We start from the raw sequence: 57,526 nt of genomic DNA on the forward strand, positions 1-57,526 counted from the left end.
TCACCCACCCAATCGTTTGGAACGAGTGGCTCAGTTTTCAACCGTCACAATGGCTCACTTTTCGACCGGCACCGACACTTTCCGAGGAAATCTACATTCTGCCGCTCAAGGAAGTACTTCTGATCAGGACCTCTGATTCAAGAGATAACCGGTGGGCATGATGCCAAGAGCAATTGACCCCTGCCAGACCCGTGAGTTCCCGAAATGGTCGCCAAAGTTGTCCGGCTCAAGGGCGACGGCGGCAGCCACCGCCGGCCCCTGCAGCGACTACACGTTGTTCGACCTTGACTACGGACCGGTCAGTGCGCCGGGCGGAGAATCGCTTGGGCTTGTGCAATAGGCCTGCTTTTGGTGGGAGGGCCAATCTCCTCCCTTGACTCCGATCCTGGTGCATGCGATGTCGGGCTGCCTGGAGTTGTGTGGCCGCTGAACAGTTCCACGTCCACTATGCGCAAGGAGCGGCCGGGATGTCGGATTCTTGCCCGAGAAGTAATCGGACCCGTGGCCGGGCGGAGGAACACCAACCGCAAGGACTGGAGATCGAAAGAATCAGAATCGGGCATGGCCGCCTTGGCGGCGAGTCCCGCCATCATGGTAATCACCCCTCCATGAACGGTCCCGTTGCGATTCAAGAACTCTTCGATCAAGGGGAGCTCCGGCCCTTTGACGAATCCGTCGCTGTCTGCTGGGCCCCCGTTCGCAGCCTTCGACGCCAAACTACGAAGCCCTAGCAACTTGTCCAGGGTGACGTCGGATGTGGCTCCTAGAGGCAACGCGCCCATGCGATGGAAATAGTCGAGTGCTCCCGTCGGGGCGGAGTGAACCGCTTGGAACCATCCAACGGCATGTACGTACTCCCTCGCGTCCGGCCCACGAAGGGTGCCAAAGGCCACGCCTCCCCTGGAATCAACGAAGCCGCTTCTGGTCCACGCCTCGAGCACGGTGCCGTCCGAAGGTGGCGGCACCAGGAAGTTCAGTTGGAGTTCTGTCGTGACCATCGTAGAAAGCTCCGGGGCCGCAGCGCGGATAGAGGTTGCCAGAGTTTGGTCGAGTAGGGCAGCGGCCGACAATCCCGTTGCGCGCCCGTCTTGGTCCAGGCACCAGGGGCCGGTGACTATGGAGCCGGTGCACTCCGGGATTGTCCCGTCCATCGCGCCACGCAGTCGGGTTCGCAAAAGCCGCTCGACTCGCCCCGAGGTTGGCGCCCGGGAACCGCTGGAGGCCGCGGTGATAGTGTCGGCGGCCGGCGAGGACTGCCCACTGCCTGATGTTGAAAGTGCCATTCACCGAACATATCGCAATCTCCACGAGGCCTGAATCAACTTCGTAAATTGGACGTGAACCTGCCATCGAGGGCTTGCATCAAGGCGCACATGGCGTTGAAGTACCAGGGCGCGTCTCCTGAAGCTGTCAGCCAGATGCTGACTGCCCGGAGAATGGCTCCGCCACGGTAGGTCGGTGCGAGTTTGTTGTACCGCTTTGCGAAGGCCCGTCACTGTTTGAAGATATTGAATGGGTCCGCATCGCACGCCGCTTACGCTAACTGGGCCCACAACGAACACCTCCGGATCATGCATTTGCACCCTCAGCAGCGGTCTTGATTCATGCGGCGTTTCGGTCAGTTAGATTCGCGAGCAGGGGACTTCAGTCCGCCCAATTGACATCCCGGGATATGAACAGAAGGGCCGTGATTTCCACGGAGCCAACCGTAGGGCGTGGAGGGTGGAGAAGTGGCACATGAGTCCAGGCTTGCTCACTCTTGCGGCAGTGTCGACCTTATCCAGCCTAACGCGGGCCTCCGGGTGGGCGGGCAACCTTCAACCCTGCTTCATCCCATGGTGCGCACACTTCTGCTGCCGTCGCGCTACCCAGCAGAGTCTCGCGACCGCTGCCTCGATGCCGACTCGATCAGCCATAACGCCGACGCTAAAGAGTGCTGCCTTGAAAATTCCACTCCGACGCCGTGAACGTTGACGAGGGTGGGTCCCGCTCTGGCGACAAATACTCCAATGTTGCTGTCGAGCCCCTGAATCCAGTAGTGCCGAGCTTTCCGAAGGGACAAAATCACGCACTCGGAGCTCGAACCTGCCTAGTCCATCCGCTTGGATCCGCTACCCCCTTATGACCACCTTCCCGGTACCACAGGCGGAACCATACTCGACCTTTCGTGGTTGTGACTGATTACACAAGTAACTTGGTCAAGTTCCTTGTACAGTTAAGGGGTGGAACCAAGAATAACCGCAGGCGAAATTACGACGCGCTCCTTCTTCGACGCACTACGTCCGATGGGGCAGCGCCTCGATGCTGAACGAACGATGTATCTTGGCAAGCTTGGCGTGCTTAGCCGCTTCGTGGAGCAAGGGCATGCGGCATCGTCGGACCTTGGTGCCGTTGCTCTGGTCAGCCCCCAAGCAATTTCGTCGGCAGTCGGTGAGCTGGAACGGCTGGAATTCGTGGTGCGGGTGCCCGACGACGAGGACCGTCGTCGGACCAGGGCCATGCTCACGGTCGGGGGACGGCGCAGACTAGCTCAGGAGCTGGCAGCCGAGCATGCCGGGCTTGACCGTGCAATTGCGGAACGGTTGGCGCCGGAAGGCCGGAAAGCGCTGGAGGGGGCTATCCCAGTCCTGAGCATGCTCGCGTCTGAGGTGTCCGTTGACTGAACCGGCCGTACGTTCAAGCCTGGTTCCGGGGCTGGTCTACGCGGCGCTCTCCACAGCCATCGTGAGCTCGCTCGGCATGTTGTTGGTGCCGTCAATTGCCCGTGAGATGGACGTGCCGGTCAGTACGGCGCAGTGGATGCTCACCGTCAACCTTCTGGTCGGTGCTGTGGCCACTCCGGTGATGGGACGGATCAGCGACGGACCACACAAGAAGCGGCTCCTACTGTTGGCACTGTGGATCATCCTCGCCGGGTCCGTCATGGCGGCGGCGGCTCCGAACTTCACGGTGTTCCTGGTCGGGCGTGCGCTCCAGGGCCTGACCTACGGGATCGTTCCTGTGACGATCGCTCTCGCCCGCCGCTACATTGCAGCTGATAAAGTGCGATTCTCCATATCGACTCTATCGGTGACGGTCGCGACCGGCCTTGGCGTCGGCTACCCACTGACCGGAATCATTGCGGGGCTCTTCGACTTCCGGTTCGCTTTCTGGTTCGCGGCGTTGTTCGTGGTGACGGCGATCTTTGTAGTGGTCCGGGTCGTGCCAGCGGGACCCGATCAACGAGCCCCCCGGCTGCCTTTCGACTACGCCGGAGCTAGCCTACTTGGCCTCGGTTTGGGCCTGCTGCTCCTCGGGGTCAGTGAAGGGCCTTCGTGGGGATGGAGCTCTCCTGGGGTCATAAGCTGCTTTATCGTGGCGGCAGCAGTCCTGACCGGTTGGGTCCGGACTGAGCTTCGGACGCGGCATCCCCTGGTCAACCTTCGGGTCCTGCGGAACGGTGAGGTGTTGTTGGCGAATGGCACGGGTATGGGGTTGGGTGCCGCGATGTATATCGGCTTATCAATCTCCAGCCTCGTGGCCCAAGCCCCGACTTCAACCGGCTACGGCATTGCCCTGCCCGTGTTCTGGGCCGGTTTTGTGATGCTTCCGCTGTCGGTTGGAAGCTTACTCGCGAATCGTATGGTGCGCCGTTTGGCGCGCAGGATTCCTTTGGCTACTTTGCTGCCGATCGGCGCAGGCATTATGGCAGCCGCCGGAATGCTGCTCTGGTTCGCCCACACTGCGCTCTGGGAGATCCTGACCGGGATGCTGGTGTTCGGCCTGGGAATGGGTGCCAGTTATGCCGCCATGCCGGCGCTGATCGCCCGGAGCGTAGCCGCCGAGGAGCTGGGTAGTTCGGTGAGTTTCAATCAGGTCCTGCGCAATGTGGGAAGTTCCTTCGGCACAGCGGTGTCGGGTGCGGTGCTGGCAGCCAACATGGCACCGGATCTTCACCCGACCGGTGCCGGAATCGGAACCTCGTTTGCGATCGGTGCGCTGCTCTGCGCTGCGGTTTTTGCAACGCTGCTTGTACACGCCCTGATAACGCGCTTTGGCCAGGCTGCCGATGGGCGGGCGGACGCTTTGTTCAAGTAAACGTAGCAGCGTGGAGAGGCAGCTGGATGCTGCCTCTAGACGTGACTGGCATCGTTGCCCTCGTTGCCCTCGTTGCCCTCGTTGGCTACGAAGACGAGGAGCGGTGAAGCTCACGGACTCACCGCCGACCGGCCGTTCGGCGGTCTGACGAGAACTCGGTGCTTGTCGAATCGAAGGTGATCCAAGCGTAATCAGAATCATTCGCCGTCTAGCGCCGAATGGTGGCCTCCACCTTTCGCTGGCTGAAGGAGCCCGGGTGGTCCTGTGCACGTCCTTCGTGAGAGAGGTTGTTGCGGACGGAAGGGCTCTGTGACGCTTGCTCCGTAGGTATGTTTGTGTGTCGATTACGTGAAGGCCCTAGGCAGCCGCTGCGTCGTGCCTTCACAATCATTGGCTTGCACTCCCGCCCGGATGTCACGCCTTCGGGTCGCACGAGCCAATTAGCCGGTGGGGAAGATGTCCTCGATGTGTTCAAGGTCTGCCTCGGTGGAAATTTCACCACCCCATCACGTCGAACCCGGCGAGAAGTGGATGGGATTGAGAGGACGCCAGATTCCCGAGGGCTCGTTGGCAAAAACAACCAGTTACGTGCAAATGGCTATGCAATAAATATCGTTTTCCGTTGCCGGTCCAGAAACCCCGAACAGGCCCTCGCACTGTCAATGTTTTGCTTTGGGGGTTGTGGAGTCATCGCCTCGCCCACGCCAACTTCAATGACCTGACGGTGCGCCAGCTTTCAACGCTTTCGTCGCCCCTCCAACCCAAGATCACCCATTCCACACGAAGGAGCAACATCATGTCTGAGACGATGCGCGCCATCCGCTTGACCGGCCCGGCTGACCTTGAGGGGCTCACGGTCAGCGACGTACCGATCCCGGATACGCGCCCAGGATGGGTGCGTATCCGTGTGAAGGCCTTCGGAGTCAACGAGTCCGAGGTGACCAGCCGTCAGGGCGAGTCCGGTCCCGACTTCTCCTTTCCCCGGATCCTCGGAATCGAAGGCGTCGGCGAGGTCGATGCTGTCGGTGAAGGCGTCGACCTCGCCCCCGGACAGAAGGTTGCCACAATGATGGGCGGTCTGGGCCGAAACATCGACGGCAGCTACGCAGAATACATAGTGGTCGATGCCGCGAACGTTATCCCGTTCGACACCGACCTAGGTTGGGACATCGTTGGGGCGCTCCCGGAGATGTTGCAAACAGCGCACGGCTCCATCAACACCGGGCTTGGGCTGCAGACTGGCCAGAGTGTCCTCGTCCACGGCGGCACCTCCACCGTGGGGCTCACCGCCATTGCGATCGCTCACGACCTCGGTGCCACCGTCATCGCAACAACCCGGAACCCCGCCAAGTCCGACCTCCTCAAGAGCGTCGGCGCGGACCACGCCCTCAGGGACGACGAGACCCTTCCTGAAGCAATCCGGGCGATCGCGCCGGAGGGTGTCGACGCCGCACTCGAACTCGTGGGAGCCACCGCACTGCCTGATGTGCTCTCACTCATCCGACCCGGCGGCACCGTCTGCTTCGTCGGCGCCCTCAGCGGGGCCTGGACCGTCCCCGACTTCGACCCTTTTAATATCCCCACCGGCGTGCGGCTTACGAGCTACGCCGGCGAAGCCAGCGACCTCCCCGCCAGAGCGCTGGACCAGTACCTGAACGCAATCGAATCCGGGGCATTTAAAGTTGTCATCGCGGAGGTCTTCGAAGGACTTGATATGGTGGCCGACGCGCACCGCGGCCTCGAGTCCCGGCGCGAGCCCGGCAAGTACGTCGTCCTCCTGCCCGCACCATGAGGTATCGTCTCCCACTCACCTCCGTGCTCAAACTCCGCCTAGGGAGGTGAGTTCAGGGACCGACTCATCACGTTACAGGCGTTCTCGTAGCGCGAGTAGACGCTGAGCTGCCTCGCCGGGCGCGCTGGCGGCCCTATCGTCGCCACCCGTTCCCTAGTGAGATCGCCCGTGTTGTCGGCAACCCCGGGCGGTACTTGGCGTGACGTGCTCGACCGATCGATTACCGCGAGGGGCACAACGATCAGGTCAGTCGCGTTCGAGGGTGTGGAACGAGCGGATGGCGACTTTGTCGCGCTGGGTCTGCGGACGCTGGCGCAGCATCGTCGCGAACGCCGCATGCAACGACGCGGTCGATGTGGCCAGGAGGTCTCGCCCACCTGGTGGCCGCGCAGGGTCGCAATGAGTGGTATGGTCCGCCCAACACATGGACGTACCGCGCGAAGCGCCCATGCCGTAAACCTTTGCCGGGCCGGACACGTCGGCGGAAGGGCAGTTCGCTGCGCAGGACGGTGCTTCGGGGTCGCAAATGGTGCAGACCACTGTTGGTGCCGCGGGATTGGCCCCGACCCGGGTCGGGGCCAATCGCAGGTGGCTATGCCTGTGCTGTCATGTGGGGCGTTTTGTCGGCTCTTGCAATGCCGAATCCGGCACGGAAGAGGGGTTCTTTGGTGTCGAACGGGACGTCCTCGCGTGACTTCTCTACCGCCTCCATCGAGGCAGGGATGTCGAAGGGCAAGGTTCCGGAAAGTGGGATCGTTCCTTCGAACGCGTTGATCACAACGGTATCGCTGGCGCCGAACTCGCCGATGACTGTTGCGCCGAGGTCCAGGAGCGGGCCAACAATGGCTGGTCTCTCGAGAAATACGGATACGTAGAGAGGGGCTTGGGTTGCGTAGTGGCGGAGCTTGTCGAGTGTGTTCGAGGGGAAGGCGAGGCTGCCGCCGTGGAAATATTCAGCGACAACAGAACCTCGGCCGGGCTCGAACGGAGCTTCGAGGCGAACGATGATCGCATCGGCGTCCTCAATATTGGGAGTCGTCGGGAGGAGCGAGGGATCCTGGATGCCGTCGATGAAGACCGTGGCTCCTGCGGGTAGGGTGCCGGCTTCGTCGGAAAGAAGGACGAGGGAAGCGCTTTGGGCGGCAACGCCTTTCTGGGAATAGCTCGGCGAACCGCAGGTGGTTCGCGCGCGGGCGACGTCGACATGTCGGTTCTCAAACAGGCCAAGCTGAAACTTTTCGCGCAGGAGTCGGCGCACTGACTGGTCGATGCGCTTTTCGGTCACAGCACCGCTATCGACGAGTTCCTCGATAAGGGCGGGGTTCCGGTCCCCACCGAACTGATCAACGCCGACCTCAATGGCGATTCGGGCACGCTCAACTGGGGTCAGGTGTTCCAAGCCCCAACCATTCGGTCCGAAGGTAAGATCGCCCATTTGCTCACCCTCTAGTAGGTTCCAGTCGGTCACGACGACACCGTCGAAATGAAGGCGCTTGCGGAGGATGTCGCGAACGACCGGCGCGTTGAAAGCAAACCCGACTTCGTCCCATTCTGTGCTGACTGGCTTACCGTAGTACGTCATGACCTGTGTGGCTCCTGCAGCAAAGGCCTTCTCAAACGGCTCGATATGCAGTTCTTGCATGCCGCCTGGATACACCTGCTCGGGGTACCGCGGGTCGTGGGCGTCATCCCCGCGCAACTGTGGACCGCCGCCGGGGAAGTGCTTGACGACGGCAGCGACGGAGTCCGGACCCAGCGTTCGGCCGCCGCGGAGCCCTTCGATGAACGCGACCGTCAGTTCGGCGACGCGGGCGGGATCCTCACCGAATGTACCGAAGCCGCGCGACCAGCGCGGTTCCGTGAAGATGTCGGCCATTGGTCCGAGGTACACACGTATGCCCATCGCCAGGAACTCCTGACGAACAATCTCGGCATACTCACGCGCCACGTCGGTGCCCGCGATCGCTGCTATGCCTGTTGTCTCGGGCCAGCGAGAGAGGCTTTCGAGTGATTGTCCTGTGAAGGGGTTGCTCCGGAACCCGTGGCGCGGATCAGAGGACAGGGTGATGGGGATGCCGAGTCTGGTACTCCCCGCAAAATCTTGGAGGGTGTTGTGCCAAGTGGCGACGCCTGCGCTGTCGCCACCACCGAGCACGTTGAAGTGGCTGATTCCTCGATCCACCGCGTTGAGTTGTGCTTCTCGGAGGGCATCCGCGTCGGAGAGTGAGTCGCCGCCCGGTTGGGTGGTGGGATGGAACATCAGGCCCGCCTTTTCGGCGACCGTCATTCGTCCGAGGAGGTCCTCGATACGGCATTCAATGGGTTGGGTGGGGTCGAGATAGACATTCATGGAAAATCCTTCAGAGGTGGGGTATTTGCCACGCGGACCGCGCGCAGTAGGAATGTACGGGTCAGCGCGCGGCGCGGATGCCTAAGAGCGGAACAGTCCCCAGAAGCGCCAGTGCGCCGCCGACGAGGATGAGGGCGACGTAGTTCGACGTGCCGCCGCCGACGCCGAGAAGGACGGGGGCGATGAACGGGATGATCGAGAACGGCAGGGTGATGGCGATGTTGACGACGCCGAGGTTCCGGGCTGCCGCCAGCTTGTCGCGCATGGCCGCGATACCGAATGCGATATAGCTGCCCAATATCAGACCACCAGAGACGCCGGAGACGAGCGTGACGCCGATGAGAAATTGAACAACGGTAGTAGAAGCGGCGATGATGACCATGCCCGCGGCGCCGATCAGGGCCGCGAAAATCATAACCGGCTTGCGTCGACCGAGTCGGTCGCCAACCCAACCGCCTAGGGGCCCGGCAACGAACGCGACGATCCCGGGGATCGCGTAGGAGAGAGTGATCGCCCCACTGATTTGATCCTCGGGCACTGCGATCAGGTCTTGCAGCAAGTACACGGTGTATGTCGATACCACTCCACAAGCCGAAAAGATGAGGAAGAGTGCCAGCAGTAACCAGGCGAAGTCGGGCTCGCGTCGGGGGTCGATGAAGAACGATCCGAAGAATTCCTTCAGGCCGAACGGGGGCAGCGGTTCGGCCGCCGGAGCATCATCTTTGAAAACAGCGAGTAGCGCTGCACCGAAGACGAGGGCCACGGCTACGGGTAGACCGATCTGCGCCAAGATGCTCGTGGGGAAGGCCTGAATGAAGAAGATTCCGATCACCACCGAGGCCGCAGACGCTGCCCCGGAGAGCGAGCCAATGAATCCTTGCTGCGATTCCGGGACCCGGTCAGCCACGATAGCGAGGATGGCGGCGATAGCTGCATTGACGAATGCCTGCATCAAAATCCATCCCAGCAGCAGCATCGGGAACGTGTCCGAGAAGCCGATGACCGCGGCACCCAGGGTGGTGCCGAGCAAGCCGATCGCGATCCAAGGGCGCCGGCGTCCGAAGCGGCTGCGCGTGCGGTCCGAGAGACGGCCGAAGAGTGGATTGGCGAGCACGGCAGTTAGCGTGCCCACGCCGGCGGCGATCGAGTAGCTGGTGGTTTTTCCGTCGGGGTCTATCTCCGAAATCCGTAACGCCAGCGTTACGGAGGCTGGCAGATTGATAGCCATCCAGATGCCAAACATCGCCAGTGCGTAGATGGCGATAAAGCCTGGACTGACCGAACTTAGAGGGCTGCGGCCAACTCTGGCCGGGGTTGTGGTGGACATGGGTTCCTCGTCGTTGAGCTTGATGAGTGAAAGTTGATTGTCGTTACCGGTAACGTTTCCGGAAACGCTACCGCTAAGATAGCGAATAAGGAATGCAACGGTCAAGAGGTAATAGTTTGGGAGGCAGTAATGACGCAGCGGGTGACACTCACCGACGTATCCCGAGCCGCGGGCGTTGGTATTGCGACTGTGTCGCGGGCCATGGGTGATCATCCCGACGTCAGTAAGGCCACGCGGGACCGCATCCGCCAGGTGGCCCAGGAGCTCGGTTATCGCCCGTCCGTCGCTGCGCGCGCTTTGCGACGGGGCGGCTTCCACGCCATCAGCGTGATCGTGCCGGATAACCAGTGGGGCTGGTGGGAACTTGCCGCCCACGCCTGCATCGAAACTGCCGCCGCAGCCGGCTACCAGGTGCTCGTTCATCCTGTCAGGGGAGGCGAGGGGGCGCTGGCTGACGCCATTACCGGTCTGTCGAACGTGCCGACCGAGGGTGTGATCGTAGTCAGCGTTCCTGATCAGAAGTCGGTCAGGGATGCGTGCGATCGCATCGGCATCCCCGGCGTCGCGATCGATGACTCAAGCGTCGACATCTATTTCCCCTCCATCTCTGCGGCCAACTATGCCGGAGCGCGGGAGGTGGTTGAGCACTTGGTCGAGATAGGGCGTTCCCGCATCGCATTCGTCCGCCCACGATTCAGCGGTGGCGAGTCCGTTTGGGCCAACTCCTTTTACCTCCAGGAGCGCGAAAGAGCCTACCGTGATGTTCTTGTCGCTGCTGGGATTGTGATCGATGAAAAGCTCCTCGTCGAAACCGAATTCGATGAAGCGGCCCCCGGGTGTCCAGAACTCGGGGACCTCCTGGACCGCGACGGCAGCATCGATGCCGTCTTCTGTGCATTCGATCAACTTGCCCCAACGGTATTGCGCGAGTTAGCGGCACGCGAGCGGCGCGTTCCGGATGAAATTAGCGTCGCGGGCTTTGACGATGAGAGGGCCGCCAGCCTCGTAACCCCACAGCTGACGACCGCGCGACAACCGTACGCCGAAATGGGGCGTACGGCGACTGAACTACTCCTGCAATCATTGTCCGAAACGCCGCCAGCCATCCGGCGCTATGAGTTTCCGACGCAACTCATAGTGCGAGCCTCTACTCGCGCTCACTTGTCATAGCCCACGCTGGCTATGGGGCAACGTCGAGGGCTAGACGCCTCGCCCCAGCCTTCGCACCCTCGCATCAACCGTTTGGGGTTTCGATAACCGTCTGATCCGCTTACGAGGTATCTTTGGTGGCGCTGGCTTTGTGGGCAGAAGTGAGCGAAGAGAATGCGGCGAAGTGTGCGCCGTTGTTCTGCCCCGACTCCCCGCCAATCATTCAGGAGTCGAGGATGGTGCAACGCGCCGAGCGTGGCGCGTTCCCGCTGATCCCTGCCCCAGGCAGAGACTTCAGAGGACACCTGGTAGGGCGATTCTCCGTTCAGCGGGATGGGACCTGGAGAGGGTTTCACCCAGAAGGGTGGCCGCGTTGGTGGCGACAACGACTTCGTTCTGGTCCACTATGCACGTATTTGGCCGCAAGTGCCCTAGGAGCGGGTCGAATTCAGCCCGGAGCTGGCCGACGAGGATGTCTGCGGCAGCGACGCCGGCCATCTTGCCCCTCTGGTGACTCGTTTGGTGAAGGTGACGACGTGCTGATTGGTGCCGAGGGCGTCGATGTAGGCGTAGCTGGCATGGACCGTGTCATCGGTGCGGGTTGAACGGGCCGATGGATCATCCACTTTCACCTACGACCCGGAAAGCATCCGCCGCGAACCGGGGTGTGCCCGGCTGCGATGCATTACGCCTCCGACGTTAGTAGAGCACGACGGCGGCGCGAAGCGTCGTGAGCGACCGGTAAGGCCACGACGATGACCAAGACCGTTGCTCACGCCATGGTGCGGATGCCCGCGAAGACCTTGGGCCTTGAGATGACGGTTCCGGGCTTGAGTGCGAGAACAGGTACAAGACGATGTTCCAAGGCTCCAGCCCAAGCAGCCTGGCGGATCAGAAGGACCCCAAAGTCCGGGTCACTGATTCGTCAAATATCTAATTACCAGCAGATGAACAAGGCCCCAAAGTCTTTTGTAACCGGTTTCCAGATTCCTGCCCCCGCAGGTACTTGGCCACCCGAACAATCGCCGTCAAATCTTTCCGGACAGGCCCATGGCCGCATCTTGATGAGGCATCGCCACCATCTCCGGAAAAAACTATTCTCAATTGGAAGGGATTGATTGGAATGGACGCACTTAGCCCAGTGGTATCTGAAGTAGCGCCACGGAGCCAACCGCACCTCAAAGGCAACATGGGGTTCCTCTCGTTGTTCTTCAGCGTGATGGCCTACAACGCCCCGATGGTGGTGGTGATAGGCATCATCCCCATCATGGTCAGCACCGGCGCTGGCCTGGGGACCCCGGTGTCATTTATCACGGCAGGCCTTATTCTGGCGACCTTCGCGGTGGGATTTACCCGGATGTCAAAGATCATGCCCAAGCCGGGTGGTTTTTACTCCATGATCACGGCCGGACTGGGCCGCGAGATCGGCCTCGGCTCCGGCCTGGTGGCGCTCCTTGGGTACTTCTGTGTCTACGCAGGCACTTTCCCGTTCGGCGGTTTGGTGCTGGGTGAGCTGGTCCACGTCACCCTCAACGGCCCCGACCTTCCCTGGTACGTCTGGGGAACCATTTTCTGGGTGGCCAGCTCCATCCTCGGTTTCATGAAGGTCGAGTTGTCAGCGAAGGTGCTGACAATATTCTTGTTCCTCGAGCTGGTCGTCATCGTCGCCTACGACTTCATGGTCTTTGTCAGCGGGGGCGCCAATCACGCCGGGGTCTCAGCTGCCCCGCTGGCGCCAGCTCACTGGCTCGACGGTTCCTTCCCCTTGGGCCTGCTCTTGGCGCTTGGCATGTATGGCGGCTTCGAGGTCACGGTGCTGTTCCGTGAAGAAGTCCGGAACCCAAGCCGCATCATCCCGCGCGTCACTTATGCGGTGATCGCTACGGCGATGGTCATCTATGGCCTGTCATCTCTGGCCTTCATCAACTCCATAGGCGTCGACCAGGTCGTCGAGGCCGCCACGGCCGACCCGACAGGTTCAATGACCCAGAGCCTGCAGGACTTCGGCGGACAAGTGCTCTCGGACGCGGCAAACGTGATGGTGAATACAAGCACGTTCGCGGTTATCCTCGCTGCACACAACATCACTGCACGGTACTTCTTCAACCTCAGTGCCGACGGAATCCTGCCCAGGAAACTCAGCGGCGTGCACGCGCGCCACGGCTCCCCGCACATCGCGTCGGTCGCGACAAGCATTGCGGGCCTCGTCTTGAATGTGATCATGATATTCACGGGAGTGGCAGCGATTGACTTCTACACCGCGATGCTCGGCATCACCAGCTTCGTGATCTTAGGGGTGATCTTCGTTGCCGGCGTCGCTGTGCCTGTGTACATGCACCGTCACGGCCACGAGCACTCAGCGTGGAGCCGCTATTTCTTCCCAGGGGTCTCCATCATCGGTCTGGGGGCCGGTTTGATCCTCGCCGCCGTCAATTTTCCCCTTCTTGTTGGCGGATCAACTAGCCTTGCAACAAGTCTCATGGTGCTGATCGCCGGCCTCTTCGTCCTCGGTCTCGTCCTGGCCATGGTTTACCGGCGGACCAGACCAGAGACCTATGCCCGCATCGGTCGCCAGTAAGGATAAAGGGTCTTAATTTCCAACAGTAGGACACTCGAGACAGAAGACTCGCTTGCGATGTTCAGGTTGAGGTGGGCTGGTCGGACCGACCAGCCCACCTCAACCGGCTCGCAGTCAGACACCCCGGAATTCGGCGCGCGGGCAGGTTCCCGCCCGGAAATTGCGCCCAGATCCATTTTCGATTGATCAGGAAACAGCAATGAGCAGCGTCAGTATCGACTCCGCGGACTTGGTACGCCAAGCAGACAGGTAGGTCTCCTACCCGGAGTTACAGCGTCCTCTCTCCGAACTTGGCGTGATTACGCGTGTTGAGGTAACGAAAGCCATCGCGGAGATTGGAATCTCGCGGACGATCTCCGCCTGCCCGATGGCACTTCGTGTAGAACGGGAGTGCGGACTGCCGCGAAATCTGTCTCCGGCGTTTTGGAAGTGCAGGTCAGCGTTTCTGTCACGACTCATGAAGAGAGCAGCTCTCTGTGCCAAGCTTCCGGGAGGTCGAAACCGAGCCAACCCGCTCACCTCGGAATCCTCACACGGGTCATCGCGGTCTCAAGCGGCAAAGGCGGAGTGGGTAAGCCCACGGTGACCACCACTCTTGCAGCGGCCATGGCGGCCCAGGGACTCAAGGTGGGAGTTGTTGACCGACGTGCGCGGCTTCTCGATTCCTGCGCTTCTTGGCCGCCTGGAAGCCGAGGGACACGCTGTCAGGCCCACCCGCATCGACGATTTGGTTCTGCCGCCCATCGCCCCACGGTGTCACAGCAATCTCCATTGGCATGTTCTTGCCAGAAGGTGCCCAGGATTCAGCTGTGTCCTGGGGTGGGCCAATGCTTCAGCGGGCCCTTGAGCAATTCCTTTACGGACATCTTTTTTGGCGAACTCGACGTGCTCGTCGTCGACATGCCAGCAGGCACTGGTGACGTGTCGATCTCCGTGGGACAGGCGTTGCCCCACGGAGAAGTGATTGTTGTGATGACGCCACAGTCGGCCGCCTCCGGTGTTGCTATTCGAAGCGGGTCGCTCGCACGCCAACTCAACCAGCGCGTGGTGGGTGTCGTAGAAAGCGTGTCTGGAATGCACCTCGACGACGGCGGACATTTTGAACCGTTCGGTGCCGGGGGAGGGGCGGGGGTGGCCTCGAAGCTGTCCGCGACAGGCGAAACAGTTGGTCTCCTCGCTTCGATCCCGTTCAGCACAGCACTCCGAGTTTGTGGCGATGCCGGTATCCCGGTAGTGATCGCTGAGCCTGAGGATAAGGAGGCACTGGCGTTCGTGGACCTCGCTAAGAAACTCTCGGTTCGCCCTCGGTGTCTCGCCGGTCTCCCGCTTTCAGTTTCCGCTAGGGACTGACGGAGTTTTGCCAGGGTGCTCCTTCGCAGAGTGCAGCGACAGTGACTGCGGATGCTTCTACGAGTATTTTCATGGGGGTCGGCGTAGTCGAGAGGCCTCTTACGTGGATTCGAAGTGCGGAATCCGGCAATGTCCGATCGTGGCTGCGCTTCCGCGTATACGTCCGCTGCGAGACCTCTCCGAGCTGCAGCTTTGGCATTCTTACGGACATGCTCAGGCGAGGCCGTTCCAACTATCGCGGTGGACACCTCGGCGCGGGTCATCGCGAAGCGAAGGAGAAATCCGTGAAAGCTATCGCCATCCATCGGACCATCCAGAGCAAGATTCGGCGGCGACGCACCCGCGCTGTCCGCCGCCCGTCTAGTGTGCGCTGCGCGGGGTTCCTCCCCACACGATGACCACCGCACCATTGGCGTTGATAAGAGGAAGACAGTTTCAAGAGAACGTTCAAGTGCGGAAATGGGTCTGGGGTGGTCTCGAATACACCGAGGTCGATGTGGTCGAGGAGGTCCGGAAGAGTCGAAGATATGCCGATCGCCCGCACTGCGCCCTCCTCCCGGGCAGTCATGGACAAGAGGGCCGTTGGACAGGCAATCCGGCTGGCGGGCCAGGGACAGCCCTTATTGGACGCTTAGTCGATTGAAGTATCGGTGAATCCGATGCCTTCGTCCAGGACAGTGTTGAGGAGCAATTCTGTAACTAGCTCATCGAGTAAACGGGGCAGCCTGTGCGCAGCGCCTCGTAACTCCATCGCGCCAAGACCCAACACGGTGCTGCGCTGCCCCGAGCTAGTGAGGGCGCGATTCGCAAAGTGCATCATCGGCTAAGTACCTTTCCCGCCCCTACCTTCGGAGGCCATTTCCACCAGCAGGGGTTAGCTGCTGTATTTGGTGATGGTGGCCAAGGCCACCCAGTCGTGAGAGTGGGTGGCCTTGGCGGTTTGAGGTCGGTGCGGCTGCAGATGTAGTCGTTCTCGAATGCGAACTCTTGTGCCCGACCGGCTAGGTGGCCGGGAGGGCTTCGGATCGGTTAGAAGCGCCGGCCGCCCCCGGAATCTGAAGGAACATTTTGGGTGAGAGGCATTTCGGCGGGATCGAGGAGGCTGTTGGAGTCCTGGGTATCAACGAGGTACTGAGCTTCTTCCTTGGTTTCCACGTTGGGCAATGAGCCGTTGAGAGGCTTCCTGCTTGTTTCCTTGAGGAAAAGGACGGAAACCAGTCCCAGCAGGGCTGCGCCCATCAGGTAGTAAGCGGGGACCATTTTGTTCCCGGTGACTCCGATAAGTGCCGCAACGACCAGAGGGGCCGTCCCGCCAAAGGCCGCGTTTCCCACATTGTAGGCAAGCCCAAGAGCGCTGGAACGCGACGGCGTCGGGAACTGCTCAGGCAGTGAAGAAGCGTAGCTCGACGAAAAGAGAGTTGCGCAGACCATGATGAAGAGTGTCCCGAGTTGCGCGCCCCAAATTTGGCCCGAACCCATCATCATGAACGCTGGAACCGGAAGCACGATGCCCAGGATTGCGCCGGTGAACAGGATCCGCTTCCTGCCTATTTTGTCCGAGAGCGAGGCAAAAAACTGGGTTGCGAATGCTGCGAGTACGAACAACGGGAAGATGACAAGGGTCCCTAGGGAACCCTGGAACCCCAGCGTCTGGTTCAGGTATGTAGGAGTGAATGAGGTCATGGTGTAGGCAATGACATTGCCTGCGGCCGCGACACCCATGACGGGCAGAATGAAACGACCATGGGTCCGAATGACCTGGATGATACCCGGGTTTGTTGCCAGCTCACCGGTCCTCCGGGACTCCTCTGCCCGTTCCTTCAAGACGGCACTGAACGTTGGCGACTCTTCAATGCGATAGCGGAAATACAGGGCTATGGCAGCAAGTGGGCCTGCGACGAGAAATGGAATCCGCCAGCCGAAGGATTGCATCGCGTCCTGACCGAACCCCAGCTGCAGAAGGGCTACCAGGCCGGCTCCAAAGGCGAATCCCAGATAGCTGGATCCCATGAATCCAACATAGAAACCCCGCCGCTTATCCGGTGCATATTCGCTCAGGAAGGTCGCGCCACCGGTGTATTCCCCACTGGCGGAGAACCCTTGCAGCAGTTTCAAGAACACGAGAAGCGCCGGAGCCCAAAGCCCGACATCCGCGTACCCGGGGAGCAGCCCGGTGGCAAACGTGGAGACGGACATGAGGAGCAACGTGAACGTCAGGACCTTACGCCGCCCGATCCTGTCTCCCAGCCATCCGAAGAAGACGCCGCCCAGTGGTCTGGCAACGAATGTCACTGCGAATGTGCCGTACAGGTAAAGAGCCTGGACTGTCGGGTCGGCCTGCGGCAGGAAGACAGGCCCCATTACGGTTATGAGGTAGGCAAACACGCCGAATTCATACCATTCGATAATGTTCCCGACGACCGTTCCAGCAACGGCGCGCCTCAAAGCGGCCTTATTGACTATGCGGACGTCACTGATTTTCAGACGCAGCTTGCCAGGTTGGGCGCCGGTGGCACTCCCAAATCTTTGATCTCCAGTGGACATTGGTACCCTTCGTTGATTCACAGATGCCAGTTGGGGTCGCATCAGACTGCAGGCCTGAAAGAAGGGCCTCGGTCCTGCGTTGGTAGGGATACCTAATCAGCTATCTACAGGGTGAACCATAAGACATTCGCCAACGAAACACCCGCAAGTTCGTATAGCCCCTGATCCCCTGAAGGGTCGGGAAGTCATCGTACCGTCACTCATCAGGTCAAGAATCGACTTGACCCAACATTGGTTGTAACGCTCCGGAAATGGAGAACGTCAATGGTGGAAATCTTTGCCTCTTAGATTTGAGTCAGCGCCTGAAGAGGCTGCAATCTTAGAGTCGAGCCACATTGGGAGGGCTGAACAGTGAAGTCTCGTAGCCTGGCTTCCAACGGATCAGGTGAGTTGAAGTCTCGAAACCCGACTAGCAATGATTCAGGTGTGCCGCGGTCTGGATAGGAAACAGTCGATAGTGCGGTGAGAATGATAGGACCGTATGACGAAGCCTGCCAGCTACCTGGCTGTTTCTGCCTGGAATCCGGTTAGTCGCTGACGTGGTTCACTACTCGCCAGGGAGTCTGGGTGTTCAGTGAGCCAGGCCCGCGCCGATTTCAACCACCAAAACTCCTGCGCCGATGAGCAGTATCCCGAAGGCCATGAGCGGTGTTAAGGGCTCCTTGAAGAAGACACGGGCTGATATTGCTGTGAGTGCGACACCGCAAGCAACCCAGATCCCATAGGCCACGCCAAGTGCAAGCCCTTCGGCCAAGGCCATGCTGAGGAAGACGAATGCACAGATATAGCCGACCACTATGGGAATAAGCCACAGCTTCTTCTTCAGCCCTTCCGAAGCCCGCAGGGACACCGTGGCACCAACTTCGGTAGCGATGGCCAAGCTCAGGAAAACCCAGCTCATTGCGCGTCCTTGGCTTGATGAAGGCGCTTGGCGTTTTGCGATCCAAGCTCGACTGTTACGACGCCGGCGAGGATGAACATCATCCCTAGGCCCATTAGCCATGTAAGGGTTTCGTCAAAAATAAGGGCGGATAAAAGCGCAGTGGTTGTGACTCCACCTGCGCCCCAGGCGCCGTAGGCAACGCTAATGCTCATACCCAAGCGCAGGCAGATAGTGAGCAGGCCAAAGGCGGAGATGTATCCGGCGACGACCAACACATACCAGCCCGGCGTTTCCATGGCGGCTTTGAGAGCGAGGGTTGCGCTCACCTCCGTTAGGACGGCGCCGCCGAGCGATAGCCATTTCTTCACTCTGCTTCTCCCTCCCGCGTCAGGTCGATCAATTGCGCCAGGATTACGGATCGATCTGCCGCGCTTGGCCTAAGTACACCGCTGGCTTGGGCGGCCCATAATCCGTCCGCAGCCAAGCGTGCGGTCAGGAGCCGGGTGCGCTGCGCGGCAGGCGTTCCATCAGGCAGCGTCAGCCAGGGTTCAAGCTGGCGGGTCCAAGCCGCTTGCAGTTCAGGCCAATATGCGGACTGGAACCAAAGCGCCCACTCCGCGCGCATGTTCTCCCCATCGGCCGCAGCCTGAATGTAGGCGCGGTACCGGTCAGCTACTGTTGCCATCTCCAGGCTCGTGCTGAGGAGGCTAATCATTCTTCGCCGTAGCTGGATGGCTGCATGTTCGACCAAAGCGACCATGAGCGCATCACGGTTCGGAAAGTGGTACATCAGGCCCGGTTTGGTCACCCCCGCCTCAATGGCGACCCGTTCAAGGGTGACGGTGGCACCCTCGTCGGAGCCCGCTACTCTCAGGCCTGCGTCAAGGATTTGGGGACGTTGGCTTTCTCGCACCATCATACTTTACCATCCGGAAGGTAAAGTATGCGGGTTGTGAGGCAAGGTCACCTGAACGGTCCGTGGTCAGGTTGCTGCGAGAACTGCGACCCTCATTCCGTGGCGATGACCGGGCAGGATGGTCCGATCTCCGCTGAGGGCTCCGACGAAGCAAGCTATCCCGAGTGAGGAGTTCTCAGGCATGCTTCTGCTCCTCTTCGTGGAAGGGGTGACCGGGGGCGGGGATGGCGACCAAGGCTTGGAAGGCTTGACGCACGGCTACCTCATCCAGTTCCGTGTCGGGGTGCGCCAGGCGGTGGCTCCACCAACCCCACAGCAATGCATTGACGGCAAGCGCGGTGCTGGTCGGCATTACCCGATGGAGCATCACGAGAGCATCGTCCTCAACTGCCTGAAGGACGGCTGCTACCTTCCCGTTCCGTGCGCCGTAGTGGCGTATCTCCTCATAGAGTCGGATGTCGTCGAGGCTGGGGCTCGTCGCGCCGATCGTCGCCTCGACAAGTGCATCAACGACGTCGGCCTGAGTACGCGCTTCACTGAGAGGGTCTGCATAGCGGGGTTCGAGATCTACGCGGGTTGCGTCCAGGGCACTCAAGATAAGGCCCTCAAAGCTGGGGAAGTAGTACGTCATGGAACCCAGCGGCACGCCGGCGTGCTCCGCGATTCCCCGGTATGACGCGGCGCTCATGCCCCCGGACCTGATTACATCGAGCGTTGCTTGCAGAATCCGGGAGCGGCGTCCTGGGTCGTTCGGCTTCCCTCGGCGCATACTCTTCTCCAATGTTTGACCTAGTGCGTACAGCTGTGCGTACACTTGTGCATAAAAGAACTGCGTACATGTGTACGTACATGACTACAATCTAGTACAGGACGGAGGCCATCGTATGAATGGCGAAAAGCTGCAGGCGCTTGCCCGGGCGAGGGTGCAAGAACTCCCCGGCACGCATCTGGAGCACCCGTTCGGACCAGACTGGGAAGTGTTCAAGGTGCGGGGCAAGGTCTTCATGCTGATGACTGAGGTCACCGGCCAACCCATCGTTATCGTCAAGGCAGACCCGGAAGACGCGCAATCGCTCCGCGAGGAGCGCGATGACATCACCCCCGGTTATCACATGAACAAGCAGCACTGGATCACGCTGCACCCGGGAGGAACCCTGAAGAAGACCCTCATCGACGAGTTGGTCACAGAGTCCTATCTGCTCGTCGTCGAAAATCTGCCCAGGGCGAACCGTCCGGTGGATCCCGCCCTGTTTGGCAAGGCAGACCGATGACCCTCGCCGGCGACACGCTGCAACAGACCGCCCGCGATGCCGCAGCGGCGTTGTGGGAGGTCGGCAATGACCGGCCGTTCACGCCACACCTGGATGTCTGGAAGGTGCGTGGCAAGGTTTTCCTCATCATCACCGAGGACGACCCGGATCAGCAGATCATCACCGTCAAGGCCGACCCCGACCACGCAGACGCGCTCCGACGCGATTATGACACGATCACTTCCGGGCACTATTTGGACAAACGGCATTGGATCTCTATCGCACCCGGTCCAGGCATCACAAAGCGGTTCATTGAGAACCTGGTTCAGGACTCCTATGATCTCGCCTCCGGCCGTCGAGCCGAGCGGCAGTCGTGAGCGAGCAGCCGCCGTCGCTGTTTGAGATGGAAGATTCCTCCAGGCCCCTTGCCGATCGACTGCGCCCACGCACCCTTGCCGACGTCGTCGGCCAGGACCACCTTCTTGCCGCCCACGCCCCGATCGGGCGCATGGTCGGGGTGCAACGACTCGTTTCGATGATCCTGTGGGGCCCTCCCGGCTGTGGGAAGACCACCATCGCCCGCCTCCTCGCAGAGCAAACAAACCTGGTGTTCGAACCGCTCTCGGCCACCTTCTCCGGGGTTGCGGACCTTCGCAAAGTCTTCCAAGCAGCCCAGCGCCGCCGCGAGATCGGGCAGGGAACGTTGCTCTTCGTCGACGAGATTCATCGTTTCAACCGCGCCCAGCAGGACTCGTTCCTGCCCTACGTCGAAGACGGCACGATCGTTCTGGTCGGGGCAACCACCGAAAACCCCAGCTTCGAACTCAACGGCGCATTGCTGTCCCGTTGCCAGGTATTCGTCCTCAAGCGCCTCGACGATGCCGCTCTCAACACCATTACCAAACGCGCAGAAGACACCCTCGGTGCACCCCTGCCACTTGACGGGAACGCCCGACAGGCGCTCGTGGCCATGGCAGACGGAGACGGCAGATACCTGCTGAACATGATCGAGCAAGTCCAGTCGCTCCCTGCACCTGTTGGTCCGACGACCCTCGCCGCTGCCGTACAGAAGCGCTCACCCCAATACGACAAAGCGCAGGAAGGCCACTATAACCTCATTTCGGCGCTCCACAAGTCGATGCGTGGTTCGGACCCGGACGCAGCACTGTACTGGTTGGCTAGAATGCTCGACGGCGGCGAGGACCCGCTGTTTATCGCGCGCCGCATCACGCGGTTCGCCACCGAAGACATTGGCATGGCCGACCCCAACGCGGTTCAGCAGGCCCTCGCCGCTTGGGATGTCTATGAACGCCTCGGCTCCCCGGAAGGTGAACTCGCCATCGCCCAGGCCGTGATTTACCTGGCAACTGCACCGAAGTCGATCGGCGTGTACCGCGGCTTCAACAGGGCTTGCGATGCAGCCCGACGCACCGGTTCGTTGATGCCGCCTGCTCACATCCTCAATGCCCCCACCCGGCTGATGAAAGACCTCGGCTACGGCAAGGGCTACCAATACGACCCGGACACCGAAACCGGTTTCTCTGGCGCCGACTACTTTCCCGAGGGCATGCCCCGGCAGACCTTCTACGAACCCACCACCAATGGTTACGAACGCGCCATCACCGAACGGATCCATCACTGGGCAGAGATGCGGGCAGCCGTCCCAAACGCTTCTACCCGCAACGATTCCACGACCCCCGACCCCGATTGAGCTCCCAGAAAGGCCTCACCGATGACCGATAGCAACGACACCCTCAGCAACGAGCATGCCGTTCATTCGTGGCTTGGCATTCCGTTCGCCAGTGCTGAACGATTCCGCCGGCCCGTTCTTCTTCCGTTTAACCCTGACCTGCCGTACGACCGGAAAGGGCCTGCACCTCTGCAAGCCGGGGACACCTCGTGGTTGGAGGCCGACAACGGATTCAGTGAGGACTGCCTGAACCTCAACGTCTGGGCTCCTGAGGACGCCGGGGATGCGCCTCTGCCTGTTGTCGTCTACATCTTCGGCGGCGGATGGATGCTCGGCGCGAACACCCAAACCACCTCAAACGTCTCCGGGCTCGCCGCGACCGGGCGCGTCGTCGGCGTCTCCATCAACTACCGCCTCGGCGCGTTCGGTGCGCTCTCCCTTTCCCAATACGGCGGTGCGCTCGAGGAAGCCACCAACCTTGGCATGCAGGACATCATCACTGCGTTGCGTTGGGTGCGGGAGAACATTGCCAGGTTCGGCGGTGACCCGGACAACGTCACCGTTACCGGCCACAGCGCCGGCGCTTTCTCCGCGCTGGCCTTGCTCGCAGCACCCTCGGCCGATGGGCTTTACCACCACATCGCTGCCTTTTCCGGCATGCCATCACGTCAGGTCCCCGCCTGGGGGGCCGAAGAACGCGCACACGCAGTCCTCGCGGCCCTCGGAATCAAGGACGACCCTGAACAGCTACTGAACATCGACGCGCAGCTGCTTGCCGAAACGATGGCACAGACACAGTCCGCGGACCCCGGCGCGGCGCACGGCGTGGACAGTGACGTGATCGCCGTCGTCGATGACCGGAACCAGCCCGGCGGTGTCCTTACCGACCACCCCATGAACGTCCTCGAGTCCGGAAAGCACAAGGACATCGACATCCTGTTCAGCAGCACCACCGGCGAAACCGACTGGTGGGTCAACCACAAGGCAGAAGACTTCGACCCAGGCAGCATCGAGGGCTTGGTCGATGAGTTCTCCCACAGGAACCGCATCCCACGCAGCCGCGCCCAGAAGATCGTCGCCGCGTTCGACACCGACGGCCGCACTCCCATCCAAGTGCGTAGCGCCCTGTTGACCAACTACTCCTTCACACTGCCCCAGGTCCGGGGCGCACTCGCGCACACCGCCGCCGGGGGACGGGCACACCTCCTCGCCGTCGGCCCTCTCGAAGGAGCAGAAGCCGTGCACGGTACGGAAATGTACGGCATCGTCGGACAAAAACGACCCGGCGCAAGCAACGACCAAATCATCCGCGACACGTTCGTTCGCGACGCCCTGCTCGCCCTAGCCACACGCAAGTCCGAAGAACTGTGGGAACCAGTCACCACCGAACCGATCTCAAAAGGCATTGGCAACATGCCATACGACCCCACCACCCACGCGATCGAAGTCCTTCAAACATTCGCAGATATAGAGCGGCCGTAACCTTCAGAGAGGCTGTTAGCCCTTCCGGCGTCGATCGGCTTGCTCTACCAGCTCCGTAATCCATGGCCTGTGACCCCGATAAAAAGTCACCTCTTCAGGTAGTCCCATAACTTGGGGGACGGAGTTTGAGATGTCGATGGTTATCCGTCCCCCCGCCATAGGCGCGTTGGTGATGTGGACATCGCCGAAAGACGCGGGAAGGACCGGGTCCATCCACACTCCGCCGCGGGAGACGTGGGCGTCGTACTGCATGAGACCTGTCACAAGCAGAATGGGCGTCGTTGCCGCCCAAGCTTGAGGCGAACACGCGGTGGGATAGGGCAGCGGGACAGCGAATTGGTCCCGGCTGAATCCGCAAAACAACTCAGGGAGGCGGCCGTCTGAAAACTCGGCCGCCTCCAGTAATGCAGTCGAGATTCGTTGGGCCTCGTCCACGAACCCATATCGCAGGAGTCCGGCTGCGATAATGGCGTTGTCGTGAGGCCAAACGGACCCGTTGTGATAGCTGGCAGGGTTATAAGCACCCATGTTTGTGGCTAAGGTTCGGACGCCCCATCCGCTGAACATTTCCGGGGACATAAGGTGCTCCACGACCGATGGTGCCTTGTCCTCGTCCACGAGGCCCAGCCATAGGCAGTGACCCATGTTGGAAGCACACGCGTCTACTTGGCGCTTCTTTCCGTCCAAGGCAACGGCGTAATAGCCCCGTTCCGGCATCCAGAATTCCTCGTTGAAGCGTTTCTTTAGTTTCACCATAAGATCGGCGTACTCGTTGCCCAGAGCATCGTCTCCGGCGTCATAAGCCATCCACGCGCGGGCCGCGTAGGCCCCGTAAACATAGGCTTGGACCTCACTCAGGGCTATCGGTGGCTCGGGCATACTTCCGTCGGCGAAATTGATGCCGTCCCATGAATCCTTCCAGCCCTGGTTGATCAGGCCGCGCTGGTTCAGGCGTTCATATTCGACAAAACCGTCGCCGTCCTTGTCGCCGTAGTTCCGGATCCACTCCAGTGCGCGGTCTGCGTGAGGCAGCAGGGCGGCGATGGTGTCCGCAGCGAAGCCCCAACGACTGACCGATCCGAGAACCATGACGAACAATGGGGTGGCATCAACGCTGCCGTAATAGGCGGCCTTGCCTCCGAGAGCCAAGCCACTGGACACATCGAACCTGACCTCATGCAGAATCTTGCCGGGTTCTTCTTCGCTTATAGGATCTACTGCTCGCCCCTGGCGGTCGGCCAGCGTTTGCAGGGTGCCCAGCGCTAAGGAGGGATCAATCGGAAGGGACATCTCCGATGCCCATAATGAGTCGCGGCCGAAAAGGGTCATGAACCAGGGGGCACCGGCGGCCACGACAACCCGGTCCGGGTGGGTCGGGTCCTCGATCCTGAGTGCACCCAGGTCATCATAGCTACGCCGCATGGTCCGTTCGATTGACCGGTTGCCCATGTGCAGGACCGGAATCTTGGCTACCCACTGTTGTCGGCGCAGGTCACTGGGGGAGAGTTCGCCGTCAGCGCGGACGAAAGACGGCGGACGACTGCCGCCCTCGGTTTCGGGCATTACCGTCAGGGCGGTACTCCACTGGCCGTGCGGTTCAATGGTCACCCTATATGTCAAAGTTCCGGGCGTTAGCTCTGCGCCGGGTGCGCGGATAACGACGCCCTTTCTGACATCTTGCCAAGTGGCGTGAAGAACCAGCTCATCGCCCTGGCTCTGGGAGGTTTCGGCCCAACGCCTTTTTGTTCGCGCTTCCTTCAATCGAAAAGATCAGCGAAATCGGCTGCGACCTTTAGCGAAACCACGCAGTCGGTTGCAGCCAGCGAGTAGTTCCGAACGGTGATCTGTTCGTGGATTCCGGACCCCAGTTCGCGCAGCCGCTCCACGATAAGGGCGCTGTCGGCATGCCCGTTCAAGCCGGGAACACGTCCCGCAAAAAGGGCGCGGTAGGGTTCCTTTGTTTCGGCCCCCAGCTCTTCTACGACGTGGCCGTTAACGATCAGGCCCCAGTGCGACAGGATGCGAGTGTCCCGGACGAAAAGGCCATGTGGATTCCCGGGATGGATATCTCCGTTCCCCATGGAGATGCAGAATGATGAACCCTCAACCAGGGTGACTGTTCCGGCTCCTACAGGCCCCGCAGCATTATCAGCATTCCAACCGGACATCGCAGCCTCCCGAATAAAGGCCAGCGCCGTTTAGCCACCGATGCGCCACACGGGCGCAAGTGAACATTCCTCCGAAATGGACGCTACTCTCGCCTGGGGGTTTAGGCCAGCCCGTTTGAAGGAGAACCTTGAGCTGTGCGTGCCCAAAACCGGGTACGCACATTGCCTCCTACTGCTCCTGCACAAACACGGGCGGCGTGAGCACATCCAGCTCGGGAATGTCGCCTGACCAAGCCTCAACCTGAACAAGTGCATGCTGTGCAGTAGTGGCTTGCGAAAGACTTGAGGACGGCCTGTCGGATGTCAGCACATTGGGATTCCCGTGACGACAAAACGATGGATCGTCAGGTGCCGGATCGTACCAGGCCCCTGCTGAAAGCTGAACAACACCCGGACGAATTGCCGTCGAAATTACAAGGCCGGCCAAGCATCTTCCACGGTCGTTTCTCAGTAAAACGACCTCTCCGTCCGAGAGCCCACGGGCGGCGGCATCTTTAGGATTCATACGCAGGGGCTCACGTCCCTGTATTTTGGACCTTTGACTGGTGGCCCCTATGTCCAGCTGGCTGTGCAGCTTGGTCTTCGGTTGATTCGCTATAAGGTGCAGTGGGTAGTCTCCGGCTGATCCAAGCCATTCGTCCGGCTCAATCCAGACGGGATGACCGGGACAGTCAGCGTAGCCGAAACTTTCGATCGTCGAGGAGAAAATCTCGATCTTGCCGCTGGGGGTGGCCAGCGGATGCCCAATTGGATCCCGCCGGAAGTCGGAAAAAAGGACCTGATCCCTATTTATCACCGGGATTTCGATCTTCTCGCTCGCCCAGAATGTGTCGAAATCCACCACGGTGGTTCCCTTGTCGGCGAGCCTCTTCTGCCACCCGTCGTATAGATGGCGAAGCCAGCCCATGGTGTCCCGGTTTTCGGTGAATGCTTCCCCTCGTCCCATTTTTTCTGCCACGGCGGCGAAGATATCGAAATCGTCCCGTGCTTCTCCAGCAGGTGCTGTCAGAGCGTGCATGGGGAAGAATGTGGGGTCGTTACGACCGGCCCCATAATCGTTTCGCTCAAACGTCATTGTTGCAGGCAGAACTATGTCGGCATGCCGCGCCGTACTGGTCCAGAACTGCTCATTGACGATGACGGTTGCCGGCTTTGACCAGGCCCTACGGAATTTGGCCAAGTCCTGGTGGTGATGGAAGGGGTTGCCACCGGCCCAATAGATTAGCTCGATTTTCGGCAGAGTCAGACGATTGCCATTGAAGTCGATCTGGCTACCCGGTTCGAGCAGCATGTCCGAGATCCGCGAGACAGGGATGTAGGACGATTCTTGGTTCCGCCCCTGGGGAAAGGAAGGAGCGCTGGACACTCGCAGGGGCAACCCGACGTCTGCAGAGGAACCATATCCATGCTGGAAGCCACCACCGGGCAGGCCGATCTGGCCCAGCATGGCGGCCAGCGTGACCCCGAGCCAAACAGGTTGCTCGCCATGCTGCTGTCGCTGCATTGACCAACTGATGTTGATCATTGTCCGCGAAGCCGCCATCTCGCGCGCAAGCCGAACGATTCGTTCGGCGGGTATCGATGTTAACTTTTCTGCCCACTCGGGGTTCTTGGGTGCTCCGTCAACGTCACCCCGGACATAGGACAAGAATTTATCTACCCCAACGCAATAGCGATCCAGGAACTCCGAGTCAGCCAGGTTTTCCGCATCCAGAACGAAGGCCAGTGCCAGCATCAAAGCGGCATCACTGCCGGGAACTGGCGCGATCCATTCGGCCTTGGCCTCCGCATAGGTATCATCGGCGATTGGTGATACATCAATGAAGCGGCAGCCTCGAGCAACCGCGTCCTTGATAGCGTTTCGGGCGACATGGCGGCCAATTCCACCCGGGCCTATTCCACTGTTTTTTTCTGACAATCCGCCAAAGGCAACGAACAGTTCGGTGTTCCGGCTGACCACGTCCCATGACGTTGCCTTCGCCATAATTTCACCCGGGGGAGCGATGACGTGGGGAAGCACGACGCCGGAGGCCCCGTAACTGTAGTCAGTCACACCTGCAACATATCCGCCCAAGGAGTTCAGGAATCTGTGGATTTGGCTTTGGGTGTGATGGAAGCGGCCGGCGCTGGCCCATCCGTACGAGCAGCCGTATACAGCCATGGGACCGTATTCCGCGTAGACCCGTTTGAGCTCCGAACTGACCAGCTCTATGGCCCGTTCCCAAGACACCTCTACGAAGGTCTCGGAACCACGTCCTGATCCACTTCCCGGCCCGTTTTCCAGCCATCCCGAACGAACTGCCGGGCGCAGCACGCGAGTTGGATGATGTTGCGCTGAGGCCACATTATCGAGAATGTCTCTGGGATCCGGATCTCCAGACCATGGCTTGACGGACCGCAGAGACGTTCCGTCGCTCTCAGCTTCGAAGGCTCCCCAGTGTGTCAAATGCGTGCCCATGCTTTGGGTCCCCTTGCGTCGTGTCAAGTACGTCGATCTGGACCCGTTCACGTCCTTGGACGTACCAGGCCATTCTGAAAAAAGATTAGGTCCGGAACAGGAGCTTGGACATTGGAGTAGAGACGACAGCTGCCTCGTGTGATCGGGGAAACTCCAAACGACCTCTGATTGGACGTACCGATCTATTCGTCCCGTGCCCTGATTAACTGACGACGGCGACGCGCACCTGGAAGAGGCGTCCGTCGCCGTCGTCTGCCTCGAGGCCGGCAAAAGCGAAAACGCCGACCGGGAGCATCTACTCCCCGGCCAGCGCCTTCAGCTGTTTCCAGTTACGCGTACGTCAATCGGAAGTTGTGGAACCTTCGGGCGTGACCACAATCTTGCCGATATGGGTCCTCTTCAGCATCGTTTCCTGAGCCTTCGTGAGCTCAGAGAGTGGAAAGACTTCTTCGACGAGAGGCTTGATCTTTCCCTCCTCGATAAGGCTGACAAGCCGTGCGAAGGTCTCCGGCGTCGGGTTAGTGATCCCGTGCAATTCCAGGTCCTTATAAATGAGCTCCCGAAGGTCGATGCGGCTCACGGGTCCACCGATGGCTCCAGCCGTAGCGTACCGACCCCCACGCCTCAGCATCAGGAGCAGACTTTCGAACATGCTGCCTCCCACAACATCGATGACGACGTCGGCTCCACGTTCACCGATGACAGCTGCGACGGCAGCTGCCAGGTCCGGCACGTCTCGAGGGACAAATCCGTCCACGCCGAGTTCCCGTAGCCGGGCCTCTTTGCCAGCACTCGCAATGGCGATAACACGGGCGCCACGTGCCTGCGCAAGCTGGATTGTCGCGGTGCCCACTCCACCGGCGGCGCCGGTGACGACAACGGTCTCGCCGTCGCTCAGCTCGGTCCTGGCCAGCATCTCCTCGGCGGTGTCATAAGAGCAGGGGAAAGTGGCGAGCTCAGCATCACTGAGGTCGGTGCTGATGCTATGCGCGTTCACGGACGGCACAGGCACATACTCCGCGAATCCTCCGTCCCGGTCACCACCGAGGTACTCAACGATCTGTGCACGGCGGGGAAGCTTCGGGTCCCGAACAGACGGGTCGACGACGATTCGAGTACCGATCCGGCTTTCATCCACTCCTTCCCCGACCGCCACGATGGTTCCAGCCACCGAGGCCCCCTGAACGCGGGGAAACGACATTTTCGCGCTATTCCACGTGGCACCGGCGTCATCATCGCGCCCCGACCGCCCAAGTTCCTCTGAGACAGACTCTTCTACGACGCGGTCGTACCAGCCTGTGCGTGTGTTGATTTCAGTATTGTTGAGCGCGCACGCACCAACCTTGACCAGCACTTCTCCCGGCCCCGCCACTGGGGTCGGCACGTCAGTCCGATACACCAGCTGGTCGAGGCCGCCGTGGCCGACCAGCTGGACAGCGGCCATCTTTGTGGGAATGTTTGTAATCGTGCTCACTGAACTCTCTGTCATCTCTTAGTCCTCCCCGGTTCTTAAAGGTCGAGCCCAGGCTTGACCATGACGTGCTTCAGCTGGGAGTACTCGTCCAGGCCGTGCAGCGATAGCTCGCGACCGTAGCCCGACTCGCCGTATCCGCCGAATGGCATCTCAGATACATTCGGCGTGTGTTGGTTGACCCACACCGTGCCGAAGCGAAGTTCTTTGCTGAAGCGCAGCGTGCGCGCAAGGTTGGTCGTCCACACGCTGGCCGACAGGCCGTAGTTGACGTCGTTGGCGAGCTGCAGCATTTCGTCGTCGCTTTTTGCCGACTGGATACTCACCACCGGGCCGAACACCTCGCTCTGAACGATCTCGTCTGTCTGTTTGACGTCGGTGATCACAGTAGGTTCGATAAACCAGCCTGGACGATCTGCCTGTCGCCCGCCCGCCTTGATTGTGTTGCCGGCGTCCCGTGCGCGTTCGATGAAACCGAGGACGGACTTCAGTTGCTTTTCCGAAATTACTGGCCCCAGCGTGGTGGCAGGGTCGGAGGGGTCGCCGAGGACAAGTTTGCTGACTTCCTCAGAGTAAGCCTCGACGAATTCCTCATAGACAGACTCTTCAACGATGATGCGGCAAGCAGCGGTGCAATCCTGGCCAGCGCCCGAATACCCGAAAGTCACGAGGTCCCTGGCCGTCTGACGGATGGGGCTATCCGCGAACACCAGCACAGGGGCCTTGCCGCCGAGCTCGAGGCCCACCTTCTTGACGGTCTCTGCAGCCGTTGCTGCTACAAACTTGCCGGTGGAGGTTGCGCCGGTAAATGCGATCTTTCGAATTCCTGGGTGCTTGGCCATCGCGGTGCCCGCTGATCCGCTACCCAGGATGAGGTTGATCACGCCTTCAGGAAGGAAACGGTTGGCGATCTCAACCAGTTTGATCGTACTGAGTGGCGTAACGGTCGCCGGCTTGAGCAGCAGAGTGTTCCCGGCCGCGAGTGCCGGCGCGATCTTCCAAGCTCCCATCAGCAAAGGGTAGTTCCAGGGCGTGATGAGACCGACCACACCGAGCGGCTCGCGGCGAACCCATGAGGTACTCTCGTTGTCGTACTCGTCGACGGCGGGCGCCGTCGAGATGCGGGCAGCCCCCGCGAAGAAGCGAAGAACATCCACAACCGTCGGCACTACGAAGTCGCGCACATCTCCGATGGGAAGCCCCACGTTCAGGCTCTCGATCCGCGCGAACTCATCGGTCTCCTGCTCCACCGCATCAGCGATCTTAAGCAGAACGGCCGCGCGCTCAGCGGGTGAGGTGCTTCCCCAAGTCTTGAAAGCCTCAGAGGCTCGCTGCACGGCAGCATCCACGTCGGAATCAGACGCTATGGGGAATCTGGCGATCACGTCTCCGGTCGCCGGGTTGAATACCTTCGAAGCGTCTTCACCTTTCTCATCAGCGAGGTACGTTTCTGCAAAGGCCATAAAGTCCATGCTTTCCAGAGTCATTGTCGAGTTGCTCCTCAGTGGTCGTGCTAGTCGTCCAGATGTGGTCACTGTCAAGTTCCATCATGGCTTTCCGTGATGGATCGCGCCTCGTAGATTTTCTGAAGCGAATGCAGAAATGTGGGCCGTGGCACAACTGCCAGCCATGTGAGGGCGTGCGGACCGGGCTTCCGGGGTCGTTCCGTCTGACAACCGTGAGATCCACTGATATGTCACGGCTCACAAGATCTCCTCCGGTACTTCGTAATCTTCCCTAGCGCCACGCCTGCGCACCTGCGGAAAGATGTTGCTAAGGCCTTGGCTTTCAGTCGAACGACGCCGCTCGACGACGCCATCTACCAAGTGAGGACAAAACAATGAAGCTTGATGCTTATGACTACATCATTGTTGGGGGAGGTTCCGCAGGTTGCGTCCTCGCGAACCGTCTGAGCGAAGATCCACAAAACCGAGTATTGGTCCTTGAAGCAGGTCACAGGTACTCCTCACTTGATGTCCCCATCCGGGTGCCAGCAGCATTCCTGTTCCTCATGGGTCACCCTTTCTATGACTGGCGCACCAAGTCTGAGCCGGAGACAGGGCTTAAAGGTCGTCGAATTGACCACTATCACGGCAGGGTCATGGGTGGAAGCAGTTCGATTAACGGGATGTTCTATCAGCGCGCCAATCCACTCGTCTACGAGCGTTGGGCTCAAGAGACAGGAGCCGAAGAATGGGATTACGCGCACGTTCTTCCGTACTTCAAGCGGATCGAGACGTTCAAGGGCTCGGATCCGACCGGCGAGTACCGCGGACAATCGGGACCTATTCCAGTTAATCAGCATCATCACAACGGAACGCGAAACCCGCTGTTCGATGCGCTCTTTGAGGCGGCTGAGCAATCGGGCTACGAACTCGTCAACAACGTGAACGGCTACCGGCAGGAGGGTTTCTCCTCATTCGATTCAAACATCGAAAACGGTGAACGTTACAACGCTGCGCGCACTTACTTTGCCCCCGCGAAGAAGCGAAAGAACCTCGATGTCATCACAGGTGCTCGAGCAACGCGGGTGGTCTTCGAGGGGACCCGGGCAGTCGGCGTCGAGTTTGCTACTAGGTTCCGGAAGCGGAACATCGCGAGAGGCGCTGAAGTTATTCTGAGCGGTGGTGCGTACAATTCGCCGCAGCTGCTGCAGCTTTCGGGCGTCGGTAATGCGGCCGAGCTTAAGCAGCACGGAATCGACGTTGTGGCCGACCTGCCTGGCGTCGGCGAGAACCTCCAGGATCACCTGGAAGCGTTCATCATGTTCGAGTGCAAGCAGCCCGTCTCCAATCAAAGCATCGTCAAGAAGTACACCTACCCGATGACAGGTCTTAAGTGGTTGTTCAATAAGACCGGACCGGGTGCGTCAAATCACTTTGAGGGTGGCGGCTTCGTTCGCTCTTTCGATGACGCCCCGATGCCGAACCTGATGATGACCATGCTCACGCTTGGGGTGCGGAACGACGGCACTCCCGCGGAGACTCCTCACGCCTACCAGATCAATCTCGGTCCGCAGCAGCCACAGTCGAAGGGGCACATCAAGTTGCGGAACAGCGATCCGTTCGAGCAACCCGTTGCCACGTTCAACTATCTGTCCACCGAACGTGATCGCCAGGAATGGATTGACGGTGTTCGCACTACGCGAGCCCTCATGAACCAGCCCGCTTTCGCAGCATTCAACGGCGGCGAGCTCTCGCCCGGGCCTGAAGTCCAGACGGACGAGGAGATCCTCGAATGGGTCTCACAGGATGCCGAGACGACCTATCACCCCTGCGGGACCTGCAAGATGGGTAACGATGACCAGTCTGTCGTTGATCCCCACACCTTCCGGGTACATGGCGTGGACGGCCTTCGAGTTGTCGATGCGTCGGTGATGCCTTCTATCCCTAATGCGAACCTCTATGCGCCGGTCATGATGATCGCCGAGAAAGCGGCCGACGTGATCCTAGACAAGGATCCGCTCCCTGCCGAACACGTGGACTTCTACCGGCATGCGGCGGCCGAGGGGTTGAGCCTTTAACACGACCTTTCAGCTGGCTAGCGGGCTCCCGAGCATCCGCAGGCACGGCTTGATCGTCTGAGTGGCCGGCCTCTTGCGGCCGGCCACTTGGAAAATTCTAGATCCGCTCCTTAGTGCGATGGGGTGAATGCCCGGGAACAGGGCCGTATCGTGGACCGCCCTGACGACATGAGGGGATGACCAGGTCCGACTGATAAATAATCTTCGATATCAACTCGAGCCGAACGTCGCTGGACGGACTGCCGTTCCTTGACGATGACGGTCGAGACGGCGCCGAGATGGGGAGGGGAGAAGATGTGGACCGGCAGGAGAAAACCCCGCGGGCGGTGAGCGGCACAGTCGGCGCATTGATGGTGACGATTCCCAAGACCTTCCCTCCGTCCTCGACTGTCGGCGAGGTCCGCTCCCTCTTTGCCGACGATCACGTGCTCATAGCCTCGGTTGTAGCTGCAAACGGAGAGCTACTGACCACGATCGAACGCTCTGACATTCCAGCCGAAGCACCCGATGAGTCGCCCGCTGTGCATCTGGGACGGCTAGAGGGCAGGACGGCCTTGGAGTACTGCTCCATCAATCGGACGACCGGGTGGCTAAAGCATCAGGGGCGCCGACGGCTTGCTGTCGTCGACGCCGGCGGGCACCTTCTGGGTCTCCTCTGCCTCAAGCGCAGTGGAAGGGGTTACTGCTCAGACGCGGGCGTACTTGGGCGGCAGCAGGAATCAGACGAACAGCGCGCTGTAGGGTCTGCGCGCTGCGCCTGATTCGCCAGAGAGTATCCACGTTCCGCTCCGTGGTCCGTTTGCTGGCAGGTGTGACCTTCAGCGATAAAAGACAGCGTTTATACGGCGGCATTTGGCGCCATATAAACAGATTTCGTGCCGGTAATTGGACGCTCGTGGGTCACAGCGCGAAATAGCGTTTACCCAAACGGAGGCACCAACTAGCCCTTCTGTGTTTCAGCCGCCTGATTCACAAACAGTGGCGCCCCATGCCTTTAAAACAACCCTTCATCATCAACCTGCCCGGATCACCCAAAGGGGCCCTAGACGGGCTGACCGTCCGGGGCGCGTTGATCGGGCATCTCTACGACCAGCTGGAAGACGACATGAGTACTGAATCATCACTCGAGGTGGTCAACGCTGTCCTGAGGGCGGAGCCCATTACCGTGGACCATGCCATCGCGGCGGTGGAAATCGACACCGCCGGCGCCGTAACTACAATGCGCGCCCCATCGCCCACCAGGTGATGACGGACGTAGTCGCGCCAGCTGTCACAGAACAGGAGGCAGCCAGCAGATCGGCCGGAGAGGGCACTGGGTCCCGGCAACCCGTCCGCATCTGGGCGGTCCACCGCACTGCGTGCTCGAAATCGGCGATCCCGCGCTGGTGTGCGCGGTTTCCGCGGCCCACAGCGGACAGGCATTCGCCTTGTGCTCCGAACTGGTGGTCGAATAAAGGAACAGGTTCCGATCTGGGAGCAACAGTTCTTCGCCGACGGAAGCGTGGAGTGGGTGGGCCGGCGGCTGACGCCACAGCCTCCAAAGGCATATCCTGTGAGGCCGCCGAAGTACTAAAAGCCATGCCCTTAGTCAGGCAATCGGAGGCATGGATGGTGCAGTTTCCGGTCCAGGAATCGTGACTAGGATACTGGCGGCCGCTTCGGTTACATCAGGGCGGAGGCTTCGAGCTGGTGATCTTCAGCTACGACTGTTTAGGCGAAGGGTCTTCATCCGTGGATCGACCCGACCACAGCAAGATGTGCGCTTGAGGTAGGGAGACCCACCTGATCGAGGCGGGCAGTGATGTTGGCTGCGGCGTCTTCGGGACGTTGGCGCTTCACCACTCACATGGCAGTCGAGTCCTCGCGACAGACTGCTCTGTCCCCGTGCCCGCCGCTCACGGGGAACGTCATGGGAGGAGAGGCGAGAACAGGGGGCCCGGACCAACTCAGGGTTACTTGGAGCGGGCCGCAGAGCCTAAGGGCGAAGCGCCAGTGCACCAATGCCGCGGGAGACGAAGGACTCCGTGGTTCGCGGAGCGGTTCGAACAGAACCACTGCGGACCGGGAGGCGCTCAAGGGTCAGGAGCTCAGGGAAAATTCCACAAGCAGCGACCTTAGACTTCAGGGCGTGGCCCGCTGCTTTGATGGCGGATCAATTGGTGCCGGCACCTTTGTTTAGGTTGCTTCACCATGAAGCCCGCCAGTGTCTGACTCACCAGAGCGCTCATGTCCTTGTCAAATCTCCCCATTCTCAGTCCTCTAATCCTGGACGGGTGTATCAGCGTGGGCGGTTCGCCGAGGATCGTTCAAATGGGGCTGCTGCAAGAATACTTCGTAACCGTCAGTTGCGTGGAAGAGTCGACGTTCCCCAACCCTCGACGTAATCCAGACTATAGTTCGGTCGAAACTCAATGTGTCTACCGTTCCAGAGAAACGGTGATTCCCATTTTCGAGAATCACGCTTTGCCCTTCTTCGAGTACATCCCAGGGAGTGATTGATGCTTGCATCCAAGCCTTTGGAGAACCTCCGAGACCTTCATCATATGCTCCTTCCATAACGGGGATTCGCCCTAAGCGACTTCGCCGCGCCAGTGGACTGGGCTGATGGAAAGAAGGAGCCGTGTACCAGGGGTTGCACTGTACTGAACCGTGGTTCCTTTGGGAAGAACAAGCAATTCGTCGGCATCGCCTGTCAGGGTTTCCTTGTGTTCCCCATCGATAACGACCAATCGGGCCTGGCCCTCGATGACGTAGATTGATTCCTCGTACTGGACGGTCCAAGGATCGCTGAAGCCGTCCTCCTCGAAGGTCATGATGTACGTTCCGAGCTGCTGGAGGTCGCTGCCGGCCGTTCGATGCTCGATTTTTGCCGGACCAAAGTCGTTCACGTTGGCAGGATCAAAGACGGGTTTGTGGATCAAAGAGATAGCCATGGTGGGCTCCTAATGGTGTAGTTTGTGATGCGATGGGCAGCCCGTCATGGTGCGACGGAGCGCCCGGTTGTTCTGTTTTGATAGAAGTGACTAGTGAGAAGAGAAATACAGGGCAACAGCCCGGATCAGCCCTGCAAGGCGCCATGGAGTGCCATAGCGACGGCCCCCGGAAGTGGCCGGGAACGAGCCTGAGCCGGATCGACGTTGACGTAAACGAGCTCTACCGTCGCCACCTCCGTCCCGTCACGAGCAATCGAAACATCGATCTTGAAGCTCGAATTCCCGACGTTTCGGCATTTGACGTCAACGTCGAGAATGTCGTCGAAGTAGGCGGGGGATTTGAACAAAAGAGCTGCACTGACCACCGAGGGATCCGTCCCTTCAGCGACCAGCTTGGGGTAGGGCCAACCAATGCTGCGGAAAAACTCCGTCATTGCCACGTCGGCGACCTCGAGGTAGCGGCTATTGAAGAGGAACCCCTGCGAGTCGACCTCGTGGTTCCTCACGCGATGCTGGTGCAGCGGCATCAGGCTCCCATTTCTGCCTGCAGCTTGGCGTAGAGATCCAGCCTCCGCAGTGCCAGCCCGGGTGCTTCAGGCTTTGCCCGTGAGGCGACCAAAAGGTCATGATCCAAGTCGGTGACCAGCACCTCTTCGTCGGCTGTTGTGGTGGTGGCCAAGATACCGTCGTTGATTCCCACTGTCTTGTCCACAGGCCCGGCGACAAGGGCCTTACCCACTGCGAACATTGGAGAATCGGTCGGAATGCCACTTGTACCGAATAGTGGTGACATCACGACGTACAGCTGGTTCTCAATCGCACGCGCCTGGCAGCCAGTACGTACTCGGTGAATGCCCCGTCGGTTCCATGTGAGGGAAGGGCAAAGGATAAGGTCGACGCCTTTGTGGACCAGGTAACGTGAAAGCTCAGGGAACTGGATGTCTGCGCATATCAGAAGGCCAACTGTAAACGGTCCGATCTTTGTGACCAGGAGTTCATCGCCGCCACGTGCGCCAAGTGCATGCTCCTGCGGTGTGAGATGGATTTTGTCTTGGGATTCTATGCGACCGTCCGGGTGGGCGATAAATGCTGTGTTGCGCAGCGATCCATCTTCGGCGACTCGGTTATGACTTCCGCCGGCCACCACGATGTTGTAATCCCGGGCCATCCTGCGCATGCTCTCAACGAGGTCTTCCGTGAACCCCGGAAGGAACTTCCAATAGTCCGCTGTGATTGTGTCGGTTGTGACTTCATGATCGGTGACTGCTCCGAGGAGCCCTGTGCTGGCGAGCTCGGGGAAAAGCACGACTTCGGCTTGCTGCTCCGCTGCGCGCTTTACCAGCCCCTCCACATGGTCCAAATATTGCTGGAGGGTCCTCTCAGGCCGAAGCTCGAACTGAATGGTGGCTACCTTTAGTGACGCCTTGGTCATAGGAATCTCCTGTCTGAGAAGTCGGCCGTCTCTGGTCGGCGATTCTTCCACGTGTATTCTTCCCGCGGTTGCGGACGAGGCTGGTCGGCAGGTCGAAGAAAGAGTGGCGCATGGCGTTTTATGGCAATCCACGTGCCAGCCGACTTATGCAATAGACGCTAATGGAGCTTCGAAAGGCTGAACACTAGGAGGAATCCGAAAGGATAGTCAGAGTTTTGGTGCTAAGTCCAAGAGTCAGGACCATCGAGTCAGCCGCGAAGGCTTTTGGCGCGGAATCGAGTAGCGGAAGCTACTCTGCAGAGCTTCTCAGGGCGGACCGGTTCATTTTCAATGCACCAGCAAAGACACTCGCCTCCCCGGCAATGACCTCGGCCATTACCTGGCCGCAGATAGGCCCGCTGGCGATACCCCAGGCGTGACCGAGATTGACATAGGCGCCGTCAGCCCGGTCGACGATGGGCAAGTGGTCACTTGTTTCACTTCCCAGACCCGCCCAAAGGCCCGTAACTCCGTACTCAGAAAGCGATGAGTACCTGTCTAAGGTTGTAGACACCATCGCGTTGGTTGCATTGATGCTGATATGCGGATTTAGTGAACCCCGTCCGTCAAAGCTGTTGCCGATGAATATCGACCCGCCCCGGTTTTGGGCGATCGAGTCATCATAGTCAACGAATGAGGAGGAGGACGTTCCGCCCTCGCTCTGTCCATGACCGGAGCCGTTTGGCCGGGAAAATATCGCGGCGTCATAGGTTGGAAGGTCAGTGAGCGCACCACATCCGTAGACGCCACGGGGACCGTGCATTATGGGGTTCAAGCTCGTGTCAATGGGCTGAGTCAGCATCTGGCCGACCCTGGCGGTTCCGATCGGGACATCGATCCCCTCGGCGCGGAGGTTGGTTGACCAAGCGCCCGTTGCCCACACCACCCCTGATGCATGAATCTCGCCCCGGACCGTGCGGACCCCCGTGACGGTTTCGCCATTTCGCAGTGTCGAAAGGACAGACGTATTTTCAAACGTGCGGATCCCGGCTCGAACGCAGGCACTAGCCAGTGCGTTGACGAACTGGACACCATCTATTTGGGAGTCATCGGCACAAAATACGGCGCCCAGAGCGCTTTCTGGAAGGATTGATGAGTGCTTTTGAGCCTCCTCCCGACTGATCATGGTTGCGTCCAATCCGGCTTCCCGCCGATTGGCGGCGTAATCTTCAAGAATCCTGCCCTGTGCGTCGTTTTCGAAGAAAAAGAGGCCGCCTTGATTGCGGTAGTCGAACACGTCACCAAGATCGCTTAGGTATTCCTGATACTTTTCCTTGCCGGCTCTAGCGAGTGACAGTTCGTCTCCAGTGCGTCGGGTCTGCAGCCACAACGAACCCGGGTTTCGTCCGGAAGCGCCGTAGGTGGGGAACCGCTGCTCTACGACGACGACGTCGAATCCCCGCTTGCGCAACTCCCAAGCGGTGCAAAGCCCCACAATTCCTGCTCCTATGACGACAATGTCACCCGTCGCAAGTGTGTCAGCGCTCATGGCAAGATACCTTCTTCCTTGGGCTGTCCTGTGCCCTCTTGGTTAGTCTTCCAGATAGACGAATCCGATAGCAGGATGGGAAGTCCTTGACACATAAACTCCGGAGGCCAAGTCCATGCAACATGACCTGCACGTCAGATGACGCGATGGGCTGTATTTGCCAGCTGTATGGTATTCGAGTCTCTACCCGTGACGTTAGGAGGCCTCCGGCACTGGTGTAATTGTTTTTTGTCCAACGTTCGTCGAACAGCGTTAGAATTCTCACAGGGGGACGGCTAAATTTCTGGTCTAGTCTGGGCGAAAGCGGTAGGCGAGGCCAGCCGCCCGTCCCGGTCTCTTCCCGAAAGAGTTCCTTATGATAGATGATTCGAACTCCATGCCACTTGGAGCTGTTCTAGCGGACTTGGGTCCTGCAGCGAAGCTTGTCGCGGGGGACGCTTCCCAACAGTCTAGGCAGGTACGCGGCGCTGTCGTCTTGCTGAAGCCGGAAGACTTGCCCGCCGACTTGGATGTGGTTGTGATATGTCCAGGCGAGCAGAGCTTCACAGAGTTGGTTGCGGGCCGCCTCGATGGCCCCGGCCGCGTAATCTTTGTCACGGCCGAAGAGCCATCCCTCTCGGAAGGCATCAAAGCTTTAGGGGAGCAGCACATTGTCATCGCTGTTGATCCAGCCCTGAACGTTGCTGCGGTCGTGATGTCGTTTTCGCGGTCGTTGCAGATGCCGGAGGAATCCGTTTCCCGCCGATTGGCCTCCTTGCAGAGAGCACTCAGTCAGGCGATGACTGAAACTGAACCGATAGCGGCGCTACTATCCCGTTTGGCGCACGTATGTAATGCCAACGCCGTCCTTATCGACAGGTTCGGCAAGACTGTCCAAGCAACCGGTCCCGCACCTATGTCGCTTCTGTTTGAAGAGATCGGCCGCACGGCGGCTGACTCCCAGAATGTGGATGTGGACGGATGGCGGGGGGTGGCAGCCAGAATTTCGGCTTCCGACGAGGCTGATTCTCATTTTGGATGGCTCGTCGTCGCCGCTCGGCGCCCGAATTTTCCGGACAGTCATTCAACCTCCGCAACTCACGTTGCAGCAACCTTGGTGGAGGCCAGCCAGCGGATGGCAGTGGCAGCCAGGCAGCAAGAACGGGCCATACGCACTGCCGTGCTTGAAGAGGCGCTGGCGTTGCGCCGCGAGCCTCACAATCCCGAACTTGCGGCCCGAATCGCGGCTTTCGGCCTGTCTTTTGATGAGGAGTTGCGCACTATTGTATTTAGGCCGATTCGACCTGCGGTCGCATCGCGGTCGTTGCCGGCCACTGAGGATCTGTTGGAGATGTTGGGCAAGGCACTTGAGTCGCAGTCCATCGCCTACCTGATGACCGCCAAAGACAAGACAATAATAATAGCTGCGCAGTGCAATGTTCAGGCCTTCCGGCGGGTGATCGTGGCTGAAGATTCCAAGCTCCCTGGCGCCCTCGTAGGAATAGGCCGCAGTGTTCACGCGTTGGGAGACATTTTGGACTCTTACCAGGACGCCCAGTTGGCGGTTCGGACCCTTCGACGCAATTCGCGGGGCCCAAAGGTCATGGCCTACGAAGACTTCAACTACGCGACGAGGCTTTTTGCCGACGTGGGTTTCGACAAGATGATCAAGTGGGCCCAAGAGTTCCTGAAGCCCTTGGAGGGACGGGAACTGCTTGTTGAGGGCCTTCAGACGTACTTCGAACACGCTCAGAACATCAACGCTGCGGCTGACTATCTGGAAATCCACCACAACTCGTTGCGTTACCGGATAGCGAAAGCTGAAGAGATCCTGGGTATCAATTTGAGGGAGCCGGGTGCCGTTTCTTCAGTCTTCTTGGCTCTGACAGCCCTTGAGCTTGGTCGGATTCAGCAGCCGCGGCCCAAATCTTCGGGTGAAGCTGGACGAAGCCGTCGGCCATCCGACGTCGAAGCAAACGATGTCCTGCCATACTCGAGGCCATACGGCGAAAGAGCCGGCGTCGTCCGGGCACCTACACGATAACCGCTGCGGTTGAACCAAGAGCTTGGACGTGGTGAGGGCGATCCAAGCGGTGAAAGACTTAGTGCCAAACGAGTGCTTGCCTTCCCGCTTCGACAGCGACGGGTTGGGCCCCTCCAGGAAGCGATCACTAAGGATCATGACTTGGGCTACGGGCTACGGGCTACGCGCTACGAATGGCGGCATTGCCACACGCATTCAGTGTCGCGGCTCACGACTGAGGCCGGACCAATTCCAGCCTTTAGCGTGGAGAAGGTCCGGCCCGATCGGAGCGTGAGAGAAGCACCGTATTTCATATGGGTAACGTGGTACTTAGAGAGGCAGCAACCGCTAGACCCCGACACTGGCCCCCAGAATGGTGGTCTGCCTTAATGACGATTCGAGCGTGAGGTCGAGAGCGGTTGAAACCCTACTGGTTACTTCCGGAATACTGCCGATTCCCTCCACCTCCGTCAGTATGCCGCGCTCGTTGTAGCGGGAGGTGACAGCGGTTGTCTGGGTGAAATAGAGTTCCATCCTGCTTCTGATGACTTCGGCGGTATCATCCGAGCGGTTTTCGCGGTCAGCCCGCAGGAGTAAGCGCTGTACCAGTTCCTCAGTGTCTGCAGTGAGCTCCAGCACGAGGTCGAGTTCGTAACCCTTGGCTGCCAGGATTTCGTCGAGATAATCTACCTGACCTAGAGTGCGGGGATATCCATCCAACAGAAATCCCTTGTCTGCATCGCTCTTTTCCAGGCGCTCACGAATCATCGCGTTCGTCACCGAATCGGGTACAAATTGCCCTGCATCCAGATACGATTTAGCGGTTTGACCCAAGCGTGTTTCATTTTTGACATTTTCGCGGAAGATATCTCCGGTTGAAATGCTGACGATCCCGAACCTCTGGGCAATGTACGTTGCTTGTGTACCTTTACCGGCCCCGGGGGGACCTATAAGGAGCATTCTGATCACGGGCGCATCCTATCCAGCGGGGTGAAGTCATTCTGAGTGGGTGTGGAAACAGGGGAGGACGACACTCGTGGCGCGGTGTCGTCTCGCCAGCATTTGAAGAGCTCAGAGAGCGTGGGAAACCATACATCGTCAAATGAAGTGACGTGGTCGAGGAACTTCTCCAGCATGACGAGGTTGTGCGCGCGCCCAATTGTCTGCGGGTGTAATGTCCATGTCATCGCGCCACCGACGCAGCGCTCATAGGCGAAATTGAAACTGTCAATCCACCGAGCCAGAACGGTCTCGTTGCTCTGCATGAGCGCGCTTCCCTTGAAGGACTCGAGTTCCGGGAAGTCGTCGAGGAACCAAGAAACGGGGAACTCGAGTACGTTGCTCTCCGGGCCGAAGGTGTTGCCCTCTTCTTGGCTAACGCCGACCACCATCCGCGGCCGGTATGGCTCGAAGTCCCTGCCCATCAGGGACGAGTCCCAGTCGAACTCGAATTGGGCAAGGAGATCGAGGGTGTTGTCGGTGACGTCCAGTGCCGGTGAGCGGTATCCCTGAGGACGTTGACCCAGGAGCTTTTCATGCTGGGCTATTTGCAATTCCAGCAGACGTTCTTCCTCCGCTCGTTCGAGTGCAGGTACATATTCGTGGTAGACACCGTGTGCGCCAATCTCATGGCCGGCCTCGACAATCGCGTCCACGGAGCCCGGGAACGTCTGAATCGTGTGCGTAGGCACGCACCAAGTCGTAGTGATTCCGTAGCGCCGGAAGGCGTCGAGAAGTCGTGGTGCACCAACTTCGGCACCAAATTCTCCTCTGGACATCAAGGATTGGGAGGTTGAGCGAAAAGTGCCCAGCCATACACTCTGGGCATCAAAATCGGGGCTTAAAGAAACAGCAAGCCGTTTGCCTTCTGGTAAGTGAAGAGGCACTACGAGCACCTTTCTATTTCACGCAAGGAGATCACCTTGACAAACTTTATGGAGTACGAGGCCACCTAGACCGGGCGGCGAGAAAGAAGGACGATCCAGTCGCCTTCCTGGCAGATCACGCCGTCCTGGTTCAGAATCTGAACCCGAGTAGTCACAACACCCCGGTCGGGCTTGCTGGCAGACGGCTTGATGCCAATAACTTCTTCACGAACACTCATAGTGTCGCCAATAAAGATCGGGGCACGGAGGATCCAGTTGTCGATCCCCAGGAAGGCTATCGCTGAGCCGTTCTTCCATCCCAGCGCCATTTCCAGCCCAAAGGCGAGTGAAAGTGCGCCGGGACCATGGAACACCCTGGTGCCGAATTGTGTCGTTTTGGCATACTCCTCGTTGGTGTGGAGCGGGTGCATGTCGCCGGACCATGTGGCGAAGGTTACGACGTCGAATTCGGTGACGGTTCGTCCCGCTGAGGTCCACTGCTGTCCAAGATCCAGCTCTTCCAGGTAGCGCACGGCTGACTCATTGGTCGTGCCGAGTAGGTTAGTAGTCAATGTTGTTTCACTTCCGTTTAGTTTCTGGTGCTCTTGTGGCGGTGTAGGCGCCGGAGCTAATAGCGAATGACTCCGTCTACTGGGGCGGTCAGGGACGGCCGGTAGAGGGAGAGTTCGTCGAGGGAGTGGCTGAGGCGGTCGCCTGAGATCAGTTCGGCTACCAGCTTTCCCGTGATCGGGCCGGCCAAGTTGCCGTAGACGTGCCCGGTGGCCAGAACCAGCCCGGGAAGTTCCTCGACCTCGTCAACGATCGGGAGGGAGTCAGCGGTGGCGGGGACGAGGCCGGCCCATGCACGTTCTATACCGAGGGACCTGTAGTTAGGGAAAGTTGTAAGCAAGGAATCGATGGCCAGCTTGAGGCCGGCGGCAGGCATCCTGTCATCGAGTTGGTCGGGGTAGTCCATCGGACAGCCTATGAATAGGTTCCCGTCCTCGGTCTTGGCCACACACTCCATGTGCTCGAGACCAGTTGACTGGTCCTCTGAAGGGGAAGTGAAGTACTCGTCCCTGTAACTGGGCAGATTCCGTATGTGGGCGTATTGCTTTGCCGCAAGCGGACCATTGAGGATTTTATCGAGCTTTTCCTCTACCGGAGCCAGAAGGACAGCACCCAGTCTGTGAGGCTTGATCGGCACCGTTACGCCCTCTGATTCGAGCATCGTAGACCAGACACCACCCGCCCATACGACCTTGTCCGCTGAAACATTGCCGCCGACAGTTCGTACTCCGACTACCTTCGAGCCATTCCTCAGTAGTCCGAGGACCGGTGTGTTTTCATGGATTCGTACTCCAAGCCTTCGGCATTCCTGCGCCAGGGCGCGCACAAACTTCGGTGTCCGAATCTGGCCATCTTCCGGGCTGAATGTTGCTCCAATAACATCGGGGGGCAATATCGGAGCGGCTTCGTGAGCGGCCTGGTCGTCCAGGAGCTCGGCTTTGAAGCCATCAGCGATCCGCGCTTCCACAAATTCCTTGTAGACCCTGCGCTGGTCATCCGTGTAGAAAAACGTCATGGCGCCGTTGCTTCTATATTCGAAAGACGGCCCGAGGATATCTGCAAAGTCGTCGTACAGGGCCCTGCCGGCACGGGTCAGCTCTACGGCGTAGTCTCCGTGGCGGTTCTGCATGTGAAGGAATCCGAGATTTCGCCCGGAAGCTCCGTGACCAAGTTCCCGCTGCTCGAGAAGCACAACATCGTGCCCCTTTGAAGCAAGAAAATAGGCAGTTGATACGCCCACTATTCCGCCGCCTACGACGACCACGCCGGCCTTGTCGAGGTTCATTTTGTCATGTCCTAACTTCGTCTTGATGCAACACGTATAAGGGTGCCGAATAGGGAATTATCGGCGGATCAAGCTGGCTCTTATGCCCGGCCCTGGCTCTTTTCCGTTGTCAACAGCGTGGCCACGTCCCGCCTGTTGATTTTGCCGGTTGTCGAATTCACGGGGAGGGAGTCGACAGCAATGAATTCGTTGGGGACCTTGTAGGACGACAGGCGGGCCGCGGCAAATGCCTTCAGTTCGGCTTCGTCAAGAGGCGCAGGGCCCATGGGGACGACGGCGGCTACCACGCGCTGGCCGTAAACGTCGTCGGGCAGACCAACGACGGCCACTTCTCCAACAGAGGCATGCTGCTGAAGTACCCGCTCAACTTCTGCCGGCGAGATGTTTGTTCCGCCGCGGATGATGACATCTGAGAGCCGCCCAACGACGTAGACGAAACCATCCTCATCCACCCGGACAAGGTCTTTTGTGCGGTACCAGCCGTCCTCAGTAATGACCGTCCGCGTTTGTTCTTCGTCGCGCCAGTAACCGAGCATCAGCCCCGGTCCAGTGGAGTACGCTTCGCCCACCTGTCCGGCTGGAACTTCCGCGCCGTCGGCGTCGAGAACTTTTAGCTTCGAGCGCGGCACAAGCTTGCCTGCCGAGCCGGGCTGGGGAGTTGGATTTGCGATGGGGTCGTAAGTCACCAGGGGCAGGCATTCTGAGGCGCAATACGCATCCAGGACGGGTAGTCCGGTCTGGGCCTCCCAGCGGCCGAACGCGGCTTCGTTCCTGGGCTCTCCGCCAGAGATGCAGAGCCGAAGTGATGGGAAGGCCGGGCGATCCCCTGCTTGGAGTTCGGCGTATTGGGCCAGCTTTCCGAAAGTCGCTGTCACACCGGCCAGGAATGTGGCGGAATGCTCCTCAATGGCCGGAGCTATCATGTCCGGACGGGCCCTACGGACAACAACGACTGTGCCTCCACGAAGCAGTACTGCCAGGGAAGTGCTGGCAAGCCCATAGAGCCATGCCATCGGCAGGCAGATTATTGCCTTGTCTTCGGGGGAAAGATGCCAAACTTCGCCATAGGTGTCCGCGCAGTTGTATATGGCTGTGGCCGAAAGCATGATCGCCTTCGGACGGCTTGTGGTGCCTGATGAGAAACAAATCATGGACAGCGGTTCCCGAAGACCCTCGGGATTCGGTAGCGCGTCGTGCCGAACACTGGTGATGTTGAAGTCAATGATATCGACGATGGGCGCATTTTGTGCAGCAGCAGTGAAGTGCGCAGAGTTTACGCTTTCGGAGATGATTATCAGGGCGGGGTCACTCGTGGCAATCGCGTATTCCAAGTCCTCGGGACCTGAAGAAGGATAGACCGTGACCAGTACGCCGCCACTGCGCCATACCGCCAAGGCCGTGGAAAGATATTCAGCTGAGCTTTCTGCTACGAGGGCTACCCGATATCCCGGCTTCAGCCCGGCCGCAAGTAGTACGGCTGAGCGGTGCTCGATGGATGCCTGGAGATCCTTGTAACTGATGGAGGTGTCGCCGTCGACAATCGCTGTTTTCTCGGGGTACTGATCGGCAATGCTTTGCAGCGCAGAGACACAATCCGTTAGCTCCGGCGACGATGTATTCATATCCGCTCTACTTTCATTGATTACTTGGATGATTCCAATTGGCCCGTTGAGCCGATCTGGTCGAACTCAACGGGCCTTCGGGTTTTGACGTAGTCGATGCTTGTTACTGGCCGGCCGCAAGTTGACGGAGAATTTTCTCTGCTTCTGAGGCCATGTTCTCGACGATCTCGCCAGCAGGCAGAATTTCGTGAACAAGCTGCATGGTCTGGCCTACGGGCATCATCCCGAAGTCCATGTCACCGTCCTGGTAGCCGGTTTCGACACGTGTGCCGGCAACAGCGTACTGTCCGGGGAAGCCTGCGGGTTTTTTGGTCGAAGACTCCCATTCGGAGGTCCATTTGTTCTCGAATGCACGCATTCGCTTACCGCTATATGAGTAGGTGATGGTGCTGTCCTTGAAGGATCCTTCAATCACTCGGTTTTTGAAATTGTCGTGCCCATACGCTTCGGGGCTGGCGATGAAACGCGTTCCCACCCAGACTCCGGCAGCGCCCAGGGCGAGGGAAGCGGCGAGGCCGCGCCCATCTGCAATTCCGCCAGCGGCCAGGACCGGCTGATCCACGACGTCGATAACGGCCGGGACAAGGGTCATCGTGGATGCGTATCCGGTGTGACCACCGGCTTCGGTTCCTTGAGCCACGATGAAATCGACACCCGCAGCGCTGGCTTCCTTGGCCTTGCCGACGGAACCGACGAGCGAGAAGACGGTGATTCCGCGATCCTTACACTCTTTGATGAACCAATCCGGGGTAGCGAACGTCAAAACAACTGCCGAAGGTGCAGCGTCCAGGACAATCTGCACCTGATCTGCGACGGCACCTGGTGTGAGCATGGCCTCAACGCCTGCCAGTTTCTTCTGGTCAGCCCCCGAGAGCGACTGCCACAGCTCGCGTACGGGAGCCCACTGTGCCTCATCCTCAGACGTCAACGAATCCGGCAACAGAAGGTTTACCGCGTACGGTTTGTCGGTTCCGGCTTCGATCTTCTTGATTTCGGCGCGAAGCTCATTGGGCATGAAGCTGACACCGCCCAGGCATCCCAGGCCGCCGGCGTTACTGACCGCGGTCACGAGCTCGGCCTGCGCGACACGGGCCATGCCGGCGGAGCAGATGGGGTATTGGAGGCCCAGGGCTTCTGTCAATGCTGTCTTGATCACTTATACACCTTTCACATCGAAGCCCAGGATCATCCTGGCTTCCGGATAGTTCTTGTTGGTCCCAAGCGGGGGAGTGGGTGGGGTTACTGTTGCTGCTGGGCCGTGTCCTGGGCAGGACTACGTTGCGTTCCAGCCGCCATCGACCTGGATGGTTTGCCCGTTCACATAGCCAGCAGCGTCGGATGCGAGGAACAGCACTACACTCGCCACCTCGGAGGGTTCGCCAGAGCGTTTTGCCGGGATGAGGAAGTCCATGATTTCGGGCGAAACCCCGATGCCGCGCTGCTGTGTTGAAACGAGATCCCCCAAAATCTCCTCGGAAGTCGCGCGAAGGTTTGTCTTGATGACTCCCGGGGCGACTACGTTAGCGGTTACACCGTGCGGGGCAACGTCGATGGCGAGACGACGGGTCAGTCCTTCGATACCTGCCTTGGATGTGACGTAGGAGATACCGTCTGCTGCACCCCTTTGGCCGGCGACAGAGCCGATCGTAATGATGCGGCCGGAGTTCTGCTTCGTCATTACCTGAGCTGCTGCACGGCAGCCGTAGAACGTCCCGGTCAGGTTGACGCCGATGATCTTGGCCCACAACTCCGGCGTTGTCTCGAGCACGTCGGCATAGCCGTCGAAGACTCCCGCGCTGTTGACCATGACATCCAGTTTCCCAGTCTTCTCCACAACCTCGTCCACCAAAGCAGACACCGAGTGATAGTCGCTGACATCTACAACCCTTGTGTGGAGTGAGTCCGGAGAACCGAGTTCTTGCCGGGTCTCCGCTAGACGTTCTTCTGAAAGGTCACTCGCATAGACTTCGTAGTCTGCTTCGACGAATGCTTGGGCAATGGCCCGGCCAATGCCGGAGCCGGATCCGGTGATAATTACGCTTTTGCTTCCCATGCCCTACAAACTACGTTGGGGATCTTCCGAGTGAAACTGTCATCTTCACGGCTTTTTGCTGACGATGTCGTGGAAGCTACAGGAGCCGGGCCGGAGGGTCGGTATCCGTCGGCGCCACTCCAGGACTCGTATCTGATGGATACTACTGGACCCTGCCCGCTGGCTTTTGTACTTTGACCAGACTGGGGTACTTGCCGTTGAAACAATTCCGGTGACGGAACCGGCCTCCTCGTTCTAGTCTCTGCAGATCTCGCCAATTGATTGATCTCTGGAATCCGATGACGACGCAGATCAGCCATAATATTTCGGTGAGCCAAGGCGCCCGGATAAAGAACCAGGCCGCGCGCCGCGGCTATGCCGGCGCTACCCCGGGTCCTCCAGCTGACCGTGCGCTGGGGGACCCGGTGCCAAACATGACCCCAACGGCCTACGGCGCATCTGCGCAGATGCCTCGGTAATTTCTACCCCTAAACGCTACGGCTTCAGAAAATCTCCAATGCCGGGATGGTTCGGTGGATCCTAAAGTTCAAGGACATGGCCTACAAACTATGGAGCTCGGCTCGTCAACTTGCCCAGCACCGCAGGTCACTTTGGAATACATGACGGTTCGGGAGAAACATTGGAAAAGGACACCGCAGACCAGCCCGGGGCTTATTGGTCATCCTCTGTCAGCCAAGTCACTGACACGAATGTTTACGTTCGCGGTTATGACCTCGAGGACCTCATGGGGCAAATCCCCTTCACGGCAGCCATATTTCTCGTGATCCGTGGACGGATCCCCTCGGACCATGAAATCCGGGCCTTGGACGCAGTCCTCAGTGGCATCCTGGATTATGGTCTTGAAAAGCCCGGGACAGTGGCCGCGCGTTTTGCTGTCTCCGCCAACCCGAGCATGGCCATCGGCATGTCGGCCGCCTGTTTGTCTGTCGGGAAGCACACTCTGGCGACTGAGGACAGCGGACGCTTCATCCGTGCAACGCACGCAGAGTTTCTCGGATCTGGCCTCACACTCGAAGCGTTCGCCGAGGAAAAGGTCAACCGCATGCGTGCAGCAAAAGAACGCATCCCAGGCTTGGGGCACCCTGTCTTCAAGGTTGTTGATCCCCGGGCTGAACGGCTCCGGTCGATTGCCCTGCAGGAAGGCTTGTGGGATCAGGCAGCGGAAGTGTACGAGGCCGTGCATAAGGCCTTCACCAAGCTCCCAGGTAAATCGGACATCCCGATAAACGACGTTGGTGTTATGGCCGCGATACTGCTGGGACTGGGCTTCACGCCCGAAGAAGGCACGGGAGTTGCGCTGCTGTCAACTCTCCCTGGCGTTATCGCCCACGTATCTGAGGAACTCTCCTCAGGTAAGCCAATCCGAATCGTCCCTCGAGACTCAGCATCCTATGAGGGGACCACTGGCCGGGATTTTGACGCGGACCGACTCGAAGCCGGCTGGGGCCCTTCGGGGGCCTAGTCGTAAGCGAACAGGAGCAAAGATGAATGCGGGAGCCGGAAATCGCCTGATCCCTTCAGCGACCCGATTCTTTGAGGATCTCCAACCCGGAGACTCGTGGTCTTCTCAAGGGCGAACGATTACAGAGACGGACCTGGTCACCTTCGCCACTTGGTCGGGAGACATGCACCCCCTGCACACCAACCAGGAATACGCGAGTGGCACCCAGTTCGGGGAAAGGATTTTCCACGGCCCGGGGACACTGGCGATCGCTTTTGGCCTGGAAATGGCAATGGGATGGAAGGACGGTTCGGCCATAGCATTTCTGGGCATTCATGAGTGGAACCTCGTCGCACCTGTGCGCATCGGCGACACAATTGCCGTACGGGAAGAAGTAGTAGAGCTCCGGCCTTCTGCGACCAAGTCGGACCGGGGCATTGTGAAGACGAAGCTTCACGTACTCAATCAGCGTGGCGAAGTCTGCCAAGAGGGATTCTGGGTTGTGCTGCTGTATCGGTCGGCGGCTTACACGCCATGAAAACGGAGGACGTGATGAGCAGCGTCATGTGCGAGGATATGGACGCAACGGGACTCCCAGCTCCGCGGCTGGCCGTAAGCGTGGTCCTGATGCGGGATTCAGTGCACGGAGTTGAAGTGTTCGTCCAACGCAGGGCACTCACTATGGATTTTGCTGCCGGTGTTGTCGCATTCCCAGGAGGCAGGGTAGACGCTGTCGACTCCTCGCCATCGGTGCCAAACACAACGCTATTGGATTCACAGGCAAGAGCGTGGAGCCGGACCAGCGTGGGAACCGAAGCATCGTTCGCGCGCCAAGCTACCGCTCGCCTTCTAGCTGCTGCCATCCGAGAAGTTGCAGAAGAATGCGACGTTGTCCTGCAGCCAACAGCCATGGTTCCTTGGGCAAACTGGATCACACCCGAGGGCTTTCCCAAACGTTTCGATACGTTCTTTTTTGTCACTGCCGTAGCGCCGAAACTGGAGCCCAAGCATGTCACGACGGAGGCAACTTCTTCGGAGTGGATATCTGTCCGTAGGCTCCTCCAAGACGAAGCGGCCGGAAGGCTCAAGATGCTGCCTCCAACGCTTGCGATTCTCGATGAGCTTGTAGAAGCGAATACCACCGAGGAAGTGCTATCCGTGAAACGGCCCATTGAGTCGGTGTGCCTTCAGCTTGATGAGATAGAAGACTTTCATCGCCGGCGGCAACAGATGACGAAGGACACCAGAGGGCGGCCTTGAAACACCTTTGCCGACCCTCTGCCGAGACTTCCACCAGAGTTTGCGTGAGGAGATTGGTGGTTTTGCCAGCAAACGTATTTCTCACTACTGCATATCCCGACGTGCGTGCCAGTCTTTGTCGGGACCGAAACTGGAGCCTGATAACGCTATGACTCAAGACGTCCTCTCCACACCGGGCCATGCACCGGTTCTTGCCCGGCTGGAAGCGGCGGGGGTGCTGGCCGAAGAATCGGGCCACCGCATTGCCGCGTATTCCTATGACGCGTCCAACTACCGGGTTCCGCCCATTGCCGTGGTGTTCCCCCGAAGCGTCCAGGACGTCGTTACGACCATGGCCGCATGTCGGGAAACCGGCACGCCGCTGATCAGTCGTGGCGGTGGCACATCCATGGCTGGCAACGCCATCGGCTCCGGCATCGTTCTTGACTTCTCCCGATACATGAACCGCATCATCAGCGTCGACGAGGCTACCAAAACCGCGGACGTCGACCCCGGCGTGGTCCTTTCCCACCTCACGCTTGAGACCGAGAGGGTCACTGGCGGGAGGCTCACGTTCGCGCCGGATCCCTCCTCAAAGAACCGCGCCACCATCGGCGGTTCGCTCGGGAACGACGCGTGCGGTAATCACTCCGTACGCTATGGCCGCACCTCTGATCACGTGTTGGAGATCGACGTCGTCACATCCGAGGGTGCACAGCTAACCGCCACAGCGACCGGTCTTCGCGCGACTGACCCAACCGACGCGTTCTCCATCTCCCGCGCCTTTGAACTGGGGGAGGACCTTAAACAACTCGCCCAGGACAACCTGGCAAGCTTCAGGGTTGAGCTTGGTCGGATCCAGCGCCAGGTCTCCGGTTACCATCTAGGGAATCTCCTGCCTGAAAATGGATTCAACGTGGCACGAGCCCTCGTGGGAACCGAGGGTACTTGCGCGATCGTTGTGCGTGCCCGCATGAAACTCGTCCCCAAGGCCCCCAGCGCGCTGCTCGTGTGCCTCGGCTATGCCGACGTCGTGGACGCCGCGAAGGACATCGAAACCATCCTCGAATTCTCTCCCGCCGCCGTCGAGGGCATTGACGAGGCGATCGTCGACACCATGCGGATGCGTCGAGGCCCCGACTCCGTGCTCGGCCTGCCCGAAGGCAAGGCCTTCCTGTACGTGGACCTTGATGGTGACAACGCCGATGACGTGGCTGCCGAAGCGGACCGGCTCATCGAACGGCTCGCAGCCAACGGCCGTCTCGTGGACGGCCGCGCGGTCGCGGACACCACTGAACGGGCCACCTTGTGGCGGGTCCGTGAAGACGGCGCCGGTTTATCCTCACGTCCAGCCAGCGGCGGGGAGTCGCAGGCCGGCTGGGAAGACTCCGCCGTGGCACCCAAAGACCTTGCCGCGTACCTGGCGGACTTCCGGGAACTACTGGACGAATATGGCCTGACCGGCATCATGTACGGGCACTTCGGTGCCGGCTGCATGCACATCCGCATCACTTACGACCTGCGCAGCGACGAAGGCCGGACCGTGTTCAGCAAGTTCACGCAGGCCGCCGCTGAACTCGTTGTCCGGCACGGCGGGTCGCTCTCCGGCGAGCACGGCGACGGGCGCGCCCGCTCGGCTCTGTTGCCGGTGATGTACTCGCCGGAAATGATCGCGGCGTTCGGCACCTACCGGAAGCTGTGGGATTCTGTCGGGCTTTTGAACCCCGGCTCCATCACCGAGCCCGATGCCTTCGAGGACAACCTCGCGCTCGAAGGGATCCCGGACCGCGAGTGGCGGACCCACTTTGAGCTTCGGCCCGTTGAGGCAAAGGCTGCCGGGGCTGACCCGTGGGTCCACGCTGTTCAGTCCTGCATTGGCGTAGGCAGGTGTCGGTCCGATGCCGGAGGCGTCATGTGCCCGAGCTACCGTGCCACCGGCGACGAAAAGGACTCAACGCGCGGCCGCTCCCGTGCTCTGCAGGACATGGTCCGCGGTGCAAAAAACATCGACGAAGGGTGGAAGTCCGAGGACGTTCGGGAGACGCTGGATCTCTGCCTGGCCTGCAAGGCCTGCTCCAACGACTGCCCCGCCGGGGTGGACATGGCCACGTACAAATCGGAGTTCTTCTCCCACTACTACGAGGGCAAACTGCGCCCCATGTCGCACTTCTCCCTCGGATGGTTGCCGCGCTGGCTGAAGCTGACCACCCTGATCAGCCCGTTGGTGAACCTGGTCCTGGCCAGCCCGCTGGGCAAGGTCGTGGCCGCAGCAGGCGGACTGACGACCCACCGGAAGATGCCGAAGTTCGCGTCCCGGGCCATGCTCCACAAAGAGATGGCACCCTTCGCCAACCCGTCAACCCCGGCAGATGCCGTCCTGTTCATCGATTCGTTCACCAAGGGTTTCAGGCCCGAAGTTGCCGGTTCAGCCGCCCGGGTCATGGAAAGCACAGGACGCACCGTCGGCTGCGAATCCGACGCTTGCTGCGGCCTGACCTGGATCTCCACCGGCCAGCTGGAGACTGCCAAGAAGCTCATGGGCAAAGCGGTCACGAAGCTTGACGACGGCACCGAGACACCCATCGTGGTCATTGAACCGAGCTGCGCGGCGGCGTTGAAAAAGGACGCCCCCGAACTGCTCGGCACCGAAGCCGCCGAACGCGTCTCCCGCAGGATCCGCAGCTTCGCCGAAGCCGTGAAGGAATGGGTCGACGGCGGCTGGACGCCACCCGCCGTACCGGCGAAGGTCACCGTGCAAACCCACTGCCACGAATACTCCACCTTCGGGGCAACCGTCCAACGCAAAGCCCTGGCCGCCCTCGGCGTCGCCAACGTCAACGAAGCCACCGGCTGCTGTGGAGTCGCCGGGAACTTCGGCTTCGAAGCCAGCCACTACGACATCTCCATGAAGGTCGCCGAACAAGCCCTCGCCCCTGCACTGGCCAAAACAGCCTCGGACGTCCCCGTCCTCGCCGACGGCTTCAGCTGCGCCATGCAGGTCAAACAGCTTGAGCCGGATCGCAAGAGCCTGCATTTGGCCGAGTTACTTGACCAACGTCCACCTAGCGGTGAAATGCAATGAAGCGTAACGAGGAAGCTCCAAGCTTTTCTGCCGTAGCCGAACCCGGCACCCAATGCCTGCCTCTCTTCTTTGACCCGTTGGAAGAGGTGACAGGACAGCGCTCCATTCGGCGACCACAAGCGGCATCTGCAGACTCCTTGAAGTCGACCCCCCAACGGCCACGATCGGGAAAACGGCCCCGCGGCAGGTCGCTTGACCGAAGGGCCATGCTCGAGATGGTCGTCCATGACCTGCATGCCCTCGGTGTTCTGAGCAAGACCACGCGTAAAATTTAAGGAGGCCTTTTTCAGCATGGAAGAGCAATCAGCTTGATCAAGTACGTTGTATATTCGAGGAATGACAGACCAGAAGAAAATCACGCGCTCGTTCTTCGAGACGCTGCACCCTGTACTGAACCGCTTGAACATGGAGCGGACCCTTTCGCCCGGAAAACTGGGCGTTCTCCGGAATCTGTCTGAGCATGGGCGCGCGACCACCTCGGAACTAGCTGTGGCTGGACAGGTCAGCCCCCAGGGCATTTCACTCGCTGTCCGTGAGCTGGAACGGATGCAGCTGGTGACGCGCACTCCTGACAACTTGGATCGTCGCCGGGTCTGGATCCAATTAACAGACCAAGGCAGCCGAAAGCTCGCTGAGGAAGTGTCTGTCGGGTATGGCTGGCTTGACCGGGCAGTCACGGATCGCTTGACGCAGGAAGACTGCAAGGCACTCGAGGCAGTCATCCCCGTTCTCAGGAAGCTGGCGTTGGAGGCCAAAAGCGACTGAACTCGTCGAGTTATCCGGAAGTTCTTTGAACGGTGCTAGGAGAATTGCGTTGATATCAACCCGCGTCCCAGTTGAAGTAGAGGACCCGACGAGTGTGCAAGCAGCCATTGAGGGCCGTTTCTCTTGCCGGGCGTTCCTGCCCCACAAAGCTGTTGCCCGAAAGGACATTGAAGAGATACTCCGCATCGCAAGCCAAGCAGCGTCAGGTACGAATACACAACCCTGGAAGGTCTATGTGCTTCAGGGCGAACGGCGGGACGCCCTCGTCAATGAGGTCTGCGCGGTGGACGACGCAGTCTATGCCGATCCTGGCCTGGCGGAAAAGTATCGCGAGAAGATCGACTACTACCCGGCAGAATGGGTTTCTCCGTACCTTGAGCGGCGGCGTCAGAATGGCTGGAGCTTGTATGGTCTTCTCGGCATCGCCAGGGGCGAAAAGAAGAAGATGCACGCCCAGCTGCAGCGCAACTATCATTTCTTCGATGCTCCAGTGGGGCTGATGTTCACGGTCGATCGGGTGTTGGGGCGAGGCTCACTTATCGACTACGGCATGTTCCTGCAGAACATAATGCTCATGGCGCGGGCTCGGGGCCTGCACACCTGCCCTCAAGTGGCATGGAACCACTATGCGAGGACCATTATGCCCATCATTGAAGCCGGTGCAGACGAGACGCTTGTCTGCGGGATGTCCCTTGGCTACGCCGATGAATCAGCCCCAGTGAACACACTGGTTACGCCGCGGGAGACGGTGGATAGTTTCACGCGCTGGGTCTGAAACCCGACAAAAGCCAAAGTCAGTCCTACTGCGCCGCATAGCGCGCAATAGGACTGACTTCTGACTTCACTTACGCGTCGGAAGGTTTCTAGTCCTCCGGAACGACGGGGAGCTCGACGTATGACTGACGTATAGCGTCGTGGTAGAGCCGCTGCTGCGCGGTGACGAACTCCGTCCCCCTCTGGTCACCCGTGTTGAGGTTTCGGTCCCACCGAGGGAAGCAACTGTTGGTGACCTGTACCCTGATCCTGTGACCCGCCAGGAACACGTTGCTGGTTGACCAAAGATCGATCTCGATCTCCTGGGGCTCATTTGCACCGCTGTCCAGGCGGAGGATTCCGTCGGTCAGGTTTAGGGAACGTCCGTCGGGGTCAACATCGCATAGGCGCGCGACCCAGTCGGTCGATGGCGCGGAGCTTTTCACGTGCAGCTTCACTCGGATCCGGCCCGTCACCTCAAGATCCTCCTCGAGGACTTCTGAGGTGAAGACGAGTACGTCGTCCCGCGCCTCGATAGGCGTTTGGTCGACGGGGCCCCTTCCGGGGCCGAGACCGACCGTCCCACCCCACGTGGGCACAGGGTCGGCGGGGTCGTAGTTAACCTCACTTGGACGGCTGTCCTGGGGCTTGGCCGTGCTCAGGCCGCCGCCAGCGTGCAGGTGCCACCGTTCGGTGCGGGCGCGTTCGAGCGGCCAGCTCTCCTCGTCGCGCCATGCGTTGCGTCCCATAACAAAGATCCGCACCGGTGCTGTGCGTTTCACCTGCACGTCACCGGCGACGTGGCGCCGCAAGAACGCTAACACCTCGGCACTCCAGCTTCCATGCGGATGCACCGCTGCGTCCCGCGATGACGCCGCACCGAAGTCGAGCGCCCCGATCACGTTTCCGAAGTCTGTATGTGTCCACGGGCCGACCAGGAGCTGCGACTCGAGACCGAGGTCGCGCATCGTCGTGAAGGCATCCAGGGTTCCCTGCACGCAGCTGTCGAACCAGCCACCCGTGTGAAAACTCGGGACCTTTACGCGCGCATGCCGACCCGCGACGCGCATGTGCTGAGTGGCCTCGACATCGTCGGCGTCACCCGGGTCGACGAACCTCGGCAGTCCGTTCCGGTGGATGACTGGCAGATCAGCAACCGGGAGACCCCAGTAGCCCGTCGTCTCGAGATTCTCCATATCTTCCGTCAGCGCGGCGACGCGATCCGCCAGATCGGCATCGCTCAAGCCCTGGCGCGACAACCAGTCGAAGCCGGCAGCCATCGACCACGCCGTGATGACCGAGATCTGTGTGGCACCCCCGCGAGCCACCAACGCTTCGCGCGGCTCCGACCAGGTCATCAATGGCGTGATCGCTTTTAGCGCCGGTGGTTGCTCAATGGCGGCACGCCACTGGGTATGCCCGCAATAGCTGCCGCCCACCATGCCCACGCTGCCGTTCGCACCCGGCAGCTCGGCGGCCCACTCAACGGTGTCGGCTCCGTCTTGCCCCTCGTGTCGCAGCGGCTCCCAGACACCCTCAGAGGCGTATCGGCCCCGGACGTCCTGGATGACCATGATGAACCCATTGCGGCACACCTCTTCGGCAGAGAAGCCGTTCCACGCGTTCTCTGCCGCATTAGCCTTGTCGTAAGGGGTCCTCACGACCAAGGTCGGCCACGGACCCTCTCCAAGAGGCCGGTACACATCAGCCCGCAGGACGACGCCGTCGCGCATCCGCGCAGGGACGTCGAGGTCTACCTGCACTGATGTTGGCGCGTCAGTGTCCGGGTTCATTACCTTCGTTTCTACTGCTTTCGTGTCCTGGCTCATTTGTCTTCAACCTGGTCGCGGAAGATCCATCGGAGCGTCTCGGGAAACACCGCGCCGGCGTGCCCGAGGGTGTGCCCGGCCGTTCCGAACACGAACATCGAATCGTAGCGGCGATACTT

The 57,526-nt window shown here is 59.8% G+C and carries 45 protein-coding genes and 3 pseudogenes; 21 read left to right on the top strand and 27 right to left on the bottom strand.

Annotation, left to right across the window (positions count from 1 at the left end; translation table 11 throughout):
- Positions 1–299 precede the first annotated feature (299 nt).
- Positions 300–1,283 carry an acyl-CoA thioesterase domain-containing protein gene (locus ACFX4T_RS23275; protein WP_377654507.1) on the bottom strand — a complete coding sequence of 328 codons (984 nt, stop codon included), beginning with the start codon at positions 1,281–1,283 and terminating at the stop codon, positions 300–302.
- A 939-nt stretch (positions 1,284–2,222) separates the two neighbouring features.
- On the opposite strand from ACFX4T_RS23275, the gene ACFX4T_RS23280 reads away from it, so the two are divergent.
- From ACFX4T_RS23280 to ACFX4T_RS23290, 3 genes are all read left to right on the top strand, one after another.
- The gene (locus ACFX4T_RS23280) at positions 2,223–2,663 is read left to right on the top strand and encodes a MarR family winged helix-turn-helix transcriptional regulator (protein WP_377654509.1); all 441 of its coding nucleotides are present in this window, start codon (positions 2,223–2,225) and stop codon (positions 2,661–2,663) included.
- Positions 2,656–4,077 (top strand): MFS transporter, encoded by a 1,422-nt coding sequence (locus tag ACFX4T_RS23285; protein WP_377654511.1) that lies wholly within the window; start codon positions 2,656–2,658, stop codon positions 4,075–4,077. The genes ACFX4T_RS23280 and ACFX4T_RS23285 overlap by 8 nt, the downstream gene beginning before the upstream one ends.
- A 796-nt stretch (positions 4,078–4,873) precedes the next feature.
- Positions 4,874–5,869 (top strand): zinc-binding dehydrogenase, encoded by a 996-nt coding sequence (locus ACFX4T_RS23290; protein WP_377654513.1) that lies wholly within the window; start codon positions 4,874–4,876, stop codon positions 5,867–5,869.
- A gap of 246 nt (positions 5,870–6,115) precedes the next feature.
- On the opposite strand, the gene ACFX4T_RS23295 is transcribed toward ACFX4T_RS23290, so the two are convergent.
- The 3 genes from ACFX4T_RS23295 to ACFX4T_RS23305 form a co-directional block, all read right to left on the bottom strand.
- Positions 6,116–6,451, bottom strand: a complete 336-nt coding sequence (locus ACFX4T_RS23295) for a hypothetical protein (RefSeq protein ID WP_377654515.1) — start codon at positions 6,449–6,451, stop codon at positions 6,116–6,118.
- A 10-nt stretch (positions 6,452–6,461) separates the two neighbouring features.
- Complete coding sequence (locus tag ACFX4T_RS23300; RefSeq protein WP_377654518.1) at positions 6,462–8,219, bottom strand: glycoside hydrolase family 3 protein; 1,758 nt, start codon at positions 8,217–8,219, stop codon at positions 6,462–6,464.
- Between the two features lie 61 nt (positions 8,220–8,280).
- Positions 8,281–9,651: an MFS transporter gene (locus ACFX4T_RS23305; protein WP_377654520.1), complete on the bottom strand. Its 1,371-nt coding sequence runs from the start codon at positions 9,649–9,651 to the stop codon at positions 8,281–8,283.
- 24 nt (positions 9,652–9,675) lie between these two features.
- On the opposite strand from ACFX4T_RS23305, the gene ACFX4T_RS23310 reads away from it, so the two are divergent.
- Positions 9,676–10,716, top strand: a complete 1,041-nt coding sequence (locus ACFX4T_RS23310; protein ID WP_377654522.1) for a LacI family DNA-binding transcriptional regulator — start codon at positions 9,676–9,678, stop codon at positions 10,714–10,716.
- Positions 10,717–11,126: 410 nt separating this feature from the next.
- Here ACFX4T_RS23310 and ACFX4T_RS23315 read toward each other — a convergent pair whose 3' ends face one another.
- Entirely contained in the window at positions 11,127–11,321 is a 195-nt protein-coding gene (locus ACFX4T_RS23315; protein ID WP_377654524.1) for a hypothetical protein, read from the bottom strand.
- 497 nt (positions 11,322–11,818) lie between these two features.
- On the opposite strand from ACFX4T_RS23315, the gene ACFX4T_RS23320 reads away from it, so the two are divergent.
- Both ACFX4T_RS23320 and ACFX4T_RS23325 read left to right on the top strand, forming a co-directional pair.
- Complete coding sequence (locus ACFX4T_RS23320; protein ID WP_377654526.1) at positions 11,819–13,273, top strand: APC family permease; 1,455 nt, start codon at positions 11,819–11,821, stop codon at positions 13,271–13,273.
- Positions 13,274–14,116: 843 nt separating this feature from the next.
- Complete coding sequence (locus ACFX4T_RS23325) at positions 14,117–14,623, top strand: P-loop NTPase (protein ID WP_377654596.1); 507 nt, start codon at positions 14,117–14,119, stop codon at positions 14,621–14,623.
- A 631-nt stretch (positions 14,624–15,254) separates the two neighbouring features.
- Here ACFX4T_RS23325 and ACFX4T_RS23330 read toward each other — a convergent pair.
- The 6 genes from ACFX4T_RS23330 to ACFX4T_RS23355 form a co-directional block, all read right to left on the bottom strand.
- A complete protein-coding gene (locus ACFX4T_RS23330; protein WP_377654528.1) occupies positions 15,255–15,443 on the bottom strand; it encodes a hypothetical protein in 189 nt (62 codons plus the stop codon).
- A 209-nt stretch (positions 15,444–15,652) separates the two neighbouring features.
- On the bottom strand, positions 15,653–17,167 hold the full coding sequence (locus tag ACFX4T_RS23335; RefSeq protein ID WP_377654530.1) for an MFS transporter: 1,515 nt from the start codon (positions 17,165–17,167) through the stop codon (positions 15,653–15,655).
- Positions 17,168–17,738: 571 nt separating this feature from the next.
- Positions 17,739–18,068: a DMT family transporter gene (locus ACFX4T_RS23340; protein WP_377654531.1), complete on the bottom strand. Its 330-nt coding sequence runs from the start codon at positions 18,066–18,068 to the stop codon at positions 17,739–17,741.
- The gene (locus ACFX4T_RS23345; protein WP_377654533.1) at positions 18,065–18,418 is read right to left on the bottom strand and encodes a DMT family transporter; all 354 of its coding nucleotides are present in this window, start codon (positions 18,416–18,418) and stop codon (positions 18,065–18,067) included. Before ACFX4T_RS23345 ends, ACFX4T_RS23340 begins: the two co-directional genes overlap by 4 nt.
- Positions 18,415–18,969, bottom strand: a complete 555-nt coding sequence (locus tag ACFX4T_RS23350; protein ID WP_377654536.1) for a TetR family transcriptional regulator — start codon at positions 18,967–18,969, stop codon at positions 18,415–18,417. The genes ACFX4T_RS23345 and ACFX4T_RS23350 overlap by 4 nt, the downstream gene beginning before the upstream one ends.
- A gap of 172 nt (positions 18,970–19,141) precedes the next feature.
- Positions 19,142–19,735: a TetR/AcrR family transcriptional regulator gene (locus ACFX4T_RS23355; RefSeq protein WP_377654538.1), complete on the bottom strand. Its 594-nt coding sequence runs from the start codon at positions 19,733–19,735 to the stop codon at positions 19,142–19,144.
- A 115-nt stretch (positions 19,736–19,850) separates the two neighbouring features.
- Here ACFX4T_RS23355 and ACFX4T_RS23360 point away from each other — a divergent pair, with 115 nt between their 5' ends.
- Genes ACFX4T_RS23360 through ACFX4T_RS23375 form a run of 4 tightly spaced genes read left to right on the top strand, consistent with a single transcriptional unit; the run spans position 19,851 to position 23,388 of the window.
- Positions 19,851–20,237 (top strand): MmcQ/YjbR family DNA-binding protein, encoded by a 387-nt coding sequence (locus ACFX4T_RS23360; protein WP_377654542.1) that lies wholly within the window; start codon positions 19,851–19,853, stop codon positions 20,235–20,237.
- Entirely contained in the window at positions 20,234–20,593 is a 360-nt protein-coding gene (locus ACFX4T_RS23365) for an MmcQ/YjbR family DNA-binding protein (RefSeq protein ID WP_377654544.1), read from the top strand. Before ACFX4T_RS23360 ends, ACFX4T_RS23365 begins: the two co-directional genes overlap by 4 nt.
- Entirely contained in the window at positions 20,590–21,927 is a 1,338-nt protein-coding gene (locus tag ACFX4T_RS23370; protein ID WP_377654546.1) for a replication-associated recombination protein A, read from the top strand. Before ACFX4T_RS23365 ends, ACFX4T_RS23370 begins: the two co-directional genes overlap by 4 nt.
- A gap of 21 nt (positions 21,928–21,948) precedes the next feature.
- Positions 21,949–23,388 (top strand): carboxylesterase family protein, encoded by a 1,440-nt coding sequence (locus tag ACFX4T_RS23375; protein ID WP_377654548.1) that lies wholly within the window; start codon positions 21,949–21,951, stop codon positions 23,386–23,388.
- Positions 23,389–23,403: 15 nt separating this feature from the next.
- Here the strand turns inward: ACFX4T_RS23375 and ACFX4T_RS23380 are convergent.
- From ACFX4T_RS23380 to ACFX4T_RS23395, 4 genes and pseudogenes are all read right to left on the bottom strand, one after another.
- Positions 23,404–25,556: pseudogene (locus tag ACFX4T_RS23380) on the bottom strand (glycogen debranching N-terminal domain-containing protein).
- Positions 25,557–25,725: 169 nt separating this feature from the next.
- Complete coding sequence (locus ACFX4T_RS23385) at positions 25,726–28,014, bottom strand: molybdopterin-dependent oxidoreductase (RefSeq protein ID WP_377654549.1); 2,289 nt, start codon at positions 28,012–28,014, stop codon at positions 25,726–25,728.
- A 340-nt stretch (positions 28,015–28,354) separates the two neighbouring features.
- Entirely contained in the window at positions 28,355–29,488 is a 1,134-nt protein-coding gene (locus tag ACFX4T_RS23390) for an alcohol dehydrogenase family protein (protein WP_377654551.1), read from the bottom strand.
- Positions 29,489–29,523: 35 nt separating this feature from the next.
- Positions 29,524–30,972 carry an aldehyde dehydrogenase family protein gene (locus tag ACFX4T_RS23395; RefSeq protein WP_377654553.1) on the bottom strand — a complete coding sequence of 483 codons (1,449 nt, stop codon included), beginning with the start codon at positions 30,970–30,972 and terminating at the stop codon, positions 29,524–29,526.
- Positions 30,973–31,325: 353 nt separating this feature from the next.
- Here ACFX4T_RS23395 and ACFX4T_RS23400 point away from each other — a divergent pair, with 353 nt between their 5' ends.
- The 4 genes and pseudogenes from ACFX4T_RS23400 to ACFX4T_RS23415 all read left to right on the top strand — a co-directional run bounded on the left by ACFX4T_RS23400 (position 31,326) and on the right by ACFX4T_RS23415 (position 34,581).
- Positions 31,326–33,008, top strand: coding sequence for a choline dehydrogenase (locus ACFX4T_RS23400; protein WP_377654556.1), 1,683 nt, complete (start codon positions 31,326–31,328; stop codon positions 33,006–33,008).
- A 296-nt stretch (positions 33,009–33,304) separates the two neighbouring features.
- Positions 33,305–33,769, top strand: a complete 465-nt coding sequence (locus ACFX4T_RS23405; RefSeq protein WP_377654558.1) for a hypothetical protein — start codon at positions 33,305–33,307, stop codon at positions 33,767–33,769.
- 245 nt (positions 33,770–34,014) lie between these two features.
- A pseudogene (locus ACFX4T_RS23410) lies at positions 34,015–34,107 on the top strand (MogA/MoaB family molybdenum cofactor biosynthesis protein); the annotation flags it as partial.
- A 6-nt stretch (positions 34,108–34,113) separates the two neighbouring features.
- Positions 34,114–34,581: pseudogene (locus ACFX4T_RS23415) on the top strand (molybdenum cofactor biosynthesis protein MoaE).
- A gap of 997 nt (positions 34,582–35,578) precedes the next feature.
- Here the strand turns inward: ACFX4T_RS23415 and ACFX4T_RS23420 are convergent.
- The 4 genes from ACFX4T_RS23420 to ACFX4T_RS23435 form a co-directional block, all read right to left on the bottom strand.
- Complete coding sequence (locus ACFX4T_RS23420; protein ID WP_377654560.1) at positions 35,579–35,941, bottom strand: hypothetical protein; 363 nt, start codon at positions 35,939–35,941, stop codon at positions 35,579–35,581.
- A 125-nt stretch (positions 35,942–36,066) separates the two neighbouring features.
- Positions 36,067–36,468, bottom strand: coding sequence for an acyl-CoA thioesterase (locus ACFX4T_RS23425; protein WP_377654562.1), 402 nt, complete (start codon positions 36,466–36,468; stop codon positions 36,067–36,069).
- Positions 36,468–37,373 (bottom strand): nitrilase-related carbon-nitrogen hydrolase, encoded by a 906-nt coding sequence (locus ACFX4T_RS23430; RefSeq protein ID WP_377654564.1) that lies wholly within the window; start codon positions 37,371–37,373, stop codon positions 36,468–36,470. The genes ACFX4T_RS23425 and ACFX4T_RS23430 overlap by 1 nt, the downstream gene beginning before the upstream one ends.
- Positions 37,374–37,662: 289 nt before the next feature.
- The gene (locus ACFX4T_RS23435) at positions 37,663–38,901 is read right to left on the bottom strand and encodes an NAD(P)/FAD-dependent oxidoreductase (protein ID WP_377654566.1); all 1,239 of its coding nucleotides are present in this window, start codon (positions 38,899–38,901) and stop codon (positions 37,663–37,665) included.
- Positions 38,902–39,679: 778 nt separating this feature from the next.
- On the opposite strand from ACFX4T_RS23435, the gene ACFX4T_RS23440 reads away from it, so the two are divergent.
- Positions 39,680–40,924 carry a PucR family transcriptional regulator gene (locus ACFX4T_RS23440; protein ID WP_377654568.1) on the top strand — a complete coding sequence of 415 codons (1,245 nt, stop codon included), beginning with the start codon at positions 39,680–39,682 and terminating at the stop codon, positions 40,922–40,924.
- A gap of 327 nt (positions 40,925–41,251) precedes the next feature.
- Here ACFX4T_RS23440 and ACFX4T_RS23445 read toward each other — a convergent pair whose 3' ends face one another.
- The 7 genes from ACFX4T_RS23445 to ACFX4T_RS23475 form a co-directional block, all read right to left on the bottom strand.
- A complete protein-coding gene (locus ACFX4T_RS23445) occupies positions 41,252–41,863 on the bottom strand; it encodes an adenylate kinase (protein WP_377654598.1) in 612 nt (203 codons plus the stop codon).
- A gap of 5 nt (positions 41,864–41,868) precedes the next feature.
- Entirely contained in the window at positions 41,869–42,681 is an 813-nt protein-coding gene (locus ACFX4T_RS23450; protein WP_377654570.1) for a polysaccharide deacetylase family protein, read from the bottom strand.
- Between the two features lie 173 nt (positions 42,682–42,854).
- Positions 42,855–43,340: a MaoC/PaaZ C-terminal domain-containing protein gene (locus ACFX4T_RS23455; protein WP_377654572.1), complete on the bottom strand. Its 486-nt coding sequence runs from the start codon at positions 43,338–43,340 to the stop codon at positions 42,855–42,857.
- Between the two features lie 56 nt (positions 43,341–43,396).
- Positions 43,397–44,623 carry an NAD(P)/FAD-dependent oxidoreductase gene (locus tag ACFX4T_RS23460; RefSeq protein ID WP_377654574.1) on the bottom strand — a complete coding sequence of 409 codons (1,227 nt, stop codon included), beginning with the start codon at positions 44,621–44,623 and terminating at the stop codon, positions 43,397–43,399.
- 80 nt (positions 44,624–44,703) lie between these two features.
- On the bottom strand, positions 44,704–46,245 hold the full coding sequence (locus ACFX4T_RS23465) for a class I adenylate-forming enzyme family protein (protein WP_377654576.1): 1,542 nt from the start codon (positions 46,243–46,245) through the stop codon (positions 44,704–44,706).
- 103 nt (positions 46,246–46,348) lie between these two features.
- Complete coding sequence (locus ACFX4T_RS23470; RefSeq protein WP_377654578.1) at positions 46,349–47,401, bottom strand: NAD(P)H-dependent flavin oxidoreductase; 1,053 nt, start codon at positions 47,399–47,401, stop codon at positions 46,349–46,351.
- Between the two features lie 117 nt (positions 47,402–47,518).
- On the bottom strand, positions 47,519–48,298 hold the full coding sequence (locus ACFX4T_RS23475; protein WP_377654580.1) for an SDR family NAD(P)-dependent oxidoreductase: 780 nt from the start codon (positions 48,296–48,298) through the stop codon (positions 47,519–47,521).
- Positions 48,299–48,917: 619 nt separating this feature from the next.
- Here ACFX4T_RS23475 and ACFX4T_RS23480 point away from each other — a divergent pair.
- From ACFX4T_RS23480 to ACFX4T_RS23505, 6 genes are all read left to right on the top strand, one after another.
- Positions 48,918–49,760, top strand: a complete 843-nt coding sequence (locus tag ACFX4T_RS23480; RefSeq protein ID WP_377654582.1) for a citryl-CoA lyase — start codon at positions 48,918–48,920, stop codon at positions 49,758–49,760.
- 22 nt (positions 49,761–49,782) lie between these two features.
- On the top strand, positions 49,783–50,277 hold the full coding sequence (locus tag ACFX4T_RS23485) for a MaoC/PaaZ C-terminal domain-containing protein (RefSeq protein ID WP_377654584.1): 495 nt from the start codon (positions 49,783–49,785) through the stop codon (positions 50,275–50,277).
- Between the two features lie 14 nt (positions 50,278–50,291).
- On the top strand, positions 50,292–50,999 hold the full coding sequence (locus ACFX4T_RS23490) for an NUDIX hydrolase (RefSeq protein ID WP_377654586.1): 708 nt from the start codon (positions 50,292–50,294) through the stop codon (positions 50,997–50,999).
- Positions 51,000–51,147: 148 nt separating this feature from the next.
- Positions 51,148–54,060 (top strand): FAD-binding and (Fe-S)-binding domain-containing protein, encoded by a 2,913-nt coding sequence (locus ACFX4T_RS23495; protein ID WP_377654588.1) that lies wholly within the window; start codon positions 51,148–51,150, stop codon positions 54,058–54,060.
- 336 nt (positions 54,061–54,396) lie between these two features.
- Positions 54,397–54,825: a MarR family winged helix-turn-helix transcriptional regulator gene (locus ACFX4T_RS23500; protein WP_377654590.1), complete on the top strand. Its 429-nt coding sequence runs from the start codon at positions 54,397–54,399 to the stop codon at positions 54,823–54,825.
- 49 nt (positions 54,826–54,874) lie between these two features.
- Positions 54,875–55,600: a nitroreductase gene (locus ACFX4T_RS23505; protein ID WP_377654592.1), complete on the top strand. Its 726-nt coding sequence runs from the start codon at positions 54,875–54,877 to the stop codon at positions 55,598–55,600.
- A gap of 88 nt (positions 55,601–55,688) precedes the next feature.
- Here ACFX4T_RS23505 and ACFX4T_RS23510 read toward each other — a convergent pair whose 3' ends face one another.
- On the bottom strand, positions 55,689–57,407 hold the full coding sequence (locus ACFX4T_RS23510) for a CocE/NonD family hydrolase (protein ID WP_377654594.1): 1,719 nt from the start codon (positions 57,405–57,407) through the stop codon (positions 55,689–55,691).
- Positions 57,408–57,526: the final 119 nt, after the last annotated feature.

It is taken from the genome of Paenarthrobacter sp. YIM B13468, from assembly GCF_042788025.1.
Classification (GTDB): Bacteria; Actinomycetota; Actinomycetes; order Actinomycetales; family Micrococcaceae; genus Arthrobacter; species Arthrobacter aromaticivorans.

Coding starts and splice junctions, on each gene's coding strand:
- ACFX4T_RS23475 (WP_377654580.1), bottom strand. CDS start 48,298: ATGGGAAGCAAAAGCGTAATTATCACCGGATCCGGCTCCGGCATTGGC.
- ACFX4T_RS23460 (WP_377654574.1), bottom strand. CDS start 44,623: ATGAACCTCGACAAGGCCGGCGTGGTCGTCGTAGGCGGCGGAATAGTG.
- ACFX4T_RS23400 (WP_377654556.1), top strand. CDS start 31,326: ATGAAGCTTGATGCTTATGACTACATCATTGTTGGGGGAGGTTCCGCA.
- ACFX4T_RS23350 (WP_377654536.1), bottom strand. CDS start 18,969: ATGATGGTGCGAGAAAGCCAACGTCCCCAAATCCTTGACGCAGGCCTG.
- ACFX4T_RS23465 (WP_377654576.1), bottom strand. CDS start 46,245: ATGAATACATCGTCGCCGGAGCTAACGGATTGTGTCTCTGCGCTGCAA.
- ACFX4T_RS23365 (WP_377654544.1), top strand. CDS start 20,234: ATGACCCTCGCCGGCGACACGCTGCAACAGACCGCCCGCGATGCCGCA.
- ACFX4T_RS23485 (WP_377654584.1), top strand. CDS start 49,783: ATGAATGCGGGAGCCGGAAATCGCCTGATCCCTTCAGCGACCCGATTC.
- ACFX4T_RS23495 (WP_377654588.1), top strand. CDS start 51,148: ATGACTCAAGACGTCCTCTCCACACCGGGCCATGCACCGGTTCTTGCC.
- ACFX4T_RS23425 (WP_377654562.1), bottom strand. CDS start 36,468: ATGCCGCTGCACCAGCATCGCGTGAGGAACCACGAGGTCGACTCGCAG.
- ACFX4T_RS23440 (WP_377654568.1), top strand. CDS start 39,680: ATGACTGAAACTGAACCGATAGCGGCGCTACTATCCCGTTTGGCGCAC.
- ACFX4T_RS23430 (WP_377654564.1), bottom strand. CDS start 37,373: ATGACCAAGGCGTCACTAAAGGTAGCCACCATTCAGTTCGAGCTTCGG.
- ACFX4T_RS23510 (WP_377654594.1), bottom strand. CDS start 57,407: ATGAGCCAGGACACGAAAGCAGTAGAAACGAAGGTAATGAACCCGGAC.
- ACFX4T_RS23275 (WP_377654507.1), bottom strand. CDS start 1,283: ATGGCACTTTCAACATCAGGCAGTGGGCAGTCCTCGCCGGCCGCCGAC.
- ACFX4T_RS23420 (WP_377654560.1), bottom strand. CDS start 35,941: ATGGCTATCTCTTTGATCCACAAACCCGTCTTTGATCCTGCCAACGTG.
- ACFX4T_RS23290 (WP_377654513.1), top strand. CDS start 4,874: ATGTCTGAGACGATGCGCGCCATCCGCTTGACCGGCCCGGCTGACCTT.
- ACFX4T_RS23360 (WP_377654542.1), top strand. CDS start 19,851: ATGAATGGCGAAAAGCTGCAGGCGCTTGCCCGGGCGAGGGTGCAAGAA.
- ACFX4T_RS23375 (WP_377654548.1), top strand. CDS start 21,949: ATGACCGATAGCAACGACACCCTCAGCAACGAGCATGCCGTTCATTCG.
- ACFX4T_RS23500 (WP_377654590.1), top strand. CDS start 54,397: ATGACAGACCAGAAGAAAATCACGCGCTCGTTCTTCGAGACGCTGCAC.
- ACFX4T_RS23330 (WP_377654528.1), bottom strand. CDS start 15,443: ATGATGCACTTTGCGAATCGCGCCCTCACTAGCTCGGGGCAGCGCAGC.
- ACFX4T_RS23385 (WP_377654549.1), bottom strand. CDS start 28,014: ATGGGCACGCATTTGACACACTGGGGAGCCTTCGAAGCTGAGAGCGAC.
- ACFX4T_RS23320 (WP_377654526.1), top strand. CDS start 11,819: ATGGACGCACTTAGCCCAGTGGTATCTGAAGTAGCGCCACGGAGCCAA.
- ACFX4T_RS23450 (WP_377654570.1), bottom strand. CDS start 42,681: ATGTCCAGAGGAGAATTTGGTGCCGAAGTTGGTGCACCACGACTTCTC.
- ACFX4T_RS23355 (WP_377654538.1), bottom strand. CDS start 19,735: ATGCGCCGAGGGAAGCCGAACGACCCAGGACGCCGCTCCCGGATTCTG.
- ACFX4T_RS23335 (WP_377654530.1), bottom strand. CDS start 17,167: ATGTCCACTGGAGATCAAAGATTTGGGAGTGCCACCGGCGCCCAACCT.
- ACFX4T_RS23300 (WP_377654518.1), bottom strand. CDS start 8,219: ATGAATGTCTATCTCGACCCCACCCAACCCATTGAATGCCGTATCGAG.
- ACFX4T_RS23340 (WP_377654531.1), bottom strand. CDS start 18,068: ATGAGCTGGGTTTTCCTGAGCTTGGCCATCGCTACCGAAGTTGGTGCC.
- ACFX4T_RS23490 (WP_377654586.1), top strand. CDS start 50,292: ATGAGCAGCGTCATGTGCGAGGATATGGACGCAACGGGACTCCCAGCT.
- ACFX4T_RS23445 (WP_377654598.1), bottom strand. CDS start 41,863: ATGCTCCTTATAGGTCCCCCCGGGGCCGGTAAAGGTACACAAGCAACG.
- ACFX4T_RS23310 (WP_377654522.1), top strand. CDS start 9,676: ATGACGCAGCGGGTGACACTCACCGACGTATCCCGAGCCGCGGGCGTT.
- ACFX4T_RS23435 (WP_377654566.1), bottom strand. CDS start 38,901: ATGAGCGCTGACACACTTGCGACGGGTGACATTGTCGTCATAGGAGCA.
- ACFX4T_RS23395 (WP_377654553.1), bottom strand. CDS start 30,972: ATGACTCTGGAAAGCATGGACTTTATGGCCTTTGCAGAAACGTACCTC.